This window comes from Helicobacter sp. T3_23-1059 (genome assembly GCF_053654515.1).
In genome coordinates this window covers 1-57,492 of the sequence record NZ_JBSIUV010000005.1, presented here as the reverse complement: position 1 = coordinate 57,492, position 57,492 = coordinate 1, and the positions used below count along the sequence as shown (strand labels likewise).

General features: G+C 39.4%; 59 protein-coding genes and 4 pseudogenes (1 of these 63 only partly in view). 53 read left to right on the top strand and 10 right to left on the bottom strand.

Translation table 11 applies throughout. The features are described 5' to 3' along the window. Both ruvB and panB read right to left on the bottom strand, forming a co-directional pair. On the bottom strand, positions 1–672 hold the 5' portion of the coding sequence (gene ruvB / locus ACWIX0_RS02560; protein WP_454171682.1) for a Holliday junction branch migration DNA helicase RuvB. Its footprint begins 525 nt before the window's first position; 672 of the gene's 1,197 nt are visible here — the first part of the coding sequence; it begins with the start codon at positions 670–672; its stop codon lies off the left edge, out of view. Positions 673–737: 65 nt separating this feature from the next. After that, entirely contained in the window at positions 738–1,550 is an 813-nt protein-coding gene (panB, locus tag ACWIX0_RS02555; RefSeq protein ID WP_454171680.1) for a 3-methyl-2-oxobutanoate hydroxymethyltransferase, read from the bottom strand. Between the two features lie 151 nt (positions 1,551–1,701). Here panB and ACWIX0_RS02550 point away from each other — a divergent pair, with 151 nt between their 5' ends. From ACWIX0_RS02550 to ACWIX0_RS02380, 35 genes and pseudogenes are all read left to right on the top strand, one after another. Next, the gene (locus tag ACWIX0_RS02550; protein WP_454171679.1) at positions 1,702–2,565 is read left to right on the top strand and encodes a hypothetical protein; all 864 of its coding nucleotides are present in this window, start codon (positions 1,702–1,704) and stop codon (positions 2,563–2,565) included. After that, complete coding sequence (locus ACWIX0_RS02545; protein WP_454171677.1) at positions 2,555–3,442, top strand: outer membrane beta-barrel protein; 888 nt, start codon at positions 2,555–2,557, stop codon at positions 3,440–3,442. Before ACWIX0_RS02550 ends, ACWIX0_RS02545 begins: the two co-directional genes overlap by 11 nt. A gap of 8 nt (positions 3,443–3,450) precedes the next feature. Beyond that, a complete protein-coding gene (locus ACWIX0_RS02540) occupies positions 3,451–4,746 on the top strand; it encodes a hypothetical protein (protein ID WP_454171675.1) in 1,296 nt (431 codons plus the stop codon). Positions 4,747–5,010: 264 nt separating this feature from the next. After that, on the top strand, positions 5,011–5,322 hold the full coding sequence (rpsJ, locus tag ACWIX0_RS02535; protein ID WP_454171674.1) for a 30S ribosomal protein S10: 312 nt from the start codon (positions 5,011–5,013) through the stop codon (positions 5,320–5,322). 111 nt (positions 5,323–5,433) lie between these two features. Further along, positions 5,434–6,084 (top strand): 50S ribosomal protein L3, encoded by a 651-nt coding sequence (rplC, locus tag ACWIX0_RS02530; RefSeq protein ID WP_454171672.1) that lies wholly within the window; start codon positions 5,434–5,436, stop codon positions 6,082–6,084. Then, the gene (rplD, locus tag ACWIX0_RS02525) at positions 6,081–6,707 is read left to right on the top strand and encodes a 50S ribosomal protein L4 (RefSeq protein ID WP_454171670.1); all 627 of its coding nucleotides are present in this window, start codon (positions 6,081–6,083) and stop codon (positions 6,705–6,707) included. Before rplC ends, rplD begins: the two co-directional genes overlap by 4 nt. Further along, positions 6,707–6,988, top strand: a complete 282-nt coding sequence (locus ACWIX0_RS02520; protein ID WP_454171668.1) for a 50S ribosomal protein L23 — start codon at positions 6,707–6,709, stop codon at positions 6,986–6,988. Before rplD ends, ACWIX0_RS02520 begins: the two co-directional genes overlap by 1 nt. 22 nt (positions 6,989–7,010) lie before the next feature. Beyond that, positions 7,011–7,838 (top strand): 50S ribosomal protein L2, encoded by an 828-nt coding sequence (gene rplB, locus ACWIX0_RS02515; protein WP_454151900.1) that lies wholly within the window; start codon positions 7,011–7,013, stop codon positions 7,836–7,838. Positions 7,839–7,852: 14 nt separating this feature from the next. Then, on the top strand, positions 7,853–8,134 hold the full coding sequence (gene rpsS, locus ACWIX0_RS02510) for a 30S ribosomal protein S19 (protein ID WP_454151898.1): 282 nt from the start codon (positions 7,853–7,855) through the stop codon (positions 8,132–8,134). Positions 8,135–8,157: 23 nt separating this feature from the next. Then, positions 8,158–8,508: pseudogene (gene rplV, locus ACWIX0_RS02505) on the top strand (50S ribosomal protein L22); the annotation flags it as partial. Between the two features lie 272 nt (positions 8,509–8,780). Then, on the top strand, positions 8,781–9,485 hold the full coding sequence (gene rpsC, locus ACWIX0_RS02500) for a 30S ribosomal protein S3 (protein WP_454171666.1): 705 nt from the start codon (positions 8,781–8,783) through the stop codon (positions 9,483–9,485). Continuing rightward, positions 9,485–9,910: a 50S ribosomal protein L16 gene (rplP, locus tag ACWIX0_RS02495; RefSeq protein ID WP_023927913.1), complete on the top strand. Its 426-nt coding sequence runs from the start codon at positions 9,485–9,487 to the stop codon at positions 9,908–9,910. The genes rpsC and rplP overlap by 1 nt, the downstream gene beginning before the upstream one ends. After that, a complete protein-coding gene (gene rpmC / locus ACWIX0_RS02490) occupies positions 9,897–10,085 on the top strand; it encodes a 50S ribosomal protein L29 (RefSeq protein WP_454171664.1) in 189 nt (62 codons plus the stop codon). Before rplP ends, rpmC begins: the two co-directional genes overlap by 14 nt. Positions 10,086–10,088: 3 nt before the next feature. Continuing rightward, on the top strand, positions 10,089–10,355 hold the full coding sequence (gene rpsQ, locus ACWIX0_RS02485; RefSeq protein ID WP_454171663.1) for a 30S ribosomal protein S17: 267 nt from the start codon (positions 10,089–10,091) through the stop codon (positions 10,353–10,355). A gap of 75 nt (positions 10,356–10,430) precedes the next feature. Then, positions 10,431–10,799, top strand: a complete 369-nt coding sequence (gene rplN, locus ACWIX0_RS02480) for a 50S ribosomal protein L14 (protein ID WP_023927909.1) — start codon at positions 10,431–10,433, stop codon at positions 10,797–10,799. Positions 10,800–10,826: 27 nt separating this feature from the next. After that, positions 10,827–11,060 carry a 50S ribosomal protein L24 gene (gene rplX, locus ACWIX0_RS02475; protein ID WP_454171660.1) on the top strand — a complete coding sequence of 78 codons (234 nt, stop codon included), beginning with the start codon at positions 10,827–10,829 and terminating at the stop codon, positions 11,058–11,060. A gap of 2 nt (positions 11,061–11,062) precedes the next feature. Then, positions 11,063–11,608, top strand: a complete 546-nt coding sequence (rplE, locus tag ACWIX0_RS02470; protein WP_454171659.1) for a 50S ribosomal protein L5 — start codon at positions 11,063–11,065, stop codon at positions 11,606–11,608. Between the two features lies 1 nt (position 11,609). Beyond that, positions 11,610–11,795 (top strand): type Z 30S ribosomal protein S14, encoded by a 186-nt coding sequence (locus ACWIX0_RS02465; RefSeq protein ID WP_454171657.1) that lies wholly within the window; start codon positions 11,610–11,612, stop codon positions 11,793–11,795. 10 nt (positions 11,796–11,805) lie between these two features. Beyond that, positions 11,806–12,201 carry a 30S ribosomal protein S8 gene (gene rpsH / locus ACWIX0_RS02460; RefSeq protein ID WP_454171655.1) on the top strand — a complete coding sequence of 132 codons (396 nt, stop codon included), beginning with the start codon at positions 11,806–11,808 and terminating at the stop codon, positions 12,199–12,201. A 48-nt stretch (positions 12,202–12,249) separates the two neighbouring features. Further along, positions 12,250–12,786, top strand: coding sequence for a 50S ribosomal protein L6 (gene rplF / locus ACWIX0_RS02455; RefSeq protein WP_454171654.1), 537 nt, complete (start codon positions 12,250–12,252; stop codon positions 12,784–12,786). Positions 12,787–12,834: 48 nt separating this feature from the next. Beyond that, positions 12,835–13,191, top strand: a complete 357-nt coding sequence (gene rplR, locus ACWIX0_RS02450) for a 50S ribosomal protein L18 (protein WP_454171652.1) — start codon at positions 12,835–12,837, stop codon at positions 13,189–13,191. A 12-nt stretch (positions 13,192–13,203) separates the two neighbouring features. Continuing rightward, positions 13,204–13,644 carry a 30S ribosomal protein S5 gene (rpsE, locus tag ACWIX0_RS02445; RefSeq protein ID WP_454171650.1) on the top strand — a complete coding sequence of 147 codons (441 nt, stop codon included), beginning with the start codon at positions 13,204–13,206 and terminating at the stop codon, positions 13,642–13,644. Between the two features lie 23 nt (positions 13,645–13,667). Then, positions 13,668–13,973, top strand: a pseudogene (gene rplO, locus ACWIX0_RS02440) (50S ribosomal protein L15); the annotation flags it as partial. Between the two features lie 339 nt (positions 13,974–14,312). Next, entirely contained in the window at positions 14,313–15,572 is a 1,260-nt protein-coding gene (gene secY / locus ACWIX0_RS02435; protein ID WP_454171648.1) for a preprotein translocase subunit SecY, read from the top strand. A 1-nt stretch (position 15,573) separates the two neighbouring features. Next, positions 15,574–16,332, top strand: a complete 759-nt coding sequence (gene map / locus ACWIX0_RS02430) for a type I methionyl aminopeptidase (protein ID WP_454171646.1) — start codon at positions 15,574–15,576, stop codon at positions 16,330–16,332. Positions 16,333–16,342: 10 nt separating this feature from the next. After that, the gene (gene infA, locus ACWIX0_RS02425; protein WP_454171644.1) at positions 16,343–16,561 is read left to right on the top strand and encodes a translation initiation factor IF-1; all 219 of its coding nucleotides are present in this window, start codon (positions 16,343–16,345) and stop codon (positions 16,559–16,561) included. Positions 16,562–16,648: 87 nt separating this feature from the next. Beyond that, positions 16,649–16,762: a 50S ribosomal protein L36 gene (gene rpmJ / locus ACWIX0_RS02420; RefSeq protein WP_023927895.1), complete on the top strand. Its 114-nt coding sequence runs from the start codon at positions 16,649–16,651 to the stop codon at positions 16,760–16,762. 3 nt (positions 16,763–16,765) lie between these two features. Continuing rightward, positions 16,766–17,134, top strand: a complete 369-nt coding sequence (rpsM, locus tag ACWIX0_RS02415; RefSeq protein ID WP_454171642.1) for a 30S ribosomal protein S13 — start codon at positions 16,766–16,768, stop codon at positions 17,132–17,134. A gap of 24 nt (positions 17,135–17,158) precedes the next feature. Further along, a complete protein-coding gene (gene rpsK / locus ACWIX0_RS02410) occupies positions 17,159–17,551 on the top strand; it encodes a 30S ribosomal protein S11 (RefSeq protein WP_454171641.1) in 393 nt (130 codons plus the stop codon). Positions 17,552–17,560: 9 nt separating this feature from the next. Beyond that, the gene (rpsD, locus tag ACWIX0_RS02405; protein ID WP_454171639.1) at positions 17,561–18,187 is read left to right on the top strand and encodes a 30S ribosomal protein S4; all 627 of its coding nucleotides are present in this window, start codon (positions 17,561–17,563) and stop codon (positions 18,185–18,187) included. A 21-nt stretch (positions 18,188–18,208) separates the two neighbouring features. Then, positions 18,209–19,222, top strand: coding sequence for a DNA-directed RNA polymerase subunit alpha (locus ACWIX0_RS02400; RefSeq protein WP_454171637.1), 1,014 nt, complete (start codon positions 18,209–18,211; stop codon positions 19,220–19,222). 10 nt (positions 19,223–19,232) lie between these two features. Further along, entirely contained in the window at positions 19,233–19,583 is a 351-nt protein-coding gene (gene rplQ, locus ACWIX0_RS02395; protein WP_454171635.1) for a 50S ribosomal protein L17, read from the top strand. Between the two features lie 58 nt (positions 19,584–19,641). Next, complete coding sequence (locus tag ACWIX0_RS02390; protein ID WP_454171633.1) at positions 19,642–20,208, top strand: DUF1796 family putative cysteine peptidase; 567 nt, start codon at positions 19,642–19,644, stop codon at positions 20,206–20,208. Further along, positions 20,180–20,359 (top strand): hypothetical protein, encoded by a 180-nt coding sequence (locus ACWIX0_RS02385; protein ID WP_454171631.1) that lies wholly within the window; start codon positions 20,180–20,182, stop codon positions 20,357–20,359. The genes ACWIX0_RS02390 and ACWIX0_RS02385 overlap by 29 nt, the downstream gene beginning before the upstream one ends. Positions 20,360–20,659: 300 nt before the next feature. Further along, positions 20,660–20,821 carry a hypothetical protein gene (locus tag ACWIX0_RS02380; RefSeq protein ID WP_454171629.1) on the top strand — a complete coding sequence of 54 codons (162 nt, stop codon included), beginning with the start codon at positions 20,660–20,662 and terminating at the stop codon, positions 20,819–20,821. A gap of 213 nt (positions 20,822–21,034) precedes the next feature. Here ACWIX0_RS02380 and ACWIX0_RS02375 read toward each other — a convergent pair whose 3' ends face one another. The 3 genes from ACWIX0_RS02375 to gyrA all read right to left on the bottom strand — a co-directional run bounded on the left by ACWIX0_RS02375 (position 21,035) and on the right by gyrA (position 26,421). Next, positions 21,035–22,873, bottom strand: a complete 1,839-nt coding sequence (locus tag ACWIX0_RS02375; RefSeq protein WP_454171760.1) for a phosphoethanolamine transferase — start codon at positions 22,871–22,873, stop codon at positions 21,035–21,037. A gap of 119 nt (positions 22,874–22,992) precedes the next feature. After that, positions 22,993–23,796 (bottom strand): phosphoethanolamine transferase domain-containing protein, encoded by an 804-nt coding sequence (locus ACWIX0_RS02370; protein ID WP_454171627.1) that lies wholly within the window; start codon positions 23,794–23,796, stop codon positions 22,993–22,995. Positions 23,797–23,928: 132 nt separating this feature from the next. After that, positions 23,929–26,421 carry a DNA gyrase subunit A gene (gene gyrA / locus ACWIX0_RS02365; protein WP_454171758.1) on the bottom strand — a complete coding sequence of 831 codons (2,493 nt, stop codon included), beginning with the start codon at positions 26,419–26,421 and terminating at the stop codon, positions 23,929–23,931. Positions 26,422–26,770: 349 nt separating this feature from the next. Here gyrA and ACWIX0_RS02360 point away from each other — a divergent pair, with 349 nt between their 5' ends. The 3 genes from ACWIX0_RS02360 (at position 26,771) to mnmE (ending at position 30,098) form a co-directional block, all read left to right on the top strand. Then, positions 26,771–27,238 carry a hypothetical protein gene (locus ACWIX0_RS02360; protein ID WP_454171625.1) on the top strand — a complete coding sequence of 156 codons (468 nt, stop codon included), beginning with the start codon at positions 26,771–26,773 and terminating at the stop codon, positions 27,236–27,238. Positions 27,239–27,494: 256 nt separating this feature from the next. Next, positions 27,495–28,499: a phosphate acetyltransferase gene (pta, locus tag ACWIX0_RS02355; RefSeq protein ID WP_454171624.1), complete on the top strand. Its 1,005-nt coding sequence runs from the start codon at positions 27,495–27,497 to the stop codon at positions 28,497–28,499. 42 nt (positions 28,500–28,541) lie between these two features. Continuing rightward, positions 28,542–30,098 carry a tRNA uridine-5-carboxymethylaminomethyl(34) synthesis GTPase MnmE gene (gene mnmE, locus ACWIX0_RS02350; RefSeq protein WP_454171622.1) on the top strand — a complete coding sequence of 519 codons (1,557 nt, stop codon included), beginning with the start codon at positions 28,542–28,544 and terminating at the stop codon, positions 30,096–30,098. A gap of 368 nt (positions 30,099–30,466) precedes the next feature. Here mnmE and ACWIX0_RS02345 read toward each other — a convergent pair whose 3' ends face one another. Continuing rightward, positions 30,467–33,868, bottom strand: a complete 3,402-nt coding sequence (locus ACWIX0_RS02345; RefSeq protein ID WP_454171621.1) for a TonB-dependent receptor plug domain-containing protein — start codon at positions 33,866–33,868, stop codon at positions 30,467–30,469. 39 nt (positions 33,869–33,907) lie between these two features. Between ACWIX0_RS02345 and ACWIX0_RS02340 the strand changes: the two genes are divergently transcribed. Continuing rightward, entirely contained in the window at positions 33,908–34,036 is a 129-nt protein-coding gene (locus ACWIX0_RS02340) for a hypothetical protein (protein WP_454171619.1), read from the top strand. Here the strand turns inward: ACWIX0_RS02340 and ACWIX0_RS02335 are convergent. Further along, positions 34,033–34,233 (bottom strand): hypothetical protein, encoded by a 201-nt coding sequence (locus ACWIX0_RS02335; RefSeq protein ID WP_454171617.1) that lies wholly within the window; start codon positions 34,231–34,233, stop codon positions 34,033–34,035. The two genes, ACWIX0_RS02340 and ACWIX0_RS02335, sit on opposite strands and share 4 nt — an antisense overlap. 476 nt (positions 34,234–34,709) lie before the next feature. On the opposite strand from ACWIX0_RS02335, the gene flhA reads away from it, so the two are divergent. Further along, positions 34,710–36,938, top strand: coding sequence for a flagellar biosynthesis protein FlhA (gene flhA / locus ACWIX0_RS02330; protein WP_454171616.1), 2,229 nt, complete (start codon positions 34,710–34,712; stop codon positions 36,936–36,938). Between the two features lie 62 nt (positions 36,939–37,000). Continuing rightward, entirely contained in the window at positions 37,001–38,212 is a 1,212-nt protein-coding gene (locus ACWIX0_RS02325) for a DHH family phosphoesterase (RefSeq protein ID WP_454171614.1), read from the top strand. A 208-nt stretch (positions 38,213–38,420) separates the two neighbouring features. Here ACWIX0_RS02325 and ACWIX0_RS02320 read toward each other — a convergent pair whose 3' ends face one another. Further along, a complete protein-coding gene (locus ACWIX0_RS02320; protein WP_454171612.1) occupies positions 38,421–40,178 on the bottom strand; it encodes an OmpP1/FadL family transporter in 1,758 nt (585 codons plus the stop codon). A 925-nt stretch (positions 40,179–41,103) separates the two neighbouring features. Here ACWIX0_RS02320 and ACWIX0_RS02315 point away from each other — a divergent pair. From ACWIX0_RS02315 to ACWIX0_RS02300, 4 genes and pseudogenes are all read left to right on the top strand, one after another. Next, positions 41,104–41,663, top strand: a pseudogene (locus ACWIX0_RS02315) (hypothetical protein). A gap of 258 nt (positions 41,664–41,921) precedes the next feature. Next, complete coding sequence (locus ACWIX0_RS02310) at positions 41,922–43,289, top strand: cation:dicarboxylate symporter family transporter (protein WP_454171756.1); 1,368 nt, start codon at positions 41,922–41,924, stop codon at positions 43,287–43,289. Positions 43,290–43,422: 133 nt separating this feature from the next. Continuing rightward, the gene (locus tag ACWIX0_RS02305) at positions 43,423–44,643 is read left to right on the top strand and encodes a hypothetical protein (RefSeq protein ID WP_454171610.1); all 1,221 of its coding nucleotides are present in this window, start codon (positions 43,423–43,425) and stop codon (positions 44,641–44,643) included. Positions 44,644–44,843: 200 nt separating this feature from the next. Continuing rightward, positions 44,844–46,169, top strand: a complete 1,326-nt coding sequence (locus ACWIX0_RS02300) for a peptidoglycan DD-metalloendopeptidase family protein (RefSeq protein WP_454171608.1) — start codon at positions 44,844–44,846, stop codon at positions 46,167–46,169. Between the two features lie 169 nt (positions 46,170–46,338). Here ACWIX0_RS02300 and ACWIX0_RS02295 read toward each other — a convergent pair whose 3' ends face one another. Together ACWIX0_RS02295 and ACWIX0_RS02290 are read right to left on the bottom strand one after the other, a co-directional pair. Beyond that, positions 46,339–47,175 carry an amino acid ABC transporter ATP-binding protein gene (locus ACWIX0_RS02295; protein WP_454171606.1) on the bottom strand — a complete coding sequence of 279 codons (837 nt, stop codon included), beginning with the start codon at positions 47,173–47,175 and terminating at the stop codon, positions 46,339–46,341. Positions 47,176–47,198: 23 nt separating this feature from the next. After that, positions 47,199–47,873 (bottom strand): amino acid ABC transporter permease, encoded by a 675-nt coding sequence (locus ACWIX0_RS02290; RefSeq protein WP_454171605.1) that lies wholly within the window; start codon positions 47,871–47,873, stop codon positions 47,199–47,201. 361 nt (positions 47,874–48,234) lie between these two features. Here ACWIX0_RS02290 and ACWIX0_RS02285 point away from each other — a divergent pair, with 361 nt between their 5' ends. The 8 genes and pseudogenes from ACWIX0_RS02285 (at position 48,235) to ACWIX0_RS02250 (ending at position 57,472) form a co-directional block, all read left to right on the top strand. After that, positions 48,235–48,684 (top strand): hypothetical protein, encoded by a 450-nt coding sequence (locus tag ACWIX0_RS02285; protein ID WP_454171603.1) that lies wholly within the window; start codon positions 48,235–48,237, stop codon positions 48,682–48,684. Positions 48,685–48,764: 80 nt separating this feature from the next. Then, the gene (locus ACWIX0_RS02280; protein ID WP_454171601.1) at positions 48,765–50,066 is read left to right on the top strand and encodes an MFS transporter; all 1,302 of its coding nucleotides are present in this window, start codon (positions 48,765–48,767) and stop codon (positions 50,064–50,066) included. A 78-nt stretch (positions 50,067–50,144) separates the two neighbouring features. Next, on the top strand, positions 50,145–50,930 hold the full coding sequence (locus tag ACWIX0_RS02275) for a restriction endonuclease (protein WP_454171599.1): 786 nt from the start codon (positions 50,145–50,147) through the stop codon (positions 50,928–50,930). 4 nt (positions 50,931–50,934) lie between these two features. Next, positions 50,935–52,068, top strand: coding sequence for a site-specific DNA-methyltransferase (locus ACWIX0_RS02270; protein WP_454171597.1), 1,134 nt, complete (start codon positions 50,935–50,937; stop codon positions 52,066–52,068). 228 nt (positions 52,069–52,296) lie between these two features. Beyond that, positions 52,297–53,730: a DNA methyltransferase gene (locus tag ACWIX0_RS02265; protein WP_454171596.1), complete on the top strand. Its 1,434-nt coding sequence runs from the start codon at positions 52,297–52,299 to the stop codon at positions 53,728–53,730. Continuing rightward, a pseudogene (locus tag ACWIX0_RS02260) lies at positions 53,727–54,395 on the top strand (BsaWI family type II restriction enzyme). The gene ACWIX0_RS02265 and the pseudogene ACWIX0_RS02260 overlap by 4 nt, the downstream one beginning before the upstream one ends. Before the next feature lie 28 nt (positions 54,396–54,423). Further along, on the top strand, positions 54,424–56,178 hold the full coding sequence (locus tag ACWIX0_RS02255; protein ID WP_454171594.1) for an ArsB/NhaD family transporter: 1,755 nt from the start codon (positions 54,424–54,426) through the stop codon (positions 56,176–56,178). A gap of 154 nt (positions 56,179–56,332) precedes the next feature. Beyond that, the gene (locus ACWIX0_RS02250) at positions 56,333–57,472 is read left to right on the top strand and encodes a site-specific DNA-methyltransferase (protein WP_454171592.1); all 1,140 of its coding nucleotides are present in this window, start codon (positions 56,333–56,335) and stop codon (positions 57,470–57,472) included. Positions 57,473–57,492 lie beyond the last annotated feature (20 nt).

Genomic DNA, 57,492 nt, shown 5'->3' with positions numbered 1-57,492 from the left:
AAAATCCATACCAAACCTATCGCGAAGCGGGCTTGATAGCATTCCTGCTCGCGTAGTCGCACCAATCAGCATAAATGGAGGTAAATCAATTTTTATCGTTTGGGCAGCAGGACCGCTCCCTGTGATAATATCTAGCCTAAAATCCTCCATCGCAGGATAAAGCAACTCTTCAATCGCGGGGCTTAGCCTATGAATCTCATCGATAAATAAAATATCCCCCTCATTGATATTTGTCAAAATCGCGGCTAAATCCCCGCCTTTTTCTATCATCGGCGCGGCACTTACTTTGATATTTGCTTCCATTTCAGTGGCGATGATATGGCTAAGCGTGGTTTTGCCAAGACCCGGGGGACCAAAAAGTAGCGTGTGCATTAGTGTTTCTTTGCGTTTTTTTGCACCTAAAATAGCGATTTTTAGGTTTTTTTTGATTTTTTCCTGCCCTATGTAGTCCTCCCACACGCTTGGGCGAAGTGAGTTTTCTACATTTTCATCAAAGCGGATTTTTTCTATGGATACTTCTCTCTCATCGGTTGTTTGGGAGTTTGTATCGGTGGATTTTGCGTTGCTTGCGCTGTTTGATGATTTTGGTGCGCTAGATTTTGGGCTAGATTTTTTATTTGCGCTTTTTGGGGTAGAATCTAGATTTTCTAAATCAAGTGTGATTTTTGCCATTTGCTTAAAACCTTTTTATGTAATTTGTGAGCTTTTAATAGCTATCTTTTAATAGCTCTTTTTTTTTAATAGTGTTCTTGGGCATTTGGAAAATCGCTATTTTTGACATCGGTGGCGTATTGTTGCAATGCTTTTCTAAAAATCCCCGCGCCATCTAAATATTGCCTAACAAATTTTGGCTTAAACTCGCTAAATAGTCCAAAAGCATCGCTCCATACGAGAATCTGCCCATCACAATCCACCCCAGAGCCAATCCCAATCGTTGGGATTTTGACTTTGCTAGAAATCTCTTTTGCCACGCTAGAAATGATACCCTCCAAAAGCAGTCCAAAAACCCCTGCTTCTTCAAACGCAAGGGCGGATTCTAGCAAATACTTACTTTGTGTATTATCTTTGCCTTTGATTTTATACCCACCTTCAAATTTGACAAATTGAGGCATTAGCCCGATGTGTGCCATAATGGGAATCCCCTCATTTACAAGGGCTTTTATGATTTTTAATTTTGTCAAAGGGACTTCAAGTTTTAGGGCTTGCACGCCTGTTTGTTTGATGATTTTTATAGCATTTTTTAGCGCGGATTTTTCGCTATCATAGCTACCAAAAGGCATATCTGCGATGACAAAAGATTGCTTCGTGTGCGATAAAACGGCTTTTGTGTGATATATCATTTCATCTACGGTTAAGCCTGTGGTGTCTTCTTTGCCATTAAAGCTCATATTTAAGCTATCGCCTACCAAAATCACATCTATTATGCCATCAAAGATTTGCGCAAAAAGCGCGTCATAAGCGGTGATGGCAGTGATTTTGCTAGGATTTTTGCCTAGATTTGGTGGGATATTTTTTTTAGATTTTAGGGTGGTAAGCGATATTTTTTGCATTATGTCTGCTCCTTACATTATGTTTGCAAACGCGTTTTTATGCGTTTTTAAAGTAGCAAATTTGTGGCGTTATTATACCCAAACTCGCTTATTTAAGGTTTAAAGTGTATAATGGCAGGTTATTTTGCCAAACAAATTTAAAGGCTAGATTTTGGATACAAAAAAAATAGAGATTTTTTTACGCCGTATTATGTTTTGTGCTTTTTGCGTGATTGGAGTTTTTTTGATTTTGAGTGCGTTTGCGTATAGTGCGACAAATGCTATTGAGACAAATTCGCAACGATACAGCAAATATCAAAAATCCACAAAATCTAAAGAAGCAAAATCCACAAAAGATTCAAAAGATTCTAAAAAATCCCAAAATATCGCAAAACAAGATAGTGCAAATGATGAAAATCTTATTGATTATTCTACGCTTAGTTTGTATTATTATCCATACATTATGGCATATCACAAAATCACGGACAAAGAAATCGCTAACCTTGTGCGAGATTTGGATTTGGCGCGCAAAAAAACAGGCGTGTTTTTGGGAATTTATGGTGGCTGGATATTTCATAATGCTGCTGGCAACAAAGACTACGAGCTAGGCAATTTCCTCTCTTATGGCGCAAAAGTAGGGTTTCAAAGCTTCTATCCCACGCTATTTGATAGCATATCTTTCCCAAACAAAGTAGGAGGCAGAATCTATTTGCAATATTTAGGCAGCAATGCAAAGGAGCTAAATTTAGCTTCGCTTGGATTTAGCGCGATAGGGGTAAGTGGGGATTTGATGATAGATTTTCCTGTGTTGCCACTTAGAAATGGGCTAGAGGCTGGAATCATAGCGGGATTTGGACTAGCAAGTATGATATATGATTCTAGCAGTGATTCTACGCTTGGGGGGATTATCAATATTGGCACGAGTTTTACTTTGCTAAGCAAGCATAGAATCGAGGGCGAGATAAAGATCATCATCAATGAAAGTTTGGATTGGTTTGGGGTGATGCCTATGGTGGGGTATAGTTATGTATTTTAGGAGATTTGCAGTGATAAAATCTAGCCAAAAATACGCAGATTTTGCAAATACATTTGTAGCAAAAATATGTGGCGTTTTTTTTGTAGCTATTTTTGTAGCTATGGCGTGTGGTGGAGGGCAACTAGCATTCGCAAAAAGCACAAAATCTAACTCGTCCAAAAAATCCACACAATCAAAACAATCCAAACAAAAACCAAAAGAGCAAACAACACAAAATGACGAAATCGAAGTCATACACGGCGATGAAGCTAGCTTACAAGAGCTAAGCCAACACCAAAAAGAAAAAGAGCTATATTTTTTGCGCGGGAGGTATTATGAGCTGCTTTATGAAAAATCCCAAGAGCTAAAAAACCGCACCAAACACGGCTGGTTTGCTGGAATCACAGCAGGCACAAGCCAAATGGAAATCAACAAAAATAAAGGCTTAGGAGCGGACATAAACCCATTTGCTTTTGGGCTAAGTGCTGGGTATTTGCGCTTTTTAGGCACAGCACTTATGGGCTTGCGCGTGTATGGGCAGTATCTAGTGGCGTTTAATGCCTCTCCAAGTGTCGCAGATAAAGTAGCAAATCATTTGTTTAGCTTTAATGTGGATTTGGTGGGGGATAAAGCCATAGGGAGTGAAGAGGGCTACTACATAGGTGTGTTTGCAGGAGTAGGTGCGGGGATAAATCTTTTTTCACAAAAAGGCGGACAAAATATCGATAAAATCAGCGTAGGAACCGTGCTAAATTTTGGTATCTCTGCCACGCTAAAATATCATCATCGCTTAGAGCTAGGGCTAAAAATCCCTCCAAGTATAACTCAAAATATCCAAAATGGCTATGGATATTCTTTGGGTGCTATGTATCTAGCTAGTTATCAATATTTGTTTTAGGCAATGCAATGCAAAATCACGCAACAATAATCACAACGCTAAAAACGCAAAAACAATCAAAGTTTCATAGATTTTGTATCGCTATGATTGTGGCGATTTTTGCGTTTAGTAGCGATAGTTTGGGTGCTACTAATGCTAATATGACGCCTACAAAATCCACTCAAACAAAACCATCAAAATCTAGCAAATCTAGTCGTATCACTGATGAAGAAATCGGTATGCTGATTTTGCCAAAAGATTTTAAAAACTCTAAGGCAAATCCAAGCGAGCTAATGCAAGCACAAGATGAGCGACTAAAAGATAAAAGCCTAGATGTAAAAATCGCTTTTTATCGCTCACTTTTAGAGATAAATGGCGTGCGAGTAACCCCTATCTATAAAGATAGCGACTATATAGAAATGTATTTTCCCAATAAGTCGTTGGACGAAAAAAAAGCAATCGCACATAAATATATGCGAGCTAGAAAAAAAAGCGGATTTTTTGTGGGGCTAAGCGCGGCAAGTGCTGGGATAACCCAAACTTATGCTGATGGAAAATATAATACGCAAAATAGCGTGGGCAACATAAATAACGGGGTATTTACGCCTGACACCACAGGTGCGCTAGATTCTAGTGTGGATTTTCCATTGGTTGCGCGCTCGGTGTTTGTGGCATTTGGAGGAAATGTCGGGTATCAAAACTTTTTTAATCTCTACTTTGGTAGCAGAATCTATGGAGATGTGCTTATAGGCGGGGGGAATCTATCTATGAAAAAGCAAAATCAAGCAAACACCACAAATGCTACAAACACTACAAATGTGGGCGAAAAAAGTGTGGGGAGTTTTTTTTATATGCTTGGCGGGCTAAATGCGGATTTGCTAGCAGAAATGCCTCTAAGTGTGTTTGGCGTAAAACATAGATTTTGGAGGGAAGTGGCTTTGGGGGGGTATTTTGGGATAAATATCGGTGTAATGTTTTTGACAGATAAGGCAAATGATGAAATGCAAAATTTTATCAAAACAGGCGTTACAAAAAGCGCGAATGTGCTGTGGAATTATCAAGTGCAGGTGGATTATGGACTAAATGCGGGGCTTAGCTTTTCGCTTGGCATACTTGGCAAAATCGAAGCTGGCGCAAAAATCCCGCTAGATGTGCTAGGACTACCATCTGAGCTACGAATCGGCATAGAATCCCCCGCAAGCTATAATGTAACCACAAAAGATTCGCGAAATCAAAATAAAATCATATCCAAAGAGGTTCTCTCAAAAGATATTATCTTTAAGCGCACGCCGATTTTTTTAGTAAATTATATTAAGGTTTTTTAGATTTTTTTGTTTTTGATTTTGGGTTAGATTTTGATTTTGTGATTTTGTATGTCCTTATGCTAAGGAAGTAAAATAAACAAACTTTTGCGAAAAATAGGCAAAAAGTCTTGACTAAAGTTTTGTTTTTCACTAGAATTACGCTTTTGATTTTGCGATACTTGCTTTAAAATTGTCTTTATTTATTTGTGGTAGAGACTTTATGAGTTTTAAAGATTTTTAAGCAGAATGCTCTTTAGATTATCTTAAATAAAAAGGCGAAAGATTATGGAAAAGATTCGACTTAAGCTCAAGGCTTATGACCACAGGGTTTTAGACCGCTCGGTAGCTTCGATAGTAGATGCTGTTAAGCGCACGGGTTCTGAGATTTGCGGACCGATTCCGCTTCCGACAAAAAAGAAAAAATACACCGTGCTTCGTTCGCCACATATCAATAAGGATTCGCGAGAGCAGTTTGAGATACGCCTCCATAGCAGAATCATAGACATTATGTCTGCTACGCCTGATACGGTGGAGGGGCTTATGAAACTAGATTTAGCACCTGAAGTCGATGTCGAAGTAACTTCGATGAGCAAGTAGCGCAGTGGCACAATGTATATTTGTGTGGATTGATTTGCAGTAGATTTAAGTGCAGATTGAAAGTCAAGTCTAGTTAATTTTTCAAATTTAGTTAATTTTAAGGAAGGACAAATGGAATTCTTAGTAGAAAAGATAGGAATGAGTAGGACGATAGGCTCGCCTAGCATTCCTGTTACTTTGTTGAAAGTCATCAATGCTAAGGTGTGTGATTCTTTGCAAAATGGCAAAGCCTTAGTGGCATACCATAGAGGCAAGACGCAAAATAAAACCATAGCTGGACAACAAAAAAAATACAACCTTAGCAAAGAATTTAATCGCTTTGTAACACTTAGGGTGGGTGGCAATGCTACACAAAAGCAAGAATCTGCGCAAAATGATGGTGCTACTGATGCTCCAAAAAAAGATATAAAAGTAAGTGATTTGGATATGTCTATTTTAGAGAGTGCTACGCGGATAAAAGCCTCTTTTTATACAAAAGGGCGTGGGTTTAGTGGCGTAATGAAAAGGTGGAATTTTCAAGGCGGTCCTGCAGCACACGGCTCAAGATTTCATCGTAGAGTAGGCTCTATCGGCAATAGAGAGTGGCCTGGACGCGTCCAAAAGGGCAAAAAAATGGCTGGGCACTATGGCAATGAAAAAGTAACCGTGCAAGCAGAAGTGGTATCTTTTGATAAAGATAATGCTATTTTGGTGCTAAAAGGTTCGGTAGCTGGATATAACGGAGCGCAAGGCAAAATCTCTATCATTAAGGGTGGCAAATGAGTGCGATAGTTTTAGACAATAACTTTAAAAAGAAAAGTGAGATTGCTTTGCCTGAGCGATACAAAGATATAAAAGAGCATAATTTGTATCTATATGTAAAATCTTACCTTGCATCACTTCGCGCAAATACAGCACTTGCAAAAACTCGTGGCAATGTAAGTGGTGGAGGCAAAAAGCCTTGGGCGCAAAAAGGTGGTGGTAGAGCACGCGCAGGGAGTATCACTTCTCCTGTGTTTGTAGGCGGTGGCGTATCGCACGGACCGAGCAACAATAGAAACTATGAGTTAAAAATCAACAAAAAACAAAAGCGTTTAGCATTAGAATGTGCTTTGCAACAAAAGGCAAACGCAGGTAAGCTGTATGTGGTGGATTCTCTAAGTATCCCTAGTGGCAAGACAAAAGACGCTTTTGCTGTGCTTAAAAATATCGGGGAGAGGAGCGTGCTATTTGTGGCGCAAAGCATTGCCGAAGAAAAAACTTTTTTGGCTTATAGAAATTTACAAGATTGCTATTTTATTGATACAAATGAGATGAATGCTTACCTTGTGTCCGTGTTTCATAGTGTAGTCATCGAAAAAGCAGTGCTTGAAGCATTTTTAGATTCTAGCAATAAGGGGAAATAATGGCTGATATAACTGATATAAAATCTATTCTCTACACAGAAAAATCACTTTCATTGCAAGAAAAAGGCGTCCTAGTAGTGCAGACTTCTACCAGAGTAACCAAAAATCAACTAAAAGAGGTTTTTAGGGAATATTTTGGTGTTGTGCCTGTGAGAGTAAATTCTTTGCGACAAGAGGGCAAAGTCAAGCGATTTAAGGGCAGAGTGGGACAGCGAAATTCATATAAAAAATTTTATGTGAAAATCCCAGAAGGCGCGAAAATAGACGCGCTCACGGCATAAAAGCAAAAAATAGGAGTAACAAATGGCAATTAAAACCTATAAACCATATACGCCATCTCGCAGGTTTATGAGCAACCTTAGCTCAAAAGATATTACCGCTAAACCTAGTGTGCGCGGACTTTTGACAAAGTTGCCTGTAAGTGCAGGGCGCAACAACAATGGCAGAATCACGAGCCGACACAAAGAGGGTGGTGCAAAGAAACTCTATAGAATTATTGACTTTAAGCGCAATAAATTTAATATCGAGGGCAAAGTGGTGGCGATTGAATACGACCCATATCGCAACTGCAGAATCGCGCTTGTTTCTTACCCTGATGGCGAGAAGCGATATATTTTACAGCCAAGTGGGCTAAGTGTAGGCAGTGTAGTCATCGCAGCGGAATCTGGACTAGACATAAAGACAGGCTATGCGATGAAGCTAAAAGCTATCCCCATAGGCACAATCGTGCATAATATCGAAATGCACCCCGGTGCTGGCGGACAGCTCGCTAGAAGTGCAGGAGCAAGTGCGCAGATAATGGGGCGTGAGGGCAAATACATTATCCTAAGAATGCCAAGCGGTGAAATGCGCTATATCTTAGAAGAATGTATGGCGACAATCGGCGTGGTAGGAAATGAAGATTTTATCAACATTTCTATTGGCAAGGCAGGGCGTAATCGTCATTTGGGAGTGCGCCCACAAACTCGTGGTAGTGCGATGAACCCTGTAGATCACCCACACGGCGGTGGAGAGGGCAAGACAGGCTCTAGCGGACACCCTGTTTCACCTTGGGGCACGCCTGCTAAAGGCTTTAAAACTCGTAAGAAAAAAGCGAGCGATAGACTTATCATCTCAAGAAAGAAAAAATAACAAAGGAAGCAACAATGGCAAGGTCGATTAGAAAAGGTCCTTTTATAGATTCTCATTTGGCAAAGAAAGTCGCCAAAAGCAAAGAGGCAAAAGACAATAAACCCATCAAAACTTGGTCGCGCAGGAGCACGATTCTCCCTGATATGATTGGACTAACTTTTAATGTCCATAACGGTAGGGCATTTGTGCCTGTGTATATTACAGAAAATCATGTGGGATACAAGCTCGGGGAGTTTGCACCTACACGGACATTCAAGGGGCACAAGGGCAGTGTCCAAAAGAAAATTGGCAAATAAAGATTGATAAGTAGAGGTAGAAAATGAGTAAAGCATTGTTACGATTTATACGACTATCGCCCACCAAAGCCCGTCTAGTAGCAAAGGAAGTGCAGGGAATGAATGCAGAGCTTGCGCTTGCAAGTTTGGAATTTACCCCAAATAAAGCCGCTAGAATTATTGCCAAAGTCATCGCATCAGCCATAGCAAATGGCGGATATGAGGCAAAGAGTGCGATTGTGCATTCTTGTAGGGTAGATGCGGGACCTGTTTTGAGGAGATTTATGCCACGCGCAAGAGGTAGGGCTACTCCTATACGCAAACCTACTTCACACATACTTGTAGAAGTAATGAATCAAAGTGAGATTGATGCTTTTAAGGCTTCGCTAAAAAACAATAAAAAATCTGACATAAAAGCGACAACAAAACTAGAATCTAAAAAAGATTCTACCGCCAAAGCAAGTAGCACAACAAAGACTAAACCAACTCCAAACACAAAAATAGCCAAAGAGGAATCTAAAGTGGATTTTTCGACAGATTCTGCAACAAAGGTAGCCAAAAAAGCCAACACAAAGTCTACAAAAGAAACGAAAACTAGCGAGACTACCAAAGTAGCCAAAAGCACACCAAAATCTAAAACTACCAAAAAAGACGAGGATAAATAGCTATGGGACAAAAAGTAAATCCAATCGGACTGCGACTAGGGATAAATCGAAATTGGACTTCGCGCTGGTTTCCAAACTCTAAGGTAACTCCTGCAAATATTATAGAGGATTATCATATTCGTAAATTTCTAAAAAAAGAGTTGTATTACGCAGGCGTTAGCGAAATCATTATCGAGCGAGCAGCTAGCAAAGTCCGCGTAACTGTGGTGGCTGCTAGACCGGGGCTTATCATTGGCAAAAAGGGTGCTGATATAGAGATTAAGCGAGAAGCACTAAAAAAAGAGATTGGCAAGGAAGTTTCTATAAATATAAAAGAAGTCAAACGCCCTCAAGCAAACGCTCAACTTGCTGCTGAAAATGTTGCTACGCAACTAGAAAAACGCGTAGCATTTCGCAGAGCTATGAAAAAGGTAATGCAATCTGCTATGAAATCTGGCGCAAGGGGTATCAAAATCAAAGTTTCTGGGCGTTTGGCTGGAGCAGAGATAGCACGCACAGAATGGTATATGGAAGGTCGTGTGCCACTTCATACACTTCGTGCAAAGATTGATTATGGTTTTGCTGAGGCTTATACCACTTATGGAATCATTGGCGTGAAAGTGTGGATTTTTAAAGGAGAGATTTTGCAAAAGGGAATCCAACCCGAACGCAAAGATGACGGATATGATGATTCTCGTCATAAATCTAGAAGAGGGAGGCAAAGCTAATGTTAATGCCCAAAAAGACAAAATATCGCAAGCAGATGAAAGGACGCAATCGCGGCAAAGCGATGCGTGGCTCAAGTCTAGCGTATGGCAATATCGGTATAAAGGCACTAGAGCTTGGACGCATTGATTCTAGGCAGATTGAGGCTGCAAGGATTGCACTTACGAGGCATATCAAGCGCACAGGTAAGGTTTGGATTCGAGTTTTCCCTGATAAGCCACTTACTGCAAAACCATTGGAAGTGAGAATGGGTAAAGGTAAAGGTGCTGTGGAAAAATGGGTTATGAATATCAAACCGGGCAGAATCATCTATGAAATCACAGGTGTAGAGGAACAAATGGCGCGAGAAGCTCTAATGCTTGCACAAAGCAAACTTCCTTTTAGGACAAAAATCATCACAAGCGAGGGCGAAAATGAAATTTACTGAGATTAAAGACAAAGAAAAAAGCGAGCTAGAAAAAATGCTAAAAGACAAAAAAAACGAACTTTTTGAGCTTCGCTTACAACTTAAGACAATGCAATTAACAAATACGAGCAAGATTTCTTTGGTGCGCAAAGACATCGCTAGAATCAATACAGCAATATCTGCCAAAAAGGACTAAACAATGAGTGATATACAAAAACAGCCACATAAACGCGTCATACAGGGCAAAGTAGTCTCTAAAGCTGGGGATAAGAGTGCTGTGATTTTGGTAGAGCGCAAGGTGGTGCATCCAAAATATCGCAAAATCGTTAAGCGATTTAAAAAATACACTATCCACGATGAAAAAAACCAAGTAAAAGTTGGAGATGTGATTTCTGCGATAGAGTGCAAGCCTATCTCTAAAACAAAATCTTTTAATCTAAAAGAGATAATCCAAGTTGGCGTTTAACGCGCTGTTGTTTGGCAAGTTTGAGTATGTGTGTTTTATATGACAATAGCAGACATAAAATAGCAGGAGAATAGTATGATACAGAGTTTTACAAGACTAAATGTCGCTGATAATAGTGGCGCAAAAGAGATAATGTGTATCAAGGTGCTTGGTGGTAGTCATAAGCGATACGCAAGCGTTGGCGATGTGATTGTCGCTTCGGTAAAAAAAGCTATCCCAAATGGCAAGGTAAAAAAAGCACAAGTTGTAAAGGCTGTTGTCGTGCGGACAAAAAAAGAGATTCACAGACAAAATGGTTCTTTGGTTAGATTTGATGATAATGCAGCGGTGATTTTGGATAACAAAAAAGAGCCAATCGGCACGAGAATCTTTGGTCCTGTTAGCCGTGAGGTGCGCTATGCAAACTTTATGAAAATCGTATCTTTAGCCCCTGAAGTTTTATAAAATAAGTGCAAGTTAGGAGATAAATAGATGACAACAAAGTATAAAATCAAAAAAGGCGATATGGTAAAAATCATCGCAGGCGATGACAAAGGACGAGTAGGCAAAATCCTAGCGGTATATCCCAAACGCGCTCAAGTGCTTGTGGAGGGTTGCAAACTTGCAAAAAAAGCTATCAAGCCAAGTGATGAGAATCAAAAAGGTGGCTTTGTAAGCAAGGAAATGCCTATCCACATTTCTAATGTCAAAAAAGAGGGAGAATAATAATGTTTGCGCTTAAAACAAAATACAACCAAGAAATAAAAGAGCAACTCAAAAAAGAGCTAAATATCACAAATCCTATGCTGTTGCCAAAATTAGAAAAAATTGTTATAAGTGTCGGTGCGGGCGAATATGCTAAGGATTCTAAGATTATGCAAAATATCGCGGATACTATCTCAATCATCGCTGGACAAAAAGCCATCATCACTAAGGCTAAAAAATCTGTTTCTAGCTTTAAAACAAGAGAGGGTATGCCTGTGGGAGTAAAAGTAACACTTCGAGGAAATCAAATGTATAATTTTTTGGAAAAACTCATTGTCATTTCTCTGCCTCGCGTGAAAGATTTTAGAGGTGTGCCAAGAAATGGCTTTGATGGGAGAGGGAATTATAGTTTTGGTTTGAATGAACAGCTAATGTTCCCTGAAGTCGTGTATGATGATATTATGGTAACGCACGGTATGAATATCAATATAATCACTTCAACTCAAGATGATAAAGAGGCATATAAGCTATTAGAGCTATTTGGTATGCCTTTCTCAAAAGGACGATAAGATGGCAAAAAAATCAATGGTAGCAAAAGCAAAAAGAAAAGCAAAATTTAGCGCACGCGCTTACACTCGTTGCAAAGTATGTGGCAGACCGCATTCTGTGTATAGGGATTTTGGACTTTGTAGAGTGTGCTTGCGAAAGATGGGCAATGAGGGGCTAATCCCGGGACTAAGAAAATCTAGCTGGTAAGGAGTAGGTAATGGTAAATGATATTATCGCAGATTCTATTACGAGGATTCGCAATGCTTCAATGAGGCGACTAGAATCTACAACGCTATATTATGCAAAGATTGTTGTTTCTATCCTTGAGGTTTTTAAGGCTCGGGGCTTTGTCAAAGGATACAGCATCAATGATAAAAACGGAAAACAATCGATTTTGGTGCAACTTGCGTATGATGAGCAGGGCAAACCTATCATCAATGAACTAAAGCGTATCAGCAAGCCCGGACGCCGTGTGTATAAAGGACATAGCGAACTAAAGAGATTTAAAAATGGCTATGGTGTGATTGTGGTTAGCACAAGTAAAGGTGTGATTGCAAATGATGAGGCACATCGGCAAAATGTCGGTGGCGAAGCACTTTGTAGTATTTGGTAGCATTGAAATAATACAAATAACAAAGTCAAATATATAAGGAGAAAGATTATGTCAAGAGTTGGAAAGCGACCTATATCTATCCCAGATTCTATCCAAGCAAGTATAGAGGGTAGCAAAATCGTATTTAAAAGCTCAAAAGCAAGCAAAGAGTTAGAGACACACGGGCGCGTAAAGATTGATTTACAAAACAAAGAGCTAGCATTTAGTGCCATAGATTCTACGCCCGAGTCTCGTGCATTTTGGGGGACTTATAGGGCTTTGGCAAACAATATCGTCATAGGGCTAACAGATGGTTTTAGCAAGACGCTAGAGATAAATGGTGTAGGATACAAAGCCTCTGTTTCGGGCAAGGTTTTGGAGCTTGCGCTTGGATTTTCTCACCCCGTGAAATACCCTATCCCCGATGGTGTAGAAATGAGCGTGGATAAAAATCAGCTCATCATAAAAGGTAATGACAAACAACAAATCGGGCAAATCGCTGCAGAAATCCGTGAATTTCGTCCGCCAGAGCCATACAAAGGCAAGGGGATTAAATACATTGATGAAGTGATTATCCGCAAAGCGGGCAAAACAGCCAAGAAATAAAGAAAGCAAGTTTATTTTGACATAAGTTGAAACCAAAAGGATAGCAAAATGACACCAAAGATTTTAGAACTAAAAAAGACATTGCGATTGAAGCGTAAAGCACGCATTAGAGGCAAGATTTCAGGCACAGCTTCTTGCCCTAGAATCACCATTTTTCGCTCTAATAAATATTTATACGCTCAAGCCATTGATGATACGCTTGGCGTAACGATTGCAAGCATTGATGGCAAAAAGCTAAAACTTGGCAATAATAAAGAAAATGCTAAACAAATCGGTAGCACATTTGCTAAAGACTTGCAAAAAAAAGGCATTAGCAATGCTGTGTTTGACCGCAATGGATATTTGTTTCACGGCGTGGTAAAAGAGTTTGCAGAATCTATGCGAGAAAATGGCATTAAGCTATAAAAAAGGAAAACAATGGAAATCAACAGAGAAGAATTTAGCGAAGTTGTGGTAAATATCGGGCGTGTAACCAAAGTCGTAAAAGGTGGGAGACGCTTGCGGTTTAATGCGCTTGTGGTGGTTGGAAATCGCAATGGGCTTGTGGGTTTTGGACTTGGAAAAGCAAAGGAAGTTCCCGATGCAATCAAAAAAGCCATTGACGATGCGTTTAAAAATATCATCAAAGTCAATGTAAAAGGCACGACTATCGCACACGATATAGAATACAAATACAATGCAAGCAAAATCTTGCTAAAGCCTGCTAGTGAGGGGACGGGCGTGATTGCTGGTGGCTCTGCTAGACCTGTGATAGAGCTAGCAGGGATAAAAGATATTCTTACCAAATCGCTAGGCTCTAGCAATCCATACAATGTCGTTAGAGCGACTTTTGACGCGCTCTCTAAAATCAAAGCATAAATTACATAAAGCAAGGAGAATCTATGGCTTCTTTACATTTGATTAAACCTGCTAAGGGTAGCACAAAAGATATTAAACGAGTAGGTCGCGGGCAAGGTAGCGGTATGGGCAAAACCTCCACTCGTGGTGGAAAAGGACAGACTGCACGCACAGGCTACAAAGCAAAAAGAGGCTTTGAGGGCGGACAGCAACCATTGCAAAGACGACTTCCAAAAGTAGGCTTTGTAAGCCATATCCAAAAGCCATACGCCATAAATGTAGATAAAGTAAAACAAGTCGCCCAACTATCCCAAATAAGCATAGAATCAATCCATACCGTGCATAAACTTCCTAGTTTTGCACGCGGTTTAGATACTTTAGATTCTAATGCAAGTAAGAAAGGCGAGACAAAAGATTCTGCTACACATTCACCAAAGGCAAACAAAGGTAATGCTAAACAAATATCAAAAGAGCCAAAGATTTTAGTCAAGCTAATCGGCGAGGGCGCAAAAGCACTTACAAACAAAATAACAGATAGTAGAATCTCTGTGAGTGGCAAAAAAAGTAAGCCAAAATCTAGCCAAGAGACACAAGATAGTCAAGCGTAAAACAAGTGTATGATATAGTTGTCATTTATCATCAAAACTTCGCAACGACAAAAAAATAACGCACAATACGAGTAAGATACGATGAATAAAACAATCATAAATAAGATTTTAATTACTCTAGCATTTCTTTTTGCATACAGGGTATTAGCTTATATCACTATCCCCGGTGTTGATTTGGTCGTCATAAAAGATTTTTTTGATACCAATCAAAGCAACGCACTAGGCTTGTTTAATATGTTTAGTGGCAATGCAGTGGAGCGATTAAGCATTATTTCGCTAGGCATTATGCCTTATATTACTGCGTCTATCGTTATGGAGTTGCTAGCAGCGACTTTCCCAGCTTTAGGCAAAATGAAAAAAGAGCGAGATGGTATGCAAAAATATATGCAGATTATCCGCTATGTAACGATTTTTATCACTGTGATTCAAGCTATTAGCGTATCTTTTGGGCTACGAAGTATCGGTGGTGGTAGCAATGGTGCGATACTCATTGATATGAGTGAGTTTTTGGTAATCTCTGTTTTTTGTATGCTGACAGGGACTATGCTACTTATGTGGATAGGGGAGCAAATCACTCAAAGAGGCGTGGGGAATGGGATTAGTCTTATCATTTTTGGTGGGATTGTCTCTGGGATACCAAGCGCGGTTGCCGCGACATTTAAGCTAGTAAATACAGGCGAAATCAACATTCTTAGCCTTATTTTTATCGCCGCGATTATTATCGCTACGATTTGTTGTATCGTGTATATTGAGCTAGCTGAACGCAGGATTCCTATTTCTTATGCTCGCAAAGTCATTATGCAAAATCAAAATAAGCGAATTATGAATTATATTCCTATTAAATTAAATCTTAGTGGGGTGATTCCTCCTATTTTTGCTTCTGCGATTTTGGTATTTCCATCTACGATTTTGCAAGCCTCAAGCAATCAATACCTCCAAGCTGTCGCAGATTTTTTAAATCCAAATCAATATTTTTATAATATTTTAATGTTTGTGCTTGTGGTGTTTTTTGCATATTTTTATTCATCTATTGTGTTTAATGCCAAAGATATTGCGGATAATCTAAAACGGCAAGGTGGATATATCCCGGGTATGCGACCGGGTGAAGGGACTTCATCGTTTCTAAATTCTGTGGCAAATAACTTAACGCTGTGGGGTTCTTTATATCTTGCCCTTGTTTCTACTTTGCCTTGGATTTTGGTAAAGCTACTTGGTGTGCCGTTTTATTTTGGCGGGACAGCCGTGCTTATCGTGGTGCAAGTCGCTATCGATACGATGAGAAAAATCGAAGCACAAATCTATATGAATAAATACAAGACGCTTAGTGCGGTAGGATTCTAGTTTGGCTATCGTTATCCGTAATAAAAAAGAGATAGATTCTATCGCAAAGGCTTCTTCTATCGTAGCAAGTGCGCTAAACCTAGCTAGCAAAAGTGCAAAAGCAGGGCTTAGTCTAAAAGAGCTAGATTCTATGCTAGAAAATCATATTTTGCAAAATGGTGGCAAACCTGCTTTTAAAGGACTTTATGGTTTTCCAAATGCCACTTGTCTATCGCTAAATGAAATTATCATTCACGGAATCCCAACGGATTATAAACTAAAAGAGGGCGATATTTTAGGCATTGACTTAGGCGTGGAGTGTGATGGCTGGTATGGCGATGGTGCGGTAAGCATAGGGATTGGCAAGATTAGCAAAAAAGATGAGGAGCTAATCGCTTGCGCAAAAGATACGCTTTATGAAGCGATAGATTTTATCAAAGTAGGCTTGCACTTTAAGGAGTTAAGTTTATTTTTAGAAGATCGTATCAAATCAAAAGGTTTTGTGCCTTTGCTTGGATTTTGCGGACACGGCATAGGTAGAAAGCCACACGATGAGCCTGAAATCCCAAACTACTTAGAATCCAAAAACCCAAAGCAAGGACCCAAAATCAAAGAAGGAATGGTTTTTTGTATAGAGCCTATGATAGCTCAAAAAAATGGCGAGCCTGTGATTTTGGCTGATAAGTGGTCGGTTAGGGCAAAAGATGGACTAAATGGTAGCCATTATGAACATACTCTAGCTATCCAAAACGGAAAAGCTAGAATCCTAACAACAATTTAAGGAGGTTAGATTGGCAAAAGATGATGTCATAGAAGTCGATGGCAAAGTAATAGAAGCATTGCCAAATGCGACTTTTCGCGTGCAACTTGATAACGGGCATATTGTGCTTTGTCATATTGCAGGCAAAATGCGAATGCACTATATTAAGATTTTGCCCGGCGATACGGTTAAATTAGAGCTTACTCCATATAGTTTGGACAAAGGCAGAATCACTTATCGATATAAGTGAAAATAAGCGTGTTTTAAACTAAATTTGGGTAAAATCTCGGTTTTCAAAAATCAAAGGCATAATGTTTTGATATAAAAAGGAGCGACAATGAAGGTTAGACCATCAGTAAAAAAAATGTGTGATAAGTGTAAGATTATCAAAAGAAAAGGTGTTGTGCGAGTGATTTGCTCCACTCCCAAACATAAACAAAGACAAGGATAGAAAATGGCTAGAATTGCTGGTGTAGATTTGCCAAAAAAGAAACGAGTTGAGTATGCGCTTACTTATATCTATGGTATCGGGCTAAAAAGCTCTAGAGATATTTTAAGTGCGGTAAATATTTCTTTTGACAAGCGGGTTGATAATCTCAGCGAGAGTGAAGTTTCTGTAATCGCAAAAAAAATACAAGAAAGCTATATTGTTGAAGGGGATTTGCGTAAAAAAGTGCAAATGGATATAAAATCATTGATGGATTTGGGGAGCTATCGTGGATTGCGACATAGAAAGGGGCTACCCGTGCGAGGACAAACTACCAAAAATAACGCTCGCACACGAAAAGGCAAACGCAAGACCGTTGGCTCAAAAAGCTCATAAAAGCACTTACGCAAAGGATAAAATATGGCAAAAACCACTACAAATAAAAAGCGCGTTGCAAAGAAAAATATTGCACGAGGTATCGTGTGTATTTCTGCAACTTTTAACAACACAAATGTAACCGTTACTGATGAAATGGGCAATGTGATTTGCTGGGCTACTGCTGGGGGATTGGGGTTTAAAGGTAGCAAAAAATCTACCCCCTATGCAGCCCAACAAGCCGTTGAAAGCGCATTAGCAAAAGCAAAGGAGCACGGAATCAAAGAAGTAGGCATAAAAGTGCAGGGACCGGGAAGTGGCAGAGAAACAGCGATAAAAAGCGTGGGAGCGACAGAGGGCATAAAAGTGCTGTGGCTAAAAGACATCACTCCGCTTCCGCATAATGGTTGCAGACCACCCAAAAGACGAAGAGTATAAGGAGGCAATATGGCACGATATAGAGGACCGGTAGAAAAGCTAGAGAGGCGATTTGGCGTATCTTTAGCATTAAAAGGAGAGAGGCGATTAGCAGGGAAAAGCGCGCTTGATAAGCGTCCGTATGCACCTGGGCAACACGGACAAAGGCGAGGCAAGATTTCAGACTATGGATTGCAACTACGCGAAAAGCAAAAAGCAAAGGCTATGTATGGGGTTTCTGAAAAACAATTCCGCTCTATTTTTGTCGAGGCAAATCGCTTGGAGGGCAACACAGGGGAAAATCTTATACAGCTTATTGAGCGCAGGCTTGATAATGTCGTGTATCGTATGGGGTTTGCTACGACTAGGCGAAACGCTAGACAGCTTGTTACACACGGGCATATTTTAGTCGATGGCAAAAGGCTAGATATACCCTCATACATTGTCAAAGCAGGACAAAAAATTGAGCTTAAAGAAAAATCTAAAAATAACCCACAAGTTGTCCGCGCACTTGACTTGAGTGCTCAAAGTGGTATTGTGGCGTGGGTTGATGTCGATAAGGATAAAAAGTTTGGGATTTTCACTCGCTATCCGCAAAGAGAAGAAGTTGTGATTCCTATTGAAGAGAGACTTATTGTTGAGTTGTATTCTAAATAACGCTAAAAAGTAGGTGATGATATGGATATTTTTAAGACAGTTCCTCACATTCCAAATGAGATTTTAGTAGAGGACATTGGCACAAATCGTATTCGTGTAAGTGTGTGGCCTTTTGAGCCGGGTTATGGCATTACTTTTGCGCATCCGTTGCGTAGGCTTATGCTATCTTGCACTCCGGGTTATGCACCTGTTATGTTGCATATTGATGGGGTTTCCCACGAGTTTGATTCTATGCGTGGTGTGGTAGAAGATGTAACACCATTTATTATGCATCTAAAAAAGATTCGTTTTGCAAGCAAGACAAAAGAATTGCAAAATACAATTCGCCTAAACTACAACTTTAAAGGTCCTATGGAGCTAAAAGGGGCACATTTAGCAAACGATGAAATTGATGTCGTAAATAAAGAAGAACACCTTGCCACTATCAATGAAGATGCGAAGTTTAGCTTTTCATTAGTAGTTAAGCGCTCTATTGGATTTAAGCCAAATGATTTGGTGCGAAAAGACAAAGATTTTACAGGAGAAATCGGGTTGATTCCGCTAGATGCACATTTCACACCTGTAAAAAAGGTAATCTATGAAATCCAAGATGTGCTTGTGGAGGATAATCCAAATTTTGAAAAAGTCGTGTTTGAAATCGAATCAGACGGGCAGGTAGAGCCTCTTGATGTGTTTAAAAACTCTATCGCCATAGCCCAAGCGCATATGAATATATTTGGTAGTGAAGTATCTGTGCTAAACCCAGATATTAAATTCCCTCCAGATGACCCAATCGATTTAAAAACTCTGCTTATCAAAATTGATACGCTAAACCTTAGCACAAGGTGTTTTCACTGCCTTGATAAAATCGGCGTGCAATATATCGGCGAGCTAGCTATGATGCCAGAATCTACTTTGAAAGGCATCAAAAATATGGGCAAAAAATCCTTTGATGAGATTGCTGAAAAGCTTAGCTCTCTTGGCTATCCTATCGGCTCAAGCCTCCCTCCAGAAGTCCAAACCGCGTTTAATAAAAAAATAGGCAAAACAAGATAAGGAGCTAAAAATGAGACATCATCACGGCTATCGTAAATTAGGCAGGACAAGCGCACATAGAAAAGCATTGCTAAAAAATCTTGCCATAGCACTTATTGCAAATGAAAAAATCGAAACAGGCGTATTTAAGGCAAAAGAGTTGCAAACTTATATTGAGAGGCTCGTAACAACTGCTAGAGTAGGGGATTTTAACGCCCATAGACTTGTGTATGCGTATCTGCAAAATAAATCCGCTACCAAAAAACTATGCACTGAAGTAGCCCCACGATATAAAGAGAGAAAAGGTGGCTACACACGCATAAACCGCACTCGCACAAGACGCGGCGATGCTTCACAAATGGCGATTATTGAGTTTGTGTAGAATCTAAAACAATCCTTAGATTATAATCATCTAGTTTGCTAATTTAGGTAACAAATTTATGTTTAGATGGATTCAAAAACGCATTGATTATTTTTATGGAATCATTCGTGCGGATTTGTTTATAAGCGTTGGCAGTGCGTGTCGTCCAGCACATTATTTGCAAAAATTTAATTTACGGAAATTTTCATCACCATTTGATTGGATGATGGCATATAAATTAGAGTATATCGCTTATTTTCTCAAAAATGATGGTGCGGATTTTTTTGCAAAATTTGAAGAGATTCGCAAAGATGAGAGCAGATATAGCCATAGATTTGTGCAAGATACTCAAACGGGTATGATTTCAATGCACGATTTTTCGCGCGATAAAAGCGTTGAGGATTATTACCCTGAATTTATTAACAAATATAAGCGTAGGCTTGCAAATCTTAAAAACGCGCTATCAAACTCGAAACACATAGTTTTTGTTGGAAATAGAGATAATGATTTGCAAGATTTTCAAGTCTTTTTAGACGAAATGCAAAAAATTCATACTGCAAAATACACTTTTATCAATGTGAGACATAGCAAAAGAAGTATGACAAAACGCACAATGATTGGGGGGGGGGGGGAATTATATCATTGAATACTCTTTTAACGATATTCACCCACAAGGTAGCACAAATCAAAACCCAGATTTTTGGATTGGGAATGTCAAAAAATGGAATCGCATAATGCGCAAACTTCGCCTCTCTGCAAACTGCAAGCATAAGCGAGATACACTAATCATAGATTAACTAAACTGACAGAATCAAAAAAAAGGCTCAATCCAACTCAATCTCACATAAATAAGTCTTAAGTTATGGTTGCACCGATGAATAACAAGTATATTATTCGTCCAAGATTTTCAGAGGCTAAATTTGTGAGCGATTCTTAAATATGTTTCTATTTTGCTTACGCTATTAACTTTGCAAGAAGTTTAGATATTAAAGCCTCAAAAATATCAAAAATTACGCAAATTTCAGAAGTTACATTACGCTACGATTTTTAAGCAAATTAGAATCTTAATCGTAAAAGAATATGAAAAAATATCTAAAATGCAAGGCGAAATTGAAGTTAATGAAAGCAATATTTTAATATGGATTTTCGGTGCTAGGCGAGTGAGGAAAAAGAGGGTGGATATGGCAAAAAACCACCATTTTTTTGCTTCGTTTGACTTGCAACTGCAAACAAAATGGGCTATGCTAAACATAGATTAAGCAAACTTAAAGGCATTAAAAAAGAGAGAGTTTCTTACTTCATTTGAAAGAAACAGAATTTAGATAGCTATCACCAAAATCAATGGACAAGATTTGTATAAAATCTTGTCAAAAAAATAATAAGAAATCAACCGCTTAAGTTTAATTGAGCCTTACTAATTTAACATTCAATATTGCGATATAATTTTACACTACAAAATCATATCGCTATTTTTACCGCCACGCGCCTTTTTCGCCTGCCAAAATGACTTTGATTTGCGCATCATCAAAAACTTTGTGGCTATGAGCTTGTTCCCTCCACGACTGTCCCTCATTCCAAGTTAGCAAGTCAATATCCCTGCCTTGCGCGTTTTTTAGCCCTAATGATTTGGTAAAATCATAGAGATAGTATGGGAATGAAAGCGCATTTACATTGCCACTTGTGGCTACATTTTCTAAATGTGCTTTGATTCTATCAGCGGATTTTAGCTCATCTTGCGTGTAGTAAGGCACATAGTAGCTTGTGTAAAATCCAGCGTCCCTGAACGCCTTTAACGCTACAAAATCCCCGCTCTCAACGATAATATTTTGCACTCCAAAATCCGTCTTTGCTACAATGTGTTTTAGCTCTTTTAGCGCGGATTTCGCATTGTTTGAATCCAAATTTTTAAAATCAACCCAAATTTTTGAAGTATTTTTATGATTTTTAACATTGCCATAAAAGGCTTTATTTTTTGCCACGATGATTTCTAGCATCTCGCTTAAATCTAACCCAATGCTTTTTTCCACACCATCGTGTCCCACATCAAAATATGGCTTTTCTTTGCCTACTTGCCTTACTAGATTTTCATCAAAGAAATGCACATCGATTTCAAAATTCCCATATTCGCCAAAATACCGCTCTAATTTTGCGATTTCATCAACGCGATGAAGCCAAATTTTGTTTGGCACTAAAAATTGCGCCTTATTTTTTAGCTCTTTATCATAATCCACGCCATAGATGATTCGCGCCCGATTTGCGTTAAATTTGGGACTAAAAAGGCTAAATTTATAATCCAAATCCGCGCATTCAATCCCTAGCAAATCAAAAAATGCGTGCATAAAATTATCCGTCATAAAGGGCAGATTTTGCGCCTTTTTCACGCGCTTTTCAATGTTTGGGTGGGCTTTTTTAAACTTATCGCTCATATAAATCATAAAAGGAATCTCCACCATATAGCGCGAGACAAAGCTATAAGTATGCCCCAAAAAATCGCGCTCATCAAAGACTTCATCGCAATGGTCGCTAAAATAAAACACGATTGCTTCATCATTTTCAAATTCTTTGATGATTTGTGCGACTATTTCATCATTGTAAGCCACCACGTTTGCATAGTCTGTGCGCATTTGGAGTTGTGCGTCATTTAGTGGTTTTTTATCCTCACCATAAAATCTATCAAGGCTTTTAGCGCGTAAATCCTGCGGGGCAAATGTGGCTTTGTCCTTTGGATAGCGATGTTCATAGTGTCCGTGTGTGCCCATAAGATGAAAAACGATAAATTGCGAATCTTGCGAAATTTGTGAATTTGAGTGCAAATCTTGCGCGTTAGATTCGCTTGAATCTTGTGCGTCTGTGTGCGAATCTCGCGTGTATATTTTAGATTCTCTCAAATCTTGATTTGCCCGATATTTTGCAAACATTTTTAGCAAAATCTCATCATAAAGTGCGTTTTCCAAACTCCCGCGATTCGTGCTATATTGCGTGAAATGGGCGCGTTTAGAAATCGCTTGAAATACATTACCCCACACGCTTATTGAATCTTGATTGCTAAACCACGCGGTTTTGTATCCCAAAGCTTTCATCGCGTCAATGATATTCATCTGCGTGTGCCACGCGATTTCTTTGTTTTCGTAGTTGTGAAAAGTGAGTGCGTATTTTAGTGCTTCATTTGTGTGCGTGGCTGGGGCGACTATATCTCTAAAAGCGTAGAGATTGCCACTCTTTTGAAGTGCGCCTAAATGTGGCGTAGTTGGCAATGGATAGCCATATACCGACATATAGTTGCGCTGTGTGGATTCGCCGATGATTAGGATAATTTTTGGGATTTTTGATTTTTGAGAAATGTAGGGGGATTTTTTCGTAGAATCTAAATTTTGCGGATTTTGCGTGGAGATTTTTGCGGGATTTTGCGCAGTATTTTGCGTGGCGTTTTTTAGGCTATGAGAGTTCCCCCCCCCCCGATATTCGCGCTATTTTGAGCGAGTTTAGATTCTACCATTGCGTCCAAATACGCATCAAAATTTCGATAATCTTTAAAATCTTTGCTTAATTTGCGATGATATTTTATCGCCTCTGCCACGCGAAGCATTTCGCTTTTTCTGCCTAAATTTGCCAAATCCTTTTTGTGTGCGTAGCTTGCAATTAGCACAAGGGCTAGGATTCCAAGCGCGAATTTGGGATTTAGCGTAATTGTGATTTGTCGCGGGAGCGCGAATTTTTTAGGCAATGCAAAAATATTTGTGCAAAATAGCGCACTAAATATACCAAACGCGACCAAAGCAAAAAGCGTTTTGGCATTTGCATACATTGCGATAAATTCTCTCGCTTCGCGCACATTACTTGCCAAAAGCACCTCAACGGCGGCATAATTGATTACCGAGTAGAAATTAAGGATTAAGAAAATATTTATCGTGCCGATAGCAAATGTAAGGGCAAAAATCGCATTTAGCGCGATATTTGCCACGATTCGCGAGAAAAACGCACAAACATAAAGAATCGCGTAAGTTGCGACAAAATTAAAGGCAATCGCTCTAAAAAATCGCTTTTGCAATTCATAAAAGCTAAAATTATCTGCCATTATCGCAAACGCAACGCTATTTAGGCAAATAATGTAGAAAAATTTGGGCGAGAGAATCTTGTAATTATGAGCAACGGAGATTCGGGTTTGAAAATAGCTCAATAAACGCGATTTTACGCGCAAAATGTAGGATTTAAGAAAGAATGTGTTTGAAAGCATTTTTTATCCTTTTGTAAAATTTTAGCAATAAAAGAAAAAATCTTAAGCATACCGTGCTTGAAGTGATTTACCTAGAATCCCATCTCTAAATTCCACCTCCAAAAATCCATTCAACATCCCCTCCACTTTTTGTTATTCTTCTACTTCTGTATTCTCGCTATTTTCATCTGCTTCATCATCTCCTTTATCTTCTTTTGGGCAAGTAACGGCAAATGCGACTTTTTCACCTGCCACATTTACGATTTTTACCCCCATCGTGTTGCGGGCAGATTCTCTTATAGCTTCGGTATCTACGCGTATCATTTTACCCTTGCTTGTTAGCACCATAAGGTCTAGTTTTTCATCATTTACATTGACTACGCTTACTAGATTCCCTGTTTTTTTGTCATCTATTTTCATTACGATGACGCCCTTGCCACCGCGCGATTGCAAGCGATATGCACCTGCATTTGTTTGCTTGCCTATGCCTCTCTCACTTACCGTTAGGAGTTTGTCCTCATCGCTTCCTATCGTAGTGGCTGCAATTACGCAGTCATTTTTTTCTTTAAATCGTATGCCTGTTACGCCTCTTGCTACCCTGCCGATTTCCCTAGCATCATCGACTGGGAATTTAATACACATTCCTTTTTGCGTAGCGATAAATAGCTCTTTGACTTCTTGGGTTATGATTCTAGCGGTTACGACTTCATCTTTTTCATCTAGGTTTATCGCTCGCACGCCCACACTTCGTATGTTGCTATATTCACTTAGATTAGTGCGTTTGATGATTCCGTTTTTGGTGAAAAACACTAGCGATTTATCTTTGTTAAAATCTTTTGTAGTGATTGTCGCCATTATCTTTTCATCAGCTTGCAAGTTGATTAGATTTACCACAGCTTTGCCGATAGCCGTGCGTCCAGCTTCTGGGATTTTATAGACTTTTAGCCAATAGAGTTGTCCGCGATTTGTGATAAACATTATCGTATCGTGCGTATTTGCCACAAAGAAAGATTCTATAAAATCATCTTCGTGCGTGTTGCCACTGATTTTGCCTTTGCCACCACGATTTTGCTTTTCATAAGTTTTTAGCAAGACGCGTTTGACATAGCCTCTGTGGCTCATCGTTACCACCACAGGTTCATTTGGGATTAAATCCTCTATATCAATGCTATCATAATCCTCCTCAATCTGCGTCCTGCGAGGCGTGGAGAATTTATCTTTGATTTCGGCTAGTTCATCTTTGATGATTTCTTTTAGTCGCTCTTCGCTTTTTAGGATTTTGCTTAGCTCATCGATTAGTTTTAGGAGCTCGGCGTATTCATTTTCGATTTTATCGCGCTCTAGCCCTGTTAGTCGTTGGAGACGCATTTCTAGGATTGCTTTTGCTTGTAGCTCGCTTAAGCCAAATTTGCTCATAAGCCCATTTTTTGCTTCCTCTGTGTCCTTGCTAGCGCGGATTAGCTTTATGACTTCATCGATATTATCTAGCGCGATTTTTAGCCCCTCTAGGATATGCGCTCTAGCCTTAGCTTTTTCTAGCTCAAAAATCGTGCGGCGGATAATAATCGTCTTTCTATGTGAAATAAAAATATTTAGCAATTCTAAAAGTGTGAAAATCTTTGGCTCTTTGTTATTTACCGCTAGCAGTATGATTCCAAATGTGCTCTCCATCGTTGTGGATTTATAAAGATTATTTAGCACGATTTCACTCATTGCATCTTTTTTTAGCTCGATGACTACGCGCATACCATCTCTATCGCTTTCATCTCGCACTTCGCTTATGCCCTCTATGACTTTTTCTTTTGCTAGCTCGCTTATTTGCTCCACTAGCTTTGCTTTATTGACTTGGTAGGGGATTTCATCGATGATGATAATGTCTTTTGTCTTGGTTTTTTCTATGTGGGTTTTTGCCCTTACGCGTATGCGTCCTCTTCCCGTGCCATACGCGTCAATTATGCCCTGCTTGCCATAGATGATTCCACCTGTTGGAAAATCTGGTCCTTTGATATGTTCTAGTAGCGTATCTAGCGAAGCAGTTGGATTGTCTATGACACAAAAAAGCGCGTCTATAATCTCATCAATTCTATGCGGAGGAATGCTTGTAGCCATTCCCACAGCGATACCGCTTGAGCCATTTACTAGCAGGTTTGGAATCCGTGTCGGCAAGACATCTGGCTCTTTTTGCGTGTCATCATAGTTTGGGACAAAATCAACCGTATCTTTATCTATGTCGCGGAGCATTTCCTCGCTTGCTTGCGTCATGCGCGCTTCGGTATATCGCATAGCAGCCGCACTATCGCCATCGATTGAGCCGAAATTCCCCTGCCCATCGACTAGCTCTAATCTCATAGAAAAATCTTGCGCAAGCCTAACAAGCGCGTCATAAACCGCCGTATCGCCGTGCGGGTGATATTTACCGATGACATCACCCACGATTCTAGCGGATTTTTTATAGCTAGCCCTCGAGCTTACGCCTAGTTCGTTCATCGCATAGAGGATTCTGCGATGCACAGGTTTTAGCCCGTCTTTTGCATCAGGCAAAGCCCTCCCCACAATCACGCTCATCGAATAATCTAAATAGCTCTCTTTTATACTATCATCAATATTTATGTCTATGATATTTTTATCATCAAGTAGATTGTCCATTTGCAGCACTCCCAAAAGTAAAAAGATAGAATCATATCTCGCCAAATCCGCATCAAAATCCGCCAAAAAGCAAGAATCCAAATAACGCCCAAATAACGCAAGACATAAAAAAACGCAAATTTTAACCAAAGTTTGCTTAAAAGCAAATTGTGAATTAAGGATTTTATAGATAGATTTTAATGATTTGTCAAAATCTTTGTTTTGGGCTTGTTTTGGGGCAAAATCTTTATCATTTTTTTAGGCAAACTTGCTATAATCGCTATTTTTTTGAAACTTTCTTGCCATAAATCTTATCAAATCTTGCCATTTCTTGCCATTTTGCAAAAATCTTACAAAAAGGGGAATCCAAATGACACCGCTTAGCACGCAGCATATTTGTTTGTCGCAGACTAAAACTTTTGCGATTTTTTCATTGCCTGCTTTTGTTTTGATTTTGGCAGGGTTTTTTGCTCCTGCTTTTGGGGCAAAGCCATTTAGCAATATCACAAGTATGTCTGTAAATATGGAGGGCAAAGAAATGTTTAAACTTTTTGCAAGGCAGGATTATAAAATCTGGGGGTTAGATTATTGTGCGAATTATTCGCGTGATTTGCAAGCAAATGCGGAAGTCAAAAAAGACATAGATTCTCTAAAAGAGCGGTTAAAATGGGGAGGCAAACGCCCACTAAAAGAATTGCAAAACTACATTGACAAGCATCATAAAATCCGCTCGCTTTTATCCTGCTTTGCGATGTATGACTCGCAAAAATACCAAGACGAAGTCGAGCGAATAATCCGCAAATACTGCAAAGACTGCTATTGTGAAACCTGCAAATAGATTTTAATCAATAATTGACTTTACATACGCGCGATAGCGATATTTTTTTAGCCGAATTTTTTAGATGATTTTTAGTCGTTTTTGCTAGCCGACTTTTTCAAACATTTGCGCTTTACAAACCAAAATCTACGCTAAAAATGTGTATAAAAGTAATCTTTTGTGATTTTGGTAGGCGACAAAGCAGTGATTTAGTCATAAATTTACCCAAAATAGCATATATTTTTGTATCTCAAAAATTCTTAAAAAGAGGTGTAAAATGAGTTTTATCGACAACATTAAGGCAAAGGCAAAAGCTGACATTAAAAAAATCGTGTTGCCAGAGACGAGCGATATACGCACGCTTGAGGCGGCTAGCGCGATACTAAAAGAGGGCTTTGCAGAAGTGATTTTGGTAGGTGATGAGGCGGATATACATACACGCGCAAAGGACAAGGGCGTAAGCGTGCAAAAAGCAGAGTTTATAAACCCCGCTACTAGCCCTCTTTTAGAGGAATTTATCGCGCTTTTTGTAGAATTACGAGGAGCAAAGGGAATGACAGAATCTAGCGCGAAAGAGTTGTTGCTTAATAATCCGCTGTATTTTGGCGTAGCATTGGTGCGAAGTGGCAAGGCAGATGGAATGGTCGCAGGCGCGATAAATGCGACTTCTGATGTGCTGCGAGCGGGGCTACAAATCATCGGCACGGCAAAAGATTCTAAAATCGTCTCAAGTTTTTTTGTGATGGTCGTGCCACATTGTGATTTTGGGCTAAATGGGACTTTTGTCTTTGCGGACTGCGGGCTAGTGCAAAAACCTAGCGCAGAGGAGCTCGCCCACATTGCCATTAGCTCGGCAAAAAGCTTTGAATCTCTCACAAAAACCACGCCTTTTGTGGGCTTGCTAAGCCACTCCACCTATGGCAGTGCCAAGCACGATGATGTTACCAAAGTAACGCAAGCGCGTGATATTGCCAAAAGCCTTGCGCCAAATATCGCTATTGACGGGGAATTACAACTTGATGCGGCTATCGTGCCAAGCGTGGGAGAATCTAAAGCAAAAGGCTCAAATGTCGCAGGCAAGGCAAATGTGCTGGTGTTCCCTGATTTAGATTCTGGAAATATCGGGTATAAACTCGTGCAACGGCTCGCAAAAGCAGAGGCGTATGGTCCTATCACGCAGGGAATGGCAGCCCCAATTAACGATTTATCGCGCGGGTGCAGTGCGGAGGACATCGTAGGCGTAGTCGCCTTAACCGCCCTCCAAGCGCAAGGCAATAAATAAAACTCCAATATGTTAAACCACAAGCGCAAAACAGGGTAGATTTTGCAATACGAAAAAGACACAATCGTAGCGATTGCCACAGCAAGTAGTGGCATAGGAGGGGGAATCGCAATAATCCGCATAAGCGGGGCTAACGCGCTTTATATCGCACAACAAATTGCCAAACCCGCCATAAAATCTGCAAATTCTGCAAACGCCAACACTGCTACAAAAAATTCTACAAATCTATCAAAATCTACTAGCAATGCAAACAACAAAATCAACGAAAACGACACAAATTCTGCAAAATCCACCACAAACACAAGCAATGCAAACAACGCAAAATCCACAAAAGAATCTAGCCTAGATTTTGCCCCGCGCTACGCTACGCTGTGCAATATTTATGACAAAGATGAAATCTTACTAGATGAAGCGATTATTATTTATTACAAAGCCCCGCATAGCTACACCTGCGAAGATATTATCGAAGTGCAATGCCACGCAAGCGATATTATCGCCCAAAAAGTGCTAGATTCTTGCTTGCATTATGGAGCGAGGCTCGCACGCGGTGGAGAATTTACCAAGAGGGCGTTTTTAAATGGCAGGATTGATTTATCTCAAGCAAATGCCATCTCTCAAATGATAGCCACAAAGGACGCATTTTTGCAAACCGCGCTTATAGCCCAACTAAAAGGCTCTTTGGGGGATTTTGTGCGCGAAGTGCGCGAAGTGCTATTGTTAGCTCTTGCTAGTGCTGAAATGATGATTGATTATAGTGAGGAGGAGATACCTAGCGATTTTATTGAAAGCATAAAAATAAACCTAAAATCCTTGCAAACTAGGCTATGTAGAATCTATGATTTTTCTACCACAAGAGCAAAAATAGGCAACGCGTGGAAACTAGCAATCATCGGCAAACCAAATGTAGGAAAATCCTCCTTGCTAAATGCGATTTTGCTTGAAGAGAGGGCGATTACCTCAAATATCGCAGGGACGACACGCGATAGCATAGAAGAAGAGATTTTAATCGATGGTAGCATTATCCGTCTTATCGATACAGCAGGGATACGAGCTAGCAATGATGTGATAGAATCTAAAGGCATAGAGCGTAGTTTGCAAGCTATCAGGGAGGCAAATATTATCTTAGCAGTGTTTGATAGCTCAAATGCGCTAAATAGCGAGGATAAAGAGGTGATAGAGATTTTGAGCGCAAACAAAAGCGATAAAAAAATATTAGCTATTTTAAACAAAAGCGATTGCAAAAATGCGCTATCAAGCCCTAATGTGGAGCGTATAAAATCTATCTGCAAAGATATGCTAAAAATAAGTGCGCTAAAAGTAGAGCAAACAGCGCGTATAATGCACGACAAGCTAAAAGAAATCATCAATCAAAGTAACCTAAAAGGCGAGATAATCCTAAGTGCACCATACCAGCTAGAATCCATAAAATCTAGCATTGCGCATTTGGATTTAGCATTAGGCAGGTTAAAAGAGGGCGAGCTAGAGCTATTTGCCTACCATATCAAAGACACGCTAGCATCTATCGGGCAAATCACCTCGCCCTATACAAATGAAGAAATGCTAGATAAAATGTTTAGTGAATTTTGTTTGGGGAAGTAAGATTTTGGTGATAAATCTCACAACATAAGAGGACATATTTTTGTTTGTGATGATTTTTTGTTTGCAAATTTTATTTGCAAGTTTGTTTGTAAATTTGTTTGTAAGTTTGTTTTGCAAGCATTTTTATTTGCAATGATTTTTGCTTAAAAAAAATCGTAAAATCTTGCAATTACAGCGCGTCTGTCATACTAATGTTTTTGCAAGAAATCAAAATGCCACAAATGATTTTAAAAATTTACATTAGATTTTGAAGTTTGCGTTATTTGTAGGAATTTGCATTATTTGTAGATTTTTGCATTTGCTTTCGTTTTTGAGTTTAATTTTTGGATATTTAGGCTTGTTGAGAAAGATTTAAGTATGACAACTTTTTAAAATTTATACCCCACTTGAAACCAAAATTGTCGTCCTACTTCATACACAGGCACAGCAGTTGTCCCTGCGGTTGCACTATAAGAAGCCGAAGCAATGGCAAGATTTTTAGAATCTAGCACATTATAAATATCCACATTTGCATACAAAGTATTGTCTTTCCACACATTGACTTCAAAGCCTAGCCGAATATCCCAAGTAAATGCCCCTTTGATACGAAGCGGACGAAAGGTATCCACATACGCGCCATTTACTTTATCAGGCTGTGGGCGGTTATTTACGCCACCATAGCTTGCAGGCGTGCTTGCCATAGCAAGATAGCTACTTCTATACCGAAAGAAATTATTTAATAGCCACCTTGTGCGTCCAATGCTAAAGCTATGCGTGGTATTTAGTCGTATCGTGTAAGGGCGGATAAAGTTCTCTGCGGGTTTATCTGCGTAGCGGATTATTTGTCCATTCCAGCTTATCCATTGATTTGCTAGCTCTAAATTTGTAAGCGTATCGGTATAATCCGTGTAGTTGCGCCTCACATTTGTCCAATCGTACGCAAATAACATATTATGTTTTATGCCTAAAATCTCTAGCGGTGCGTTATTTTGCAAAGTAATTGTAACGACATTTGTTGTGGATTTTCCCTCATTTGTGTATATGTAATAGTTGCTTTGATACGCAGGGTCTGCGGGCAATCCACTTACATTGCGACTGCTTCTGCGCACTTCATCTTTGCCTAGACGATAGATATATTTTACCCCCAAGCTAAAATTATGGAGATTTTGCACAAAACCTATCATCATCTCATCGACATAGGGGACTTTGAGCTGGCTAAATTTGGTTTGATTTTGCCCAACCTGATATACGCAGTTGTAGCTATAATCAGCTGTTTGTGGGTCGCATACATTGCCTGTGGCAAAATGCTCCGCTAAAATATCATCAAAACTTTTATCAGGTCCGCTTCTTGTGATATATTTTAGCAATGTATTCATTCCATCAGCGAGCGCGTAAGCAAAGATATTGCGCCCATAGTAGCGATTTAGCCCCCCTGTGATTTGTGTTTTAAATTCTGAAAGTGCAGGGGTAATGTAGTTTAGACTAAAGCGCGGAGCAAAAGTAACCTTTCCCATATAGCTATCTGTATCTACGCGCATTCCAAGTCTAGTATTTAGCTCGCCTAGCTTCCATAAGGGTAAGTTTATATCATCTTCTACAAACACCGCTCCCAACGCATTGTCTAACCCAACTCCCCCCTTTAATAACGCCCTAGAGCCTGTTACCCATTGTCCATATTCCCAAATCTGCGTGTTGTAGCCATTGACTTGTGTTGTGCCATCGCTTATGCCAAAATCTTGCAACGAGATTACACGGTAGTTATCATATTGACTCTCACCCTTTGAAGTATCGGCCGCAGCATACTTCCTGCTAGCATTTGTATAGACATAAGTTGTTTTTGTGGTATCGCACCATTCTTGGTTCGTGTCTAAGCAGTTAGCCTGCATTTGCGCATTCATAGGGCGTGGGGAATGTGAGCTAGCATAATATAATCTAGGATTTTCATTTTGGACATATTGGTAGGCGATTTCTGCACCGAGTGAGAATCTATGCGTGGTTTTTAGCACTTCAAATTCTCTAAAATCTTGCGTTATTTTATTGCTTAGTGTGTGCTGTGTAGAATGGTATGGAGCGTGTCCTCCCTGCCTTACACTCCCCCAAGTATAATCCCAATTTTTTGCCTCACTCATATACCAAAACTGATGATTTGTATAGCCTATCGTCTCTGTGGAATTTTGCATATACGAATAGCTTAGCGCGTTTGTAAGCGTGCCTAAAGCATTATCCCAAGTTGTTTTTAGCCCTGCTTGATGTCCTCCTAAAATTGAAGTATAAAAATTATCTCTCGTCCCTGAGATAAAATATGTATTGTTTTGTGGTGCGTAAGAATAAGTAAATTCTGCCCTGACATTTGGGCTAAAATCATAATAAGCTTTGAAAAAATAGTTATATGATTGGCGATTTTGATTTTGCTTTTTTGGCGTTATACCACCTGCCTCTAAGTAGCTAAGAGAGTTATACCAAAGTGGGATAAAACTAAGCGTGCTAGAAAAACTCGCTAGCACACCAAATCGCTCATTGACTTTAGATTCTGTGCTAGCGCGTATTAAATGTTTGGTAAAAACGGGCTGATTTGATTCACTGCTAGAATTGATAAAATTTGAAAGTTGTGTATCTGTGGTGGCGTTTATATGATAGTTGGTAAGGGAGAATTTACTAGGGTCGGCATTACCCTGCGTGAATTGATAAGAAATATTTGCGCCGTATTTTTTGCTAGGACGCCGTGTATTTGCCTCCACTACGCCACCTGTGAAGCCTCCATAAGCCGCTCCTATGTTAGAATCTTGCACCGTGATAGACTCTAAAAGGCTTGTGTCGATATTTAACCCTTGAGATTGTCCCTTTGCCCCGCCATAATAGCCCGTAGTCCCCATAGGATTTATATCATTATTCATATTAAACCCATCAAGTTGGAAATTGTTTTGATAATGCAATCCCCCGCTAATGCTGATTCTCGCAGGGTCAATCTCTCCGGGCGTAGTGCTTCGTTGCTGTGCTATGTCGTATTGGACATTGGGGAGGATTTTTAAAATGCTTGTTATATCCCCATTCCCACTTGGATTAGAATCTAACATTTGCCTGCTTATTTCGCCCGCACTAGATTGATATTTTTCCCTAGATTCTGCGTTTATATCTTTATGCCCTGTGGCAGTTACCTTGCCTAAATCCTTTGCTTCTAAGTTTATTGATTCTAAGTCGTTTGATTTTTTTAGTTTATTGTATCGCGAGGATTTGTCAAATGTTTGTGGTGTGGAATCTGTTTGTTGGGAAGTTATTGCATTTTGTGCAAAAAACATTTGCATAGAATCTGTTTGTATAGATTTTGTTGATTTCATAGAATCTATATCATTTGTCATATTGAGCGCGTAGCGCGAAATATCTCTATAATTATTTATGAAAACATTGTTTTGTGTATTTGTGTTGTTTGCAACTTGCATAGAATCTATTGTGGTTTGTGGCAAATCTTTTTGTGTAGAATTTATTTTTGAAGTTGTTGCCTCTTGTGGCAAATATGCTTGCACAAAATCCGTGCGGATAGAATCTATTTTGGCTAATTTTATGTATTTTTGTGGGTTTATTTTGCTTTTATCATTGCGAGAATTTGTAAAATATTTAGCCCAATAAGGATTGCCGTCATTGCGAGAATTTGCGCATAGCGTAGAATCGTGGCAATCTATTTTGCTTGAATTATAGATTGCCACGCTCGCGTTGCTCGCTCGCAATGACGATTTACTTGAAGGGTTAAAAGCCCCCTCCCTTTCGGAGGGGGTTTGGGGGTGGGTATAGCCCACATTAGAATCATTTGTAGCGTTTTTTGAGGAAGCGGGAGTTTGATTTACCCTCCCCCTAACCCCCTCCGCAAGGGAGGGGGGATAAAAGGCAAAATCCTCCGCAATGGAGGGGGAAAGTGTGGGATTATTATTTACAATGGAGGGGGAATCTTTGTCGTTATGGCTTAGAATAGCATTAGAAAGATTTTGCGCGGAGTTACTCTCTCTCTCTCTCTCTCGTTATTAGCAAGCGTAGCATTACTTGCAGTTGTCATATTTTGGGCTAATGTATCTTTGGCAAATGCGATATGATTAGCAAAGCCACACGCCATAGCCACGCTTACAAATGCCAATGCTTTATTGATTTTTATCCCATACAAAACCATTTCAAACCCCTTTTTTACGCAATCTTTACAAAATCTTTTAGAACATTTGGATTCTTGTAAATGTTGATTTTCTCATTATGTTTAGCATTTTAAGAAAATAAGATTCACAAGCAAAATGTAAAATAAATGTGAATTGTAAAATCTTTATGCTTAAATAAATATAAAATTACTAGCACATTATCAAAATAACTTTTTATATTTTTTCACTTTGCGCTTTTTACCATTTTTTAGTCATTTTTAGCTACAATTCAAAGATTTTAATGGCAGAGATTTTTATGCGCTTAGATTTTGCATAAAATCTGCAAGCCCGCGACAAAAAAACAAAAAAAAATAAATAAGGCAAAAAGTTAAAAAAAGCAAAAAATTAAAAAAAGTAGAAGGCTAAAAAAGGCAAAAAATAAAAATCCCTACAAAATTTACCAAACCTTAAATCACAAAACAATATACAAACCAACACACAATAAGGCTAAACACAAATGGCAAGCACAGCTCAAAACATTTCCAAACGACTTTTTTCTTTTTTTGGCGCATTGCAAAAATCCAAAGACTTAACCGTAGTAGCCTTTTTGCTGTGTATTTTGTTTATCATCATTGTCCCGCTTCCGCCTGCGATTTTGGATTTTCTCATTACCATTTCGATTATGCTTTCAATCCTTATCATTTTCATAGCCTTATACATTACTAAGCCAACGGATTTTTCGGCATTTCCCACACTTTTGCTTATCGTTACGCTATATCGTCTAGCCCTAAATGTCGCCACCACGCGAATGATACTCACAGAGGGCTACAAAGGAGCAAATGCGGTTAGCGATATTATCGCAGCATTTGGGGAATTTACCATTGGGGGCAACTATGTCATCGGCACGATTATTTTTAGCATTTTGGTGCTTGTAAATCTGCTAGTGGTTACCAATGGCTCTACGCGTGTAACCGAAGTGCGTGCAAGGTTTGCCCTAGATGCAATGCCGGGCAAACAAATGGCGATTGATGCGGATTTTAATAGCGGGCTTATAAGTGAAGATGAGGCAAAGGCTAGGCGCGCAGCATTAGCACAAGAGGCGGATTTTTATGGCTCTATGGATGGTGCTAGCAAGTTTGTCAAAGGCGATGCCATCGCTTCTATCATCATCACTATTATCAACATTATCGGCGGATTTCTTATCGGGGTTTTTCAGCGAGATTTAAGCATTGCAGATTCTGCTAGCACTTTTAGTATTTTAACCATAGGCGATGGACTCGTAGGGCAAATCCCAGCTCTAGTCATCGCCACAGCTACAGGTATAGTCGCTACGCGCACCGCAGTGAGTGAAAACTCAAAAGAAAGTTTCGCCCAAAATCTTATCTCCCAGCTTACTTCCCAGTCAAAAACCCTTATCATTGTAGGCGCGATTTTGCTACTTTTTGCCTCTGTGCCCGGACTCCCTACTTTGTCGCTTATGTTTGTGGGGCTTCTTATGCTATTTATCGCGTGGATGTTATCTCGCGAGGACAAAAGAAGTCTTTTTTCTATCCTTATAGATTGGGTAAATAAGCGATTTAATATGAATATTTCTTTGCCAGATTTTGAAGAAGAACAACAAAAAGAGATAAATCACTCCCCCGCACCAAAAGAGGAAAAATCCCCAGAAGAAATCAAAAAAGAAGAGGAGCGAAATCTAAATGACGCCCTAAAAATCGACTTTTTAGAGCTAGGGCTAGGATATGAGCTTATCGGGCTAGCTGATCAAAAACAAGGTGGCGTGCTTATCGAGCGGGTGCGCTCCGTGCGCAAAAATCTAGCGTCAAATTTTGGATTTTTGATGCCACAAGTGAGAATCCGCGATAACCTACACTTGCCACCCCAAAACTACGAAATCAAGCTAAAAGGCGTAGTCATCGGCGAAGGCTCGGTAATGCCTCATAAATTTTTAGCGATGGATACGGGCATTGTCGGCAAAAAAATCGATGGCATAGAGACAAAAGAGCCAGCATTTGGTATGAATGCGCTATGGATAGAGCCAAAAGACAAAGAAGACGCGCTAATGAGTGGATACAACATAATCGACCCTAGCACAATCATATCCACGCATATAAGTGAGCTAGTCAAGCGACACGCAGAGGAGTTTATCACTCGCGATGCTGTCAAAGAAATCCTTGATAGAATGGCTAACGATTATCCAGCACTTATCGAAGAAGCGCGCAAAATCCCCGCTATGATTCGCACCGTGCTACAAAAGCTACTATCAGAGCAAGTGCCGATACGAGATATGCTAACTATCCTAGAAACGATTGTAGATAAGCAAAATATGGATACTGATTTTGTGGTAGAAAATGTCCGCTCCAAGCTTGCTCGCGTAATCACGCATACTTTTGCCGCTGAAGATGGTAGCCTAAAGATTCTCACTTTTGCGCCAATCGATGAAGAGTATCTAACCTCCAAAATCCGTATGGATCCAGATTTTGGGCTTATCTTAGAGCTAAGCACAGGCGAAACGCAAAAACTCCTAGAAGAGTGCGAAAGCAAAATAGGCGAGCTAAAAGCAAAAAATATCTTGCATTTTGTCATCATAGCAGGACCCAAGCTTCGCCGTCCGCTATATTACAAACTGCGTGAATTGCGCGTAGATGTAACCCTGCTTAGCTCAGCAGAAATCGACATAAACTCTAAATATGAATTTGTAGGAATCATAGAGCCAAACTTTAGAAGCACGCAAAAACCGACATAAATCTAGCTCTGCAAAACCTCGCAAAATCTAAAATCAAAATCTAACAACAAAAAAGGAAAAAAATGCAAGTCTTTCATCTCTCACACACCGATTTAGACGGCTATGGTTGCCAATACATCGCAAACAAAGTATTTGATAATATCACTTTTTTTAACTCAAACTACGGCAAAGAAGTAACCACGCGCTTGCAGCATATCTGCACCAAAATCGACTCCCAACTAGCACAAGGCGACATATCTAGCACCCTTAGCCTACTAGAATCAAAGTTTCGCGCCAAAATCGACAAATCTAACGACAAACGCACCAAAGATTCTGCCACGCCTACTCATTCTAATGACGCAAAATCCACAAAATCTAACAAAAAAGAATTTTTGATTTTAATCACGGATTTAAACCTAACCCTAAGCGAAGCAAAATGGCTAAATGACAAAATCGCCTCATACCAAGCAAACGGACAATCCGTGCAAGCCCTCCTGCTAGACCACCATATCAGCGGGGAAGAATGCGCTAAAATCTATGAATGGTATCACCTAGATGATACGCGCTGTGCTAGCAAAATCACTTATGAGACATTGCCAAATATGTTTTTAGATTCTAGCGCGTCTTTAGATAATGCAAAAAATGCCAAAAAAAGAGAAAATCTAGCTAATTTAAAAGATTTTGTAGAAATGATAAATGCGGTGGATATTTGGCTAGAAGATGGAGAGTATTTTGAGTTTGGCAAAGTCGCACTTGGTATGATAGCCCTAAGCAACGAGCTAAATCGCTTTATGTTTGATGAGCCTCATAGGGCGTATAAATTTGCGCTTTTAGATTCTGCGTTTGAGTATCTGCCAAAAGGCGCGGTAGAGTTTGATAATGCAGTTTTTATGCTAAAAAAGCTAGCATTGAATGGAGAGCCACAAAAAGAAACGATGGATAGTATCTGCTCACGCAAACAATGTGAATTGCTAGAAGGTATGAAAGATAAATGCACGATTTTTTATGGCGATAAAAAAGGTTTTTTAAGCTATGGTATGGGCGGGATTAGCGTGCTTGCCAATCGATTTTTGCGACAAAATAGCGACTATGATTTTTATATGGATATAAATATGCGTGGGCTTATTAGCCTGCGGGCAAATGGGGGATGCGATGTAAGCGAGCTAAGCAGGGAGGTATTTAGTGGTGGAGGACACAAAAACGCCGCAGGAGGCAAGCTAGATAATTTTAAAGAGAGTTTTGCCTATGAAGATATAAAATCCCAAGTCCAAAACGCATTGCAACAAATCTCTTAAATATACCAAAATCTTTTTAAAAGCTAAAATCTTTTAAAAAATGCGTGAAATCGCTTAAAATGGCGGGGTTTAAATAGCGTAAAATCTAGCAAATTTTCTCGCTTTTGCAATGCAAGATTAAACACAAAATCTAAAAAAAAGCAAGATTAAACGAAGTTTTGATTAAAAATTTTTTAACAAAATCAAAATCTAACGCTATAAATAAACCCTACCACCGATACCCTAGCGAAGCAGTATAGATATATAGCCCGCCAAGTCCCCCGCTATGATACATTGAGCTCATTGAGGCTTTGTATGTCCAGCTTCCTGCTAGCCCAAAGTCAAATCCCTTAAAATTCCTTTTTAGTCCTATGCCTACCATATATCCATCGCTATCGGGTATGCCGATTTTATCCTGTGGGCTAGGAGCTGCATCATACGCCACAGAACCCATAAGGCGATTTTTTTTGCCTAGATATGTCGCTCCTAGTCGAAAGGTATTGGTATCCCTCCACCCTGCGCCCATATTGCTTACCACGCCAAAATCTGCTATGCCTACCATATTTTTTAGTGTTGCCCCATCTTGTGTTTCCCATACATCGCGGTAGCTTACTAGCCCGCTTAAGCCCTCATATTTTGCGTTTTCAAAATCTGGCGTTACTCGAAATTTCCACCCCCTACTCCAAAATGTCCGCTCATACACCCCCTCTAGCCTTACTCGTTTTGCAAAAAAATCCTGCGCGTAAGCAACGGTTAGGATTTCTGGCATTTGCACATCTATTTTTAGCGGAGCGGTGGTAAGCACATTTCCCATAGCCCCTCCTACATAAGTCGTAGCCTTTACCTCGCCTCTCATATCAAACGCCACAGGGCTATTAAACACCACCGAAAACATACCATTATCCACTACTCGCATAGAGAATGCCAAGCGATACCCCACAGATAAATCACTACCCTCGCTTTTTTGATAGACTTTGGAAGTGCCATAGAGGTTTGTAGTTTCGGTTTTTACATCATTCATCAACGCACCCCAATTTACGCAATTTATTGCTTGAGTAGGTTCTGTGCTTGAGGTGCAACCATCTATGCGTAAATCAATGCCTAAAAGCTTTAAAAGGCTTTGCACTGTTGAATTTTTTAATACATCCCCTACAAATCCATTTCGTATAGATTCTGGGATAAGTATTTTTAGTGATTCTGGGTGTTTGGCTAGATTTACGATTTGGTCGGTGGTAAGTGAGATTCCTTTGCCATCTTTATCTAGCGGGACATACACGACATTATTAAATTTCCCCATAGCATACATTCCGCGCAGTCCAAAACCGATAGAAAATCTATCTGCCACCGTCCACGATATACTAGGGCTAGCCTCAACCATCATTATAAACACATCTTGGAGAAACTCCCCCCCTTTGCCCGCCCACTCCATCGCTAGCCCCGAGCTAGCTACAAAGCTAAAACCTAGCGTGATTCCGTGATTTGTCCTCGTTTTGTAAAAAAATTTGGGCAGGATAAAGTTGGTATCGCCTGTGCTACCTGTGATGATTTGAGAATCCGCTGAAGTGTGGTCTAAAATAATAGGGGCTTTTAGGCTTCCTAGTCCTATCCCAGGGAATAGTTCATGAATAGTATCAATGGTGCTTGACATAGTATCTGTAAATGTTAGCTTAGTCTTTGAATAAAGCCCCTGATTTGTCGTAGGCACATCAAAGCTAAAGCCGGGGATACGAATCAGCGAAGTAGCTAGCTCAAACTCACTTTTATTCTCCCCCCAATCGTTTTTAAACCCCATATTCGCGGGATTATAATAGCTCGCATCAGCACCACGCGCCCCTGCTATATATGCCGAGCTAAGAGCGGTGGCATTTAGGCTTTGCTCTTGGATTTTAAATCCATTAGCACACCCTAATCCACCACCAAAAAACGCGCTAAAAACAAGCACATTTAACCAAAACAACGCAAAAAAACGACTTGCCCTAAATCTCATAAAACTCCTAAACATCGCACAATAAACAAACTAAACATAATCATTCAAACATTATTTAAGCACTATTCAACTTATTCAAATATAGCAATTTCAAGTCCAATCCATTATAACGCCCAAATCTAAATCGACTATTTTTAGTGTTTAGATTTCACTTCGCTAAACGCCCCCTAAACGCCCGCTAAAAATATACACAAATATCCACTAAAAAACGCCCACTCAATATGGCAAAAAAATGATTTGTCATTGCTAGATTTTGCATTGCTATCATTGAGAGCGGATTTTGCATTTTGCAGAATCTAAGCGTAGCAATCTAATTATCCGTCATTGTAAGCAATGATTCTGCTTCCGTCATTGCGAGCGAGCAAAGCGAGCGTGGCAATCCACATACTACAACATCTTGTGAGATTTTGTAAAAAAACGAAGTATCTCAAAGCGCAACTTCTTTAAGAAAACCTAAAACGCAAATAAAGATATTTCGCGCTTACGCGCTCAATATAACAAAAATCAGTAGTATATGAAATGTTGCTGTCATTGCGAGATTTTGCGACTTTGCCAAAAGTTGCAAAAACGCGGCAATCCATTTTCTTTGAGATTATAGATTTTCACGCGTGGCATAAGCCACGCTCACAATGACTATTTTACCACCTTTAGCCACATCCGCAAGGAAGTGAAAAATCACTATAATGTTATATTTAGCGAAGTAAAATATCTCAAATAATTCTCAAAATATTTGCTTGTCATATTAAGTTTGCGTAGCAAACAAAATATCTCTATTGTGTTTAAAATTTAGAGTTACTTTGGTTTGTGCCAAACCTCAGTATGAGAAAAATTTCCCCCTCCCTCTGCGGAGGGGGACTAAGGGGGTGGGTATATTTTCATAAAAAAGCTATCTTTTACTTAGTCCCACATAAATGAGTCTTAAGTTATGATGCACACGATGAAAAACAAGTATATCACCACATAATAAAAAACTTTGCAAGAATTTCAGAGGCAAAAACAATAGAGATTATTAAATATATTTCTACTTCGCTTACACTTGTAGCTTTTGTAAGAAGTCTTGATATTGAAGCTTCTAAAATTGCAAAATTAAGCAACATTTCTCGCCAAAGTGTCAATAAAATCATCAATCAAATTCGCATTTTAATCGCCAAAGAATGTGAGAAAATATCTAAATTAAATGGCAAAATCGAAGTTGATGAAAGCAACCTTTTAATATAGATTTTCGGTGCTAAAAGAGTGAGAGGTAAAAGAGACTTAAGTAGCTAGCAAAAAACCCCGTTTTTTTCTTTTGTTTGACTTGCAACTGCAGAAAAAAGTGGCTATGCAAAACATAGATTTGCTAAATTTAGGAGAATCAAAAAAGAGAATTTTTTGCTTTATTTATAAAAAAACAGAATTTAGATAGTCATCACTAAAACCAATGGACAAGATTTGTATAAAATCTTGCTGAAAATGATAAGAAATCAACCGCTTAAGTTAAAATGAGCCTAAATTTATTAAGATTTTGTGATGATTTTTGTATTTTTTTCTTGCATTGTTTTGTGTAAAAGCCTACAATTTTAGGCAAAACTTTATGCAAAACTTCTTATACAAAAACTTTGCGCAAAACACGATTTATGCAAATAAATCACAAAAAAATACTTGACAAAAACTACACAAATAGCAAGAAGTAATGCTTACTACAAAGGGGTGTAAATGCTGACAAAAGCGCATAAACAAGGTAGCTACAAACAAAAGCAACAAATGAGCAAGGGCATTGCGAGAAGTCTTGTGTTTTGGGTGTTTATTGGTATATTTTTAGGCGTGGTGTTTGGGAGCATTGGGAGCTTTTATGATACTGCGCCAAATGCCACAAACAACGACATAATCAGCTTTTTCCACCATTTTAGCATAGCTAGCAAAGAATACACCATTGACCCCTTTATCAAAGGGCTAAAGCTTTTAATGGGACCTATCATTTTCCTTACCATCATCACTGGTATCACGCGCCTAGAGGACTTAAAGACTTTGGGGAGTTTGGGGCTAAAGACGCTGATTTATTTTGAGGTGGTGAGCACCTTTGCGCTTGTCATCGGCGTGCTTTTTGGCGAGCTCATTAAGCCCGGGCACGGAATGCACTTAAAAGTCGAGTCTTTAGATTCTGGAGATGTGGCGGGCTATATCGCGCAGGGCTCAAGTATGCCAAGTAGTGCTGGCGGAGAGATTTTGCACATTTTAAAAACAGCCATTCCCCACGACCCCATTACGCCATTTGTGGAGGGCAAAATCCTCCAAGTGCTTGTAATGGCGATTTGCGTGGCAATAATACTTAGCTTTACAAGCCCTGCGATAAAAGAAAAGGCGTTAAATTACTTAGAATCTATGCAAGAGACTTTTTTCAAAGTCCTAACCGCGCTGATTTGGTATTCGCCACTAGCGACATTTGGGGCTATGGCTTTTTTAATCGCTAAGTTTGGCTTTGCCTCCATTAGCGGTATGGCACAGCTCCTTCTCACGATGGCAGCTGCCGTGCTTGCCTTTATCTTTGTGATTTTGGGGATTATTTGTCTGCTTGGCAAAATCAATATCTTTAAGCTAATGCGCTTTGTGTATCGGGAGGTGCTAGTAGTCTTTGCGACTTCTAGCTCTGAGACTGCGCTAGCTCCCCTAATGCGCAAGCTCGAAAAAGCGGGAATCCAAAAGGCAAGCGTGGGGCTTGTAATGCCTGTGGGGTATAGCTTTAATTTGGACGCGACAAATATTTATCTAAGCCTTGCGGTGATTTTCCTCTCTCAAGCCTTTGACATTCCTATCACTATCGAGCAAACTATCACGCTAATTCTTATTTTGATGATAAGCTCTAAGGGCGCAGTGGGCGTAACGGGAAGCGGGTTTATCGTGCTAGCAGGGACGCTCTCCGCGCTTACGATGGGCGATGGCTCGCACCTAATCCCCGCTGTAACGGTGGCAGCCATACTTGGAATCGATAAGTTCTTAAGCGAAATGCGAAGCGTGGGCAATCTCTGTGGAAATGTCGTAGCGTGCGTAATGGTAAGTATATGGGATAAGCGCGTGGATATGGAGAGATTCCGCTATGCACTTGATAACCCTGAAGAATTTCGGGTGTTGTAATGCGGGATTAGCGAGTGATTTTATGATTGTAAAATTTTCTAAAAATTGGAGAATGCAAAATGATAAATGGTTTGAAATTGTTTGGGTTTTTTAGGATAGTGTTTTATAGAATCTTTTTTGACAGGATTTTAAAATGATAAAAAACATAATCTTTGCTTGCGTGATTTTCACTCTCTTTGCGCAAGCGGTGGAATTAAGCGATTTTGAGCCACTATTTAGAGAAGCTAGAATCAAAAAAGAAATCCCACAAGAGATAAAATCTAAAAAAGATTTTGCAAAAACAGATTCTAAAGCGTTTTATGACACCCCGCAAATAAAAATCCTCCAACTCATAAAAGCATATCAAAAAGAGCATTTTAGATTTAATGCCACGCTTGAAAACATAGCCCAACAAGAAATACAAAATCTATCAAAACACACGCAAGAAATACAATCACAAGAAATACAACCGCAAGAAATACAAAAACTAATCAATGACTTTATCATAAGCTACCAAAAAGCCCAACGAATTTGGTTATTTAATATTTTGGCTAACTTTTATGATGATGATTTTTTTGCTAGCGAGATGTATGAGAATCAAACTAAGAGTAAAAAATATGAGCAAGTAGCAACGCTAGTAAATGAGTTTTTTGGCGAGCAGGAGCGGTTTATATTAAGCGGTGGAGATGAGATTTTGGGAATAATATTGCACCAATCTATCAACAACAATGAAGTATGTATGGATGTTTCTTGCGGACACCCAACAGAAGTTTTTTTGCTGAATAACACTTACAACGCGCTAAAAACTCCCAAAAATCAAGCAAGGCTAAAAGAAATAGTTGATGTTGGATTTCAAGGATATGAACGCTATATTTTACTAAAATCTATAAAAAGCGATGAGATTTTCAACGCATTTAAAAAGCTAAATTATGAAGATTTAATCCTTACAAATCCTAGCAAGAAGCAATTTGATGATTTATTAGCAGAATTTGATATAGATACTAACAATGCAATAATTGAAAGTTTTATCCAGCATTTTGCGCGGTGGTATTTGAGCGAACTATATTTAGCAAAATACGCCTTAGCATTAGCCGCTAAAAACGCTAGTGCTAACGAGATTGTAAATAGAGTTTTTAGTGATGGATTTTGTCAAATATCTAAGTATTTGGATAAAAAATCCCAAAAATTTTGCTTAGAAAAAATAGACATAAACCAAGAGTGGATATATATAAACGACAAACAAGTATGTGCCATAATATGGCAAGATACTATCATAAAATCCCACACAAATCATACTCCATTATGCAAAGCTATACAAAAAGAAGTCCAAAAACAATTTCAAAAAAATCAAATAAAACAAGATTCTAGTGATTAGATTTTCGTAGCATAAGATTTTGATTTTTCAAGATTTTTGCAAGCCTTTGCAAGACAAATATTGCATAAATTAGCACAAATTGGGTAAAATCGCTTTTTTACATTTTTTACATTTATTTTTTTGGCACTAAATTTTGGCATTTGTTATCATAAATACCAAAATCTAAAACACGCAAAAAAAAAACATAAAAAAGAGAGAAAATGCCTACTCATTCTTTTCTTAAATCTCGCCTTTTTCATTTATGTATTTTAAAACCTTATCGCGCTAGTTTGCAAATTTGCTTGATAATAGGCTTTTTTGGATTTGGAAGTGCTAGCTTTGGTGCGGTTGGCGAGAGGCTATCTTGGGCAAATGGACTGACTTTGCTAGGTTTTTTTGAGCAAAATCTAATCCCCATAAAACTGTATTACAACCTCCCATCACAAGACAAAGAGCTAACCGCAGAAGTCAAAGCAAATGCGACTTATTACACGCTTAGAAATGATGAGGGGGATTTGCTCCACGCGCTTATCCCCATAAGCAATAGTGCGCAAATCCATATTTATAAGCACAATGATGAATTTGTGCTAGATTTTATCCCTATCGCTTCCTTTAAAAAAGAACAAGTGCTAACGCTAAAAGTGCAAAACTCCCCATATATCGACATTATAAACGCTACAAATGACAGGGTTCTAGCAGGCGAATTTTCAAATATTTTTGCTAGAAGTCCTGCGACTATGGTGCATAAAGATGACAAACTATCCATTCTTTATGAGCGGGATTATCGCTTGGGTGCGCCCTATGGTAGCCCCGATATAAAGGCAAGTATGATAGAGGTAGCAAAAAAACCTCTTTTTGTGTTTCAATACACAAATGGCAATTATTATGATGCAAATGGCAAAGAAATGGCTGGTTTTCACTTTATCCCGCCTGTAAGCTATACGCGCATTTCATCGAGATTTTCGCTAGGGAGGAAGCACCCTGTGCTAAAGATTGTCCGTCCGCATTATGGGGTGGATTATGTGGCGAGTGCTGGGACACCTGTGAGGGCGACTGCGGGAGGTATGGTAACCTACGCAGGCGTGCGCGGAGGCTATGGCAAAGTCATCGAAATCGCACATAATGGCGGAATCAAATCGCTATATGCGCATCTAAGCTCGATAAACACGCGTATAGGAGCGCAGGTAAAAGCAGGGACTTTCATCGGCAAGGTAGGCTCTAGCGGTTTAAGCACGGGGGCGCATTTGCATTTTGGGCTATATAAGCTAAATCAGCCAATCGATCCGCTAAAGCGAATCCGCACGGTAGCAAGCGAGCTAAGCGGAAAAGAAAAAGAGAAGTTTTTAGAGCTAGCAGGTGCTTTGCAAAAGCAGATTTTAGGCATAGTGGAGCAAGTGAAGTTTGAGGGTAGGGATTTTGAGATTTTTAGCCAAAATGCGCAAGTTTTTGAAGAGGTAGAAAATGCGCAGGAAAATCTAAATGGCGAAACTAATGATGAATCTAGCGGGGAATCTAACAGAGAATCTAACGAAACGCAAAAAGAGTAAAAATAGTCAAAAACTAGCCTGTCAACAATTTTTATTTAACAGCCAAGTAATTTCAACAGATTCTATGACAATGCAAAATCAGTGCAAAATAACGCAAAATTAGCGCAAAATCTAGATTTTGTTTTTAAATCCAAAAACCACAAAATTCAAAAAATCTTAGAAATAATATCTAGCCCAAATTTTTGCGTGGCTTAAAATCAAAACTTTGCAAAAACTTCTGTGCGCGAGGGGTTTTGGGATTGGTAAAAAACTCACTTGGGCTATCTTCTTGCTGTATTATGCCATTATCCAAAAATATGATTCTATCGCTAACCGCCTTTGCAAAACCCATTTCGTGCGTAACAATCATCATTGTCTTGCCCTCATCTGCAAGGGATAAAACAACATCTAGCACCTCGCGCACCATCTCTGGATCTAGCGAAGCGGTGATTTCATCTAGCAATAAAATCTTAGGATTCATACACAATGCCCGAACAATCGCCACTCGCTGTTTTTGCCCGCCGCTAAGGGTTTTTGGGTAGGATTTTGTGTATGATTCTAGCCCTACGCGTTTTAGGAGTGCGTGGGCTTGTGCTAAGACTTCTTTTTTGTCGCGTTTTTGGACTTTTATCGGAGCTAAAGAGATATTTTCCTCCACACTTAGATGCGCGAAAAGCTCGTAGTTTTGAAACACCATACCGATTTCTTGACGGATTTTACTCCAATTTGTTTTGGTGGATTTTGGACTAGATTTTGTGGGAATATTAGAGTTATTAAAATTTATGGATTTGTGTTGTGATGGTAGATTTTGCCCTGAAGTGATGAGGTTAGATTCTAAGTAGATTTCGCCATACTCAAAGGTTTCTAGCCCATTTATGCACCTTAGCAGGCTTGATTTGCCACAGCCACTAGGACCTAGCAGGCATAGCACTTCGCCTTTGTGTAGCTCTAAATTTATGTCTTTTAGCACCTCTTTAGTGCCATAAGATTTTTTGAGATTTACTATTTTTAAAATCTGCGTTGGCATTTGATTCTCCGTTTTTTATGTGGCTAGCAGGCTTTTGATTCTAGCTTTTTGGCTATAAGGCTAAGCGGGTAGCATAGCGCAAAATATAGACACAAAATCAAACCATAAATGATAAATGGTGCTTCTAGCAATGCCCTATTTGCTTCAATGACTTGTCTCCCTACTTGCAAAATATCGCTAATGCCGATAAAAAGCACAAGCGAGGTGGTTTTTATCATTCGCGTAAAAAGATTGATAAGGTTTGGCAAAAGTCGCTTAAAGGCTAGCGGAAATATGATAAAAACTTGTATCTGCAAGGTAGTAAATCCTAATGCTAGCGCGCTTTGTTTGTAATGGCTATCTATGCTTCCTAGCGCACCACGCACCAAATCGCCCATTTCAGCACTTCCCCATAAACTAAAAGCAATGATAGCTACGGCGTAGTTTGCTATGCTTAAACTTAGAATCTGTGGCAAGCCAAAATATAGCACATATAGCAATGCTAGCACAGGAATAATCCGCATAGATTCTAAATAGATTTTCATCACCCCGCGCAAAATCCAAAATCTACTCATCATCGCTAGCCCCACCACACTCCCTAGCGCGATAGATAGCACGATACTTACAAAGGCTAAATAAAAGCTGACAAAAAGTCCTAGCCCTAGTCTTTGCAATGTCGGTAGCGTGAAAAGTGTCTCAAAAGTCGTCCAAATATCCATAATCCATAGCCTAAAATCTACTAGAAATTTTTATGAGTGATAGACACAAAATGCGTTTGTGGCGATATGTTATTTCAAATATTTATTGTATATAAAGTGTAAAACAATGTTTTGAATCGTGGGTAGTGCGTCTTTTTCATAGGTAAAATCTTCACATAAAGCGATTATACCAAAATCTTGTTAATTGGCTTAGTTTGCGCAAGTGCTATTGTGCTGTGCGCTTGGCATTTGCGCAAAGTATGAGTAAGTTATATGCAGTGGTAAAAGTCGCGTAAATTTCGCCACAAAGCACCAAATATGCAAGCAAATTTGGCTACAATAGCGTTTATTTCAATGTAAAACCTAACACAAAGGACAGAAAATGAGACATTTTATCGTTACTGCGCTACTTTTTAGCGCGATTATCGCCATAAGCGCGAATGCTAAACCACACGATTTACACCCACCACACGAGGCAGGATTCACCCCGCTAGGTGCAGAATTGCCACGCATAAAGGGAATCGCACCTGAAATCTTTGCAAATGCAAGTAAAGAAGCACAAATCCGCGCATTGCAAATCGAGGACAAATCACGCAACGAATTGCACAAAGCCACGCAAAGATTCCGCGATGAGCGCGAGAAACTCGAGCTTGACAAGCGCATTTTGCAAGTAAAACTCTATCACGCACAAGGCGATGAGAAGCAAAATCTACTAAACCAACTCTACAACATCGAGCAATCAATCACTACAAATCGACTAAATGAGCGCAATTTACGCGACAAAGAGGAACTAAAAACAAACGAGAAAATCTATAATGAACTGCGAAAATAGCACAAATCTTATAGCGCGAATCGCGTGGATTTTTGGCACAAATCTAAACAAGATCCACGCATTTTAAGCGATTTTTGACTATGAATCCTCACAATCTTTTAGCGTGGCTCAATTTCTTTGTCGCTGATGTGCGCGATGGTTTGGGACCATTTTTGGGCGTGTTTTTACTACAAAATGGCTTTGGTGAATTTGAAATAGGGCGAATCGGCACGATTTCAAGTCTAATCGCGCTTGTTTTAGGTGTGCCTTGCGGGATTTTGGTGGATAAAACCACGCGCAAAAAAGAGCTTATAGGCGCATTTATCGCCCTTATCATCGCGTTTTGCGCCCTAAACTACCTTTTCCCCTCATTTATTTTCACGCTACTAGCGCAAGGGCTAGTCGCACTTAGCGGGGTGTTTTTAGCCCCTGCGTTTGCCGCACTCACGCTTGGCATTGTCGGTGTGCGCGACTATCCGCTCCAAACGGCGAGAAACGAAGCCTATAAACACGCAGGGACGGCGTTTGGTGCGGCACTTAGTTTTTGCTTTGCGCTGTATTTTGGCATTGTGAGTGTGTTTGTGATTACGGCGACTCTTGGGGGGATTTCGCTTGTGGTTTTGACACTCATAAAGCGAGAGTCTATCGATGATTTTACCGCGCGGGGCGAGATTTGTAGCAAAGCGACTTTTGAAGCGACACCTAAACCCAAACCCACGCGCCTAATCGCGCTATTTACCGATAAACGCGTGTTATTTTTAAGCGTGATAATGTTTTGCTTCCACCTTAGCAATGCTGCAATGCTCCCTCTGCTAAGCCAAAGGGCGCAGAGACTAGGTATCGACTCAAGTGGCGCGTATGCCGCAGCTACCATTCTTATCGCGCAAAGCACGATGATATTTGTGGCGTTTTTGTGCGGGAGATTGTTGCGAAAATTAGATTTGTATAAAGCAAAGTTGCGCAAGGTGCAAGATTGGCATAAAGCAGATTCCACAAATCCCGCAAAATCCACGCAAGATTCAGAATTTAAACTCTATTTTTGGCTCTTTTTTGCCTGCTTTTTCGCGCTCATCATTCGCGGGGGCGTGGCAGCGCATTTTGATAGTGTAGGGGCGATGATAGTCGTGCAGATTTTAGATGGCATTGGAGCGGGGGTTAGCGGGGTAGTTTTACCCGTAGTGGTCGCGCTTATCTTGCGTGGGAGCGGACATATCAACGCAGGACTTGCCTTTGCGCTTACCTGCGGGGGACTTGGCGGGGCGTTAAGCAATGGCGTAGGCGGGTATTTCGCGCAATATTATGGCTACTTTAGCGCGTATCTTTTTTTAGGAGGTGTGGCATTATGCGGACTTGCCCTGTGGTGCGCGGGTGCAAAAAGACTATTTGGGGCAAAATCCTTTTGAAAAAGCCTTGTGAAAATACATAAGCAAAGTTTGCTATAATTTGGATTTTGTGATAAGCAAAACCTGTAAGGAATCTAAATGAATTATTTTCTTTCCCAAAGCATAGAGTTAGCAAATGCCAAAAACTACCTTGATGAGCTATTTCGTGTCTATCCTATGAGTCCTGACACTTTGCGCGAAATTGACACGCAAAAATGGAGCGCGTTTGAAAAAGAATTTAAGCAAAATAATCAAGACAAAATTATCGAATCTTTGCTTGATTTTGAGCTTTTTCCCATAAAAGATTCGTATGTAGCCTACTTGCGCCGTGATAGAAGTGCGATAGAGCGCAATCCTATGACAATAGCGCGACTTTGCGGTAGGCTCAAAGAAATGGGGCTTGATGAAATCTATAAAAATCTCTCTCAACCAAAAGAGACAAATAGACAAATAGGACCATTATTTAAAAGGTGGGTAAATAGTGGTGCGCTTGGCTTAATGCCACTGCCTTTGCAAGATTTCAAAAATACAAAAGACAATGCGATTTTAAATGCTAGTGATTTGGCTATGCAAGATTTTGCGTGTGAATCTTTGGGTTATGAAAATCAAAAAGGGCTAGATTTTATCGCTAGATTTAATGGCAAATATATTTTGGGCGAGGCAAAATTTTTAAGCGATTTTGGCGGACACCAAAACGCACAGCTTAATGATGCTTTCGCGCTTTTAAATTCTCAAAATTTAGGCGAAAATGTCGTAAAAATCGCTATTTTAGATGGCGTATGCTACATTAAAAATCAAGGCAAAATGTTTGAAACGCTAATGGCACATAAGGACAAAAACATTTTTTCGGCATTATTGTTGCGTGATTTTTTGTATCAGGTGTAGCGATATGTTAGAGATTTTTAGAGAATTCAAAAGCCCAAAAGAATTTTTACAAGAGCGTTATAAAAACGCCTTGCAAGGGGATTTTAGCAAAGAAAATCTACTTATTTTTGATGATAATCTAAATGCTATGCGCTTTTTGCTCCAAAGCGACAAAGCCAAAAAAGACTACAAAAACAGCATTGATTTAATCTACATTGACCCGCCATTTGCCACAAACAACACTTTTAGAATGGGTAGCACGGTGAGCGCGAGTTTGAGCGCAAATGTCGCCTACAACGATAAATTTAGCCTAGATTCGTATTTGGAATTTTTATATTATCGCTTAATTTTGATGCGCGAAATGTTAAGCCAAAAAGGGAGCATTTATGTGCATACAGACTGCAAAATCGGGCATTATGTCAAAATCTTGCTTGATGAGATTTTTGGCAGGGAGTGCTTTATAAACGACATTACGCGTGTGAAATGCAATCCTAAAAATTTCGCTAAAAAGGGCTATGGCAATATTAAAGATAACATTTTATTTTATGCTAAAAGTGCGGAGTTTATTTGGAATGAAGTGAGCGAGAAAGTCGCACAAAGCGATTTAGACAAACGCTTTAACAAGCGCGATGAAAAGGGTGCATACACGACTATCCCGCTTCACGCACCGGGCGAGGTGCTAAATGGTGAGAGTGGGCAAGAATGGAGGGGGCTAAAACCGCCAAAAGGTAGGCATTGGCGTTGTGCTTTGAGCGAACTTGATAGACTACAAAGCGAGGGGTTAATCGAGTGGAGCAAAAACGGCAATCCGCGTAAAAAAATCTATGCCAAAGATTACACAGAAAAGAAAATCCAAGATATTTGGGAATTTAAAGACGCTCAAAAAGTGTGCTACCCCACGCAGAAAAACACCGCGCTATTGCGACAAATCATTTTAATGTCATCAAACGCAGATTCGCTTGTTATGGATTGCTTTTGTGGGAGTGGGGGATTTTTGCGCGAGGCGTTTGATTTGGGGCGGAATTTTATCGGTATAGATTCTAGCGCGGAAGCGGTGCGAATCAACAAAGAGTGGATAGCTAAAAGCGCGTGTAAATGCGCTATGCTACGCAGGACGATACCGCACACAAAAGCCACACACGAAACATTCGCGGTGTGAATGTAGATGGCTGGTGTGAATCTAGCGCGATTTTGCTACCTTGTTTTTGCGTAATTTTGGACTAGCCCTATGGTGCGCAGGTGCAAAGAAACTATTTGGGATAAAACCCTTTTAAAAAACCTTAGCGAAAATAAAATAGGCAAAGTTTTGTATAATTGTGATTTGGTTACGCTTTTTAATCTAAACATAATATAATGGCAACAAATTCACTAAAAGGACATTTTTTAAATGACTTCAGTAGCACAGCAATATGATGAAAAATATAAGCAAAATCTAGAATCTAGATTAGATTTTTCGCTATCAACGCAAAAAAATTCACAAAATAATACAATCAATTTACAAGATTTTCGCACGATTCCCATTGATTATTCGTGGTCGTTTAGTGATAAAACACAAAAAGACACTGCCTATATCACGCACAGCTACTATACCTATCCTGCAAAATTTATCCCTCAACTTACCTCACGACTAATTAAACTATATAGTAAGCCTTTGGACTTGGTGCTTGACCCTTTTATGGGGAGTGGGACGACTATGGTAGAAACCCTTGTGCATAATCGCCGTTGCGCTGGGGTAGATATAAATCAAATCGCATATCTTGTCGCAAAGGTAAAAACTACGCCCTTAGATATAAATCTTTTGAAGCAAGAGTTTAGTGCGTTGTCAGTGAAGTTTTCAAATGATGATAAAAACTCGCTATTTTTTCAAAAATCATCACAAAACAACTCTAAGAAGAAAGCAAAATGTAACAATATCCAAAATCTAAAAAATATCGATTCAAATGAGCGCATTGATTATTGGTTTAAGTCAAAGCAAAAGCGCGAACTTAAAGAAATTTTGACGCACATTTTAGGGATTGAAAATAAAGATATACAAGATTTTTATCTAGTCGCTTTTGCTCAGATTTTAAAAACCTGCTCGATTTGGCTACAAAAAAGCATAAAACCTACAAGAGATTTACACAAAAAAGATGCAGATTGCTACACACTATTTTTAACTCAAGCAAAAAAAATGATAAAAAAACACGAACAATTTAACCAAATGCTTGATGCAAATACGCTCACAAATATTGACAAACATTTAAATCTTTCGTGTGGGGATTCTAGGTGTTTGCCACTTAAAGACAACGAAGTCCAACTTATCATTACAAGTCCTCCGTATGTAACGAGTTATGAATATGCCGATTTGCACCAGCTACCAAGTCTATGGCTTGGATTTTTGGATAATCTAAGCGAATTTAGAAAAAAATTTATAGGCAGTAGTTTTAGAAAAAACTCTTTACCAAACACGGATTTACAAAGCAAAATCGCACAAAATATCATCACGCAACTTAAGGGTAAAAAAGCTATTGAAGTGCAATGCTATTATGCTGATATGTTGCAATCATTTGCAGAAATGTATCGTGTGCTAAAACCAAAATCAAAAGCCTGCATAGTAATTGGCAATACAGAATTTAGGGGAGTTGAGATTTTAAACGCGGAAGTATTTGCTGAACAAATGCAAAATCTAGGCTTTAAAATGCACGATATTATCCACAGAGAAATCCCATCAAAAATGCTCCCCTCCACACGCGACTCTAAAACAGGACGATTTGCAAAAACAAAAAATACCGATAAACTCGTATATCCCACCGAATACATTTTGATAATGGAGAAGCAATGACTATCACGGACTTAATAAATCTTTATGAAAACAAAAAAGCAAAATTTGGCAATGAGACATATAAATATCTCTCGCAAATTTTTAAGGAAGCAAAGGAAATCCATAGAGATTTTGCCTTGCAAAAAGGCATAAATGATACCGAGCAATCTTGGAGGGCATTTAAGGGGAAAAATTTAGAAAAACTTATCGAATACATAATCGCTGATAGTGTGCGAAATCTAGGGCTAGAAATCATCAATGGCAACAAACTAGAAACAACCAAAAACTTAGCTAAAAATTTGGAAATGATAAAACGCAATCTTTGTGTGGATTATGGTGAGTTTGGTATGCACTTGCCCGATGTGGATATGGTAGTTTTTGAGCCAAAATCTTGCAAAATTATTGCTGTTCTATCAAGCAAGGTTACCTTGCGCGAACGCATAGCCCAAACAGGATATTGAAAACTTAAATTACTAGAATCTAGCATTACAAGTCATATTAAAGTATTTTTTATCACGCTTGATGAGGACGAAACCCTGCGCGTAAAAAATCCTGCTAAAAAAGGCAGGGCAATTTGTGAGGTCGATACCGATGGGTGCTATATTTTAAGTAGCGCAGATTTTGAGCCTAGCAAAAAGATAAAGTTATTTGCAGAATTTATTAGTGATTTAAAAAAGATTTTGTAATTTTTTGGCAATGCAAAGGAAAATTTAAATGTTGGCTTTTATCATTTTCGCCCTCACGCTTTTTGGGATTTTGCGCCGTCCGTTTGGATTTGGCATTTGGGTGTATTCTAGCATTGGTGCGGTGGCGACATTCGCACTTGGGCTTGTGGAGCTACGCGATTTGGGCTTTATATTTTCGCTTATTTGGGACTCTGCGCTTACCCTCATCGCGCTTATTGTGATTAGCTATTGCTTACAGGCGTTTGGATTTTTTGAATGGCTGATTTTTTGGGTGCTAAAAATCTGTGCCGTAAAATATTCCGTAAAAAAGGCAAAAACTAATTCTTGGCATTGTGAGGATTTGACTTGTCATACTGAGGGCGTAGTCCGAAGTATCTCTAAAACCTCAAACAATAGAGATTCTTCGCTCACTGCGTTCGCTCAGAATGACAAAGAAAAAGATATTTTGCTTTTTGTAAAACCTCAATTTACAGAATTTGCGAGCGAAGCGAAGCAACCATATAACAATGTGGATTGCCACGATTTGACTGCGTCAAATCTCGCAATGACAAAAAACGCAAATTCTAAGATTTTTGATGAGATTGTGCTAGAGCGAGAATCTGCGAATGAGGCGCACTTGGGCGTGCGTTGCAATGAAGCAGATTTGAGATCTAGTGCAATATCGCAAAAAGCTGAATTTGCCATAAACACGCGCAAGGCATTTATCTTACTCACACTTTGTTGCGCCCTTACAAGCGCGGTTTTGGCAAATGACGGGGCGATTTTGATTTTTACCCCGCTTGTGCTAGGGCTATTTTTGCGCGCACGCAACGCGACAAACCCCCAAATCATCGCCTTTTTATTCGCCACCGCCTTTATGTGCGACATTAGCTCAAATGCCCTTACTATCTCAAATCTCACCAACATTATCACCGCAAGATTCTACCACATAGGCTTTGGCGACTTTGCACGAGCGATGCTTTTGCCAAATCTTTTTGGCATCATTAGCGCAATCGCGTTGTTTTTAGTCGTATTTCGCACTTCGCTAAATGTGCCACTGCTCTTTCGCACCTCGCTCAAACCCAAACTCTCAAACAAACTTTTTGCCCTGCATTGCGCGTGTCTTTGCGTGTTTGTGGCGAGTTTTTTCCTCTCCACGCATTTTAGCTTGCCTTTGAGTGTGAATTGCGGAATCTATGCGGGGATTTTGCTTTTTACTCTGTGGCGCAAGTCGCATAGCAAGGCAAAATCCACGCTTAAAAACGCGCCTTTTGGCATTATCATCTTTGTCTTTGGGCTCTTTGTGGTGGTATCCGCGCTTACAAAAACGGAGCTTCAGCTCACATTTGATGTGTTTTTAAGCGGGCTATCCCACGATGCAATTAGTAGCACTTTTGGCGTTAGTGTTGCTAGTGCGATTGGCTCAAGTATATTTAATAATTTGCCTATGGTGCTTTTTGGCAATTTAACGATACACGAGATGTTTCCACCTTTTCCTTTTGCGCATTTTTTTGGAGAAAAACCGCATTTGTTCACTTTGAGTTTAGCAAGTATTGACTTTGGTATAAATACAAATCTCAAACAAACCCTTGTATATGCGCATTTGCTAGGGTGCAACATCGGCTCAAAGCTAACCCCTATCGGCTCTCTTTGCACTTTGCTTTGGCTATCACTGCTTGCTAAAAGCTCGATTTTTTCCCAAAGGGGGATAACTTTTGGCTTTTGGCGTTATTGCAAATACGCGCTTATTTTCACGCCATTTGTGCTATGTTGCGCGTGTGCGGGACTATGGCTAGGCGCATAGATTCACGCGAATCCTACCCATAAATATGCGAATCCAAAGCCGAATCTAAAAAAGCAAATTTTGGTGAAATTTTGCTAAAATTGCAACTTTAAAAATCCTACAAATCAAAGGCAAAGCAATGTAGAGTAATTTAGAGCAAGTAAAAAGCGACATTTTGAGCGAGCTAAAAGCACGGGTAGAGGATAAGATTTTAGAGCAAAATAATTATGAGCTACTAAAAAAGCTAATCAATAAAGCCGAAATTATCGCCGAAGCACAGGCGATTTCAGCACTTGGCACGACTTATAAAAAGACAGGATTTCACTTTGATATTAGATTAGAAAATCCTAGCAATGACATTCATTTTTTCGCCAAAGATAGCAAACTAAGCTTTGAAAATGACAAAAATAAGCCCACACATACGCTTATCATAGGCGATAATTACCCCGCGCTTTTAAATCTACTTATCGCATACCGAGAGAAAATCAAAGTGATTTATATCGACCCGCCCTATGGCAAGGACAATTTAGGCGAGTTTGCGCATACAAACTATGACAACGCAATCACGCGTGATAATTTACTCTCAATGTTAAAGCCACGATTAGAGTTAGCAAAAATGCTTTTGCGCGATGATGGCGTGATATTTTGCTCTATCGATGATAGGAATCAAGCGTATTTAAAATGCCTTTTTGATGATATTTTTGGGGAGAGGAATTTTGTGGCAAATATCGTGTGGAATTCTATAAGTAGTGTTTTGAAACAATCTAAATTTATTAGAAAAGAACACGAATATATTCTATGCTATGCCAAAAATAAAAATAACCTTGAATTTAATAGGCTTGAAAATACTATGGAATTTTCAAGCCCTGATAATGACCCAAAAGGCGAGTGGTTTAGCTCTAATGCAGCGCACCCAAATCAAAATAGCGATACAAATAAATTTGCGATTCAACTACCAAATGGCACAGAATGCGTTAGAAATTGGAAATTTAGCTATGAGGATTTTATAAGTGGCAAAGTTAGTTTATATTTTAAAAATGGCAATGTGCCGAGATTGAAAATCTATAAAAGCGAATATGATGTAAATACTAAGATTCTTGCAAGTATTTTTAAGGATTTAGGCTCTATAACTACGGCAAAAACTGAAATGAAGTCTATATTTTCGGATTTTGCAGATGATTTGTTTGATACGCCAAAACCTGTAAATTTAATCAAACGCCTTTTAGAAATCTCAACCACCCCAAATAACCCTGATTTTAACGGGGGGGGGGGGGGGGGGCACCCCCCCCGTTTCCAAAATTTCAGAAGGGTTTGAAAACTTTGCGCGAATGTTAG

What these genes read in the sequence shown, in the direction of transcription:
- rplR (WP_454171652.1), top strand. Translation starts at nt 12,835, where the DNA reads ATGACACCAAAGATTTTAGAACTAAAAAAGACATTGCGATTGAAGCGT.
- pta (WP_454171624.1), top strand. Translation starts at nt 27,495, where the DNA reads ATGAGTTTTATCGACAACATTAAGGCAAAGGCAAAAGCTGACATTAAA.
- rpsM (WP_454171642.1), top strand. Translation starts at nt 16,766, where the DNA reads ATGGCTAGAATTGCTGGTGTAGATTTGCCAAAAAAGAAACGAGTTGAG.
- ACWIX0_RS02295 (WP_454171606.1), bottom strand. Translation starts at nt 47,175, where the DNA reads ATGCCAACGCAGATTTTAAAAATAGTAAATCTCAAAAAATCTTATGGC.
- ACWIX0_RS02370 (WP_454171627.1), bottom strand. Translation starts at nt 23,796, where the DNA reads ATGCTTTCAAACACATTCTTTCTTAAATCCTACATTTTGCGCGTAAAA.
- rpsQ (WP_454171663.1), top strand. Translation starts at nt 10,089, where the DNA reads ATGAGTGATATACAAAAACAGCCACATAAACGCGTCATACAGGGCAAA.
- rplX (WP_454171660.1), top strand. Translation starts at nt 10,827, where the DNA reads ATGACAACAAAGTATAAAATCAAAAAAGGCGATATGGTAAAAATCATC.
- rplQ (WP_454171635.1), top strand. Translation starts at nt 19,233, where the DNA reads ATGAGACATCATCACGGCTATCGTAAATTAGGCAGGACAAGCGCACAT.
- ACWIX0_RS02545 (WP_454171677.1), top strand. Translation starts at nt 2,555, where the DNA reads ATGTATTTTAGGAGATTTGCAGTGATAAAATCTAGCCAAAAATACGCA.
- ACWIX0_RS02520 (WP_454171668.1), top strand. Translation starts at nt 6,707, where the DNA reads ATGGCTGATATAACTGATATAAAATCTATTCTCTACACAGAAAAATCA.
- rpsC (WP_454171666.1), top strand. Translation starts at nt 8,781, where the DNA reads ATGGGACAAAAAGTAAATCCAATCGGACTGCGACTAGGGATAAATCGA.
- ACWIX0_RS02280 (WP_454171601.1), top strand. Translation starts at nt 48,765, where the DNA reads ATGAATCCTCACAATCTTTTAGCGTGGCTCAATTTCTTTGTCGCTGAT.
- ACWIX0_RS02310 (WP_454171756.1), top strand. Translation starts at nt 41,922, where the DNA reads ATGAGCAAGGGCATTGCGAGAAGTCTTGTGTTTTGGGTGTTTATTGGT.
- ACWIX0_RS02305 (WP_454171610.1), top strand. Translation starts at nt 43,423, where the DNA reads ATGATAAAAAACATAATCTTTGCTTGCGTGATTTTCACTCTCTTTGCG.
- ACWIX0_RS02360 (WP_454171625.1), top strand. Translation starts at nt 26,771, where the DNA reads ATGACACCGCTTAGCACGCAGCATATTTGTTTGTCGCAGACTAAAACT.
- rpsD (WP_454171639.1), top strand. Translation starts at nt 17,561, where the DNA reads ATGGCACGATATAGAGGACCGGTAGAAAAGCTAGAGAGGCGATTTGGC.
- ACWIX0_RS02290 (WP_454171605.1), bottom strand. Translation starts at nt 47,873, where the DNA reads ATGGATATTTGGACGACTTTTGAGACACTTTTCACGCTACCGACATTG.
- ACWIX0_RS02390 (WP_454171633.1), top strand. Translation starts at nt 19,642, where the DNA reads ATGTTTAGATGGATTCAAAAACGCATTGATTATTTTTATGGAATCATT.
- rpsS (WP_454151898.1), top strand. Translation starts at nt 7,853, where the DNA reads ATGGCAAGGTCGATTAGAAAAGGTCCTTTTATAGATTCTCATTTGGCA.
- rplB (WP_454151900.1), top strand. Translation starts at nt 7,011, where the DNA reads ATGGCAATTAAAACCTATAAACCATATACGCCATCTCGCAGGTTTATG.
- gyrA (WP_454171758.1), bottom strand. Translation starts at nt 26,421, where the DNA reads ATGGACAATCTACTTGATGATAAAAATATCATAGACATAAATATTGAT.
- flhA (WP_454171616.1), top strand. Translation starts at nt 34,710, where the DNA reads ATGGCAAGCACAGCTCAAAACATTTCCAAACGACTTTTTTCTTTTTTT.
- ACWIX0_RS02285 (WP_454171603.1), top strand. Translation starts at nt 48,235, where the DNA reads ATGAGACATTTTATCGTTACTGCGCTACTTTTTAGCGCGATTATCGCC.
- rpsJ (WP_454171674.1), top strand. Translation starts at nt 5,011, where the DNA reads ATGGAAAAGATTCGACTTAAGCTCAAGGCTTATGACCACAGGGTTTTA.
- rplD (WP_454171670.1), top strand. Translation starts at nt 6,081, where the DNA reads ATGAGTGCGATAGTTTTAGACAATAACTTTAAAAAGAAAAGTGAGATT.
- ACWIX0_RS02275 (WP_454171599.1), top strand. Translation starts at nt 50,145, where the DNA reads ATGAATTATTTTCTTTCCCAAAGCATAGAGTTAGCAAATGCCAAAAAC.
- rpmC (WP_454171664.1), top strand. Translation starts at nt 9,897, where the DNA reads ATGAAATTTACTGAGATTAAAGACAAAGAAAAAAGCGAGCTAGAAAAA.
- ACWIX0_RS02380 (WP_454171629.1), top strand. Translation starts at nt 20,660, where the DNA reads ATGCAAGGCGAAATTGAAGTTAATGAAAGCAATATTTTAATATGGATT.
- rplE (WP_454171659.1), top strand. Translation starts at nt 11,063, where the DNA reads ATGTTTGCGCTTAAAACAAAATACAACCAAGAAATAAAAGAGCAACTC.
- rplN (WP_023927909.1), top strand. Translation starts at nt 10,431, where the DNA reads ATGATACAGAGTTTTACAAGACTAAATGTCGCTGATAATAGTGGCGCA.
- rplP (WP_023927913.1), top strand. Translation starts at nt 9,485, where the DNA reads ATGTTAATGCCCAAAAAGACAAAATATCGCAAGCAGATGAAAGGACGC.
- ACWIX0_RS02255 (WP_454171594.1), top strand. Translation starts at nt 54,424, where the DNA reads ATGTTGGCTTTTATCATTTTCGCCCTCACGCTTTTTGGGATTTTGCGC.
- rplC (WP_454171672.1), top strand. Translation starts at nt 5,434, where the DNA reads ATGGAATTCTTAGTAGAAAAGATAGGAATGAGTAGGACGATAGGCTCG.
- ACWIX0_RS02335 (WP_454171617.1), bottom strand. Translation starts at nt 34,233, where the DNA reads ATGGTTTTGTATGGGATAAAAATCAATAAAGCATTGGCATTTGTAAGC.
- ACWIX0_RS02540 (WP_454171675.1), top strand. Translation starts at nt 3,451, where the DNA reads ATGCAAAATCACGCAACAATAATCACAACGCTAAAAACGCAAAAACAA.
- ACWIX0_RS02300 (WP_454171608.1), top strand. Translation starts at nt 44,844, where the DNA reads ATGCCTACTCATTCTTTTCTTAAATCTCGCCTTTTTCATTTATGTATT.
- rpsK (WP_454171641.1), top strand. Translation starts at nt 17,159, where the DNA reads ATGGCAAAAACCACTACAAATAAAAAGCGCGTTGCAAAGAAAAATATT.
- ACWIX0_RS02265 (WP_454171596.1), top strand. Translation starts at nt 52,297, where the DNA reads ATGACTTCAGTAGCACAGCAATATGATGAAAAATATAAGCAAAATCTA.
- ACWIX0_RS02320 (WP_454171612.1), bottom strand. Translation starts at nt 40,178, where the DNA reads ATGAGATTTAGGGCAAGTCGTTTTTTTGCGTTGTTTTGGTTAAATGTG.
- rpsE (WP_454171650.1), top strand. Translation starts at nt 13,204, where the DNA reads ATGGAAATCAACAGAGAAGAATTTAGCGAAGTTGTGGTAAATATCGGG.
- rpmJ (WP_023927895.1), top strand. Translation starts at nt 16,649, where the DNA reads ATGAAGGTTAGACCATCAGTAAAAAAAATGTGTGATAAGTGTAAGATT.
- rplF (WP_454171654.1), top strand. Translation starts at nt 12,250, where the DNA reads ATGTCAAGAGTTGGAAAGCGACCTATATCTATCCCAGATTCTATCCAA.
- ACWIX0_RS02325 (WP_454171614.1), top strand. Translation starts at nt 37,001, where the DNA reads ATGCAAGTCTTTCATCTCTCACACACCGATTTAGACGGCTATGGTTGC.
- ACWIX0_RS02465 (WP_454171657.1), top strand. Translation starts at nt 11,610, where the DNA reads ATGGCAAAAAAATCAATGGTAGCAAAAGCAAAAAGAAAAGCAAAATTT.
- panB (WP_454171680.1), bottom strand. Translation starts at nt 1,550, where the DNA reads ATGCAAAAAATATCGCTTACCACCCTAAAATCTAAAAAAAATATCCCA.
- ACWIX0_RS02400 (WP_454171637.1), top strand. Translation starts at nt 18,209, where the DNA reads ATGGATATTTTTAAGACAGTTCCTCACATTCCAAATGAGATTTTAGTA.
- secY (WP_454171648.1), top strand. Translation starts at nt 14,313, where the DNA reads ATGAATAAAACAATCATAAATAAGATTTTAATTACTCTAGCATTTCTT.
- ACWIX0_RS02270 (WP_454171597.1), top strand. Translation starts at nt 50,935, where the DNA reads ATGTTAGAGATTTTTAGAGAATTCAAAAGCCCAAAAGAATTTTTACAA.
- rpsH (WP_454171655.1), top strand. Translation starts at nt 11,806, where the DNA reads ATGGTAAATGATATTATCGCAGATTCTATTACGAGGATTCGCAATGCT.